Source organism: Kluyvera genomosp. 1, assembly GCF_001266615.1.
GTDB lineage: Bacteria > Pseudomonadota > Gammaproteobacteria > Enterobacterales > Enterobacteriaceae > Kluyvera > Kluyvera cryocrescens_A.
Genome location: NZ_LGHZ01000024.1, coordinates 1 through 40,679 on the forward strand (window position 1 = coordinate 1; position 40,679 = coordinate 40,679).

The 40,679-nt window shown below is 52.5% G+C and carries 37 protein-coding genes and 2 tRNA genes; 25 read left to right on the forward strand and 14 right to left on the reverse strand.

Going from position 1 to position 40,679, the window contains the following annotated elements:
• Window positions 1–174 precede the first annotated feature (174 nt).
• On the forward strand, window positions 175–978 hold the full coding sequence (gene dkgB / locus KP80_RS14405; RefSeq protein WP_052284347.1) for a 2,5-didehydrogluconate reductase DkgB: 804 nt from the start codon (window positions 175–177) through the stop codon (window positions 976–978).
• Between the two features lie 60 nt (window positions 979–1,038).
• On the opposite strand, the gene yafC is transcribed toward dkgB, so the two are convergent.
• On the reverse strand, window positions 1,039–1,932 hold the full coding sequence (gene yafC, locus KP80_RS14410) for a DNA-binding transcriptional regulator YafC (protein WP_052284348.1): 894 nt from the start codon (window positions 1,930–1,932) through the stop codon (window positions 1,039–1,041).
• 104 nt (window positions 1,933–2,036) lie between these two features.
• On the opposite strand from yafC, the gene KP80_RS14415 reads away from it, so the two are divergent.
• Both KP80_RS14415 and KP80_RS14420 read left to right on the forward strand, forming a co-directional pair.
• The gene (locus KP80_RS14415; protein WP_052284349.1) at window positions 2,037–3,212 is read left to right on the forward strand and encodes an MFS transporter; all 1,176 of its coding nucleotides are present in this window, start codon (window positions 2,037–2,039) and stop codon (window positions 3,210–3,212) included.
• Between the two features lie 142 nt (window positions 3,213–3,354).
• On the forward strand, window positions 3,355–4,149 hold the full coding sequence (locus tag KP80_RS14420) for an endonuclease/exonuclease/phosphatase family protein (protein WP_052284350.1): 795 nt from the start codon (window positions 3,355–3,357) through the stop codon (window positions 4,147–4,149).
• A 60-nt stretch (window positions 4,150–4,209) separates the two neighbouring features.
• On the opposite strand, the gene mltD is transcribed toward KP80_RS14420, so the two are convergent.
• Both mltD and gloB read right to left on the reverse strand, forming a co-directional pair.
• Window positions 4,210–5,571 (reverse strand): murein transglycosylase D, encoded by a 1,362-nt coding sequence (mltD, locus tag KP80_RS14425; protein WP_052284351.1) that lies wholly within the window; start codon window positions 5,569–5,571, stop codon window positions 4,210–4,212.
• 71 nt (window positions 5,572–5,642) lie between these two features.
• Window positions 5,643–6,398 (reverse strand): hydroxyacylglutathione hydrolase, encoded by a 756-nt coding sequence (gene gloB / locus KP80_RS14430; protein WP_052284352.1) that lies wholly within the window; start codon window positions 6,396–6,398, stop codon window positions 5,643–5,645.
• Between the two features lie 31 nt (window positions 6,399–6,429).
• On the opposite strand from gloB, the gene KP80_RS14435 reads away from it, so the two are divergent.
• The gene (locus tag KP80_RS14435; protein ID WP_052284353.1) at window positions 6,430–7,152 is read left to right on the forward strand and encodes a class I SAM-dependent methyltransferase; all 723 of its coding nucleotides are present in this window, start codon (window positions 6,430–6,432) and stop codon (window positions 7,150–7,152) included.
• Here the strand turns inward: KP80_RS14435 and rnhA are convergent.
• Window positions 7,149–7,727 (reverse strand): ribonuclease HI, encoded by a 579-nt coding sequence (gene rnhA, locus KP80_RS14440; RefSeq protein ID WP_167348849.1) that lies wholly within the window; start codon window positions 7,725–7,727, stop codon window positions 7,149–7,151. The two genes, KP80_RS14435 and rnhA, sit on opposite strands and share 4 nt — an antisense overlap.
• On the opposite strand from rnhA, the gene dnaQ reads away from it, so the two are divergent.
• The gene (gene dnaQ / locus KP80_RS14445) at window positions 7,681–8,412 is read left to right on the forward strand and encodes a DNA polymerase III subunit epsilon (RefSeq protein WP_052284355.1); all 732 of its coding nucleotides are present in this window, start codon (window positions 7,681–7,683) and stop codon (window positions 8,410–8,412) included. The two genes, rnhA and dnaQ, sit on opposite strands and share 47 nt — an antisense overlap.
• A 130-nt stretch (window positions 8,413–8,542) precedes the next feature.
• Window positions 8,543–8,619: transfer RNA gene (locus KP80_RS14450), tRNA-Asp, on the forward strand.
• 120 nt (window positions 8,620–8,739) lie between these two features.
• Here KP80_RS14450 and KP80_RS14455 read toward each other — a convergent pair.
• A complete protein-coding gene (locus tag KP80_RS14455; RefSeq protein WP_052284356.1) occupies window positions 8,740–9,510 on the reverse strand; it encodes an amidohydrolase in 771 nt (256 codons plus the stop codon).
• Window positions 9,511–9,639: 129 nt separating this feature from the next.
• A complete protein-coding gene (gene fadE, locus KP80_RS14460; RefSeq protein ID WP_052284357.1) occupies window positions 9,640–12,084 on the reverse strand; it encodes an acyl-CoA dehydrogenase FadE in 2,445 nt (814 codons plus the stop codon).
• Window positions 12,085–12,322: 238 nt separating this feature from the next.
• Here fadE and lpcA point away from each other — a divergent pair, with 238 nt between their 5' ends.
• Both lpcA and KP80_RS14470 read left to right on the forward strand, forming a co-directional pair.
• The gene (gene lpcA / locus KP80_RS14465) at window positions 12,323–12,904 is read left to right on the forward strand and encodes a D-sedoheptulose 7-phosphate isomerase (RefSeq protein ID WP_035894459.1); all 582 of its coding nucleotides are present in this window, start codon (window positions 12,323–12,325) and stop codon (window positions 12,902–12,904) included.
• Between the two features lie 41 nt (window positions 12,905–12,945).
• Window positions 12,946–13,713 carry a class II glutamine amidotransferase gene (locus KP80_RS14470; protein WP_052284358.1) on the forward strand — a complete coding sequence of 256 codons (768 nt, stop codon included), beginning with the start codon at window positions 12,946–12,948 and terminating at the stop codon, window positions 13,711–13,713.
• Here KP80_RS14470 and dpaA read toward each other — a convergent pair.
• Window positions 13,684–14,424, reverse strand: coding sequence for a peptidoglycan meso-diaminopimelic acid protein amidase (gene dpaA, locus KP80_RS14475; RefSeq protein WP_052284359.1), 741 nt, complete (start codon window positions 14,422–14,424; stop codon window positions 13,684–13,686). The genes KP80_RS14470 and dpaA overlap by 30 nt on opposite strands.
• Window positions 14,425–14,972: 548 nt before the next feature.
• Here dpaA and KP80_RS14480 point away from each other — a divergent pair.
• The 9 genes from KP80_RS14480 to KP80_RS14520 all read left to right on the forward strand — a co-directional run bounded on the left by KP80_RS14480 (window position 14,973) and on the right by KP80_RS14520 (window position 22,630).
• Window positions 14,973–16,316 (forward strand): Na(+)-translocating NADH-quinone reductase subunit A, encoded by a 1,344-nt coding sequence (locus KP80_RS14480; protein WP_052284360.1) that lies wholly within the window; start codon window positions 14,973–14,975, stop codon window positions 16,314–16,316.
• Between the two features lie 3 nt (window positions 16,317–16,319).
• Window positions 16,320–17,558, forward strand: coding sequence for an NADH:ubiquinone reductase (Na(+)-transporting) subunit B (locus KP80_RS14485; protein WP_052284361.1), 1,239 nt, complete (start codon window positions 16,320–16,322; stop codon window positions 17,556–17,558).
• Entirely contained in the window at window positions 17,551–18,345 is a 795-nt protein-coding gene (locus KP80_RS14490; protein WP_052284362.1) for a Na(+)-translocating NADH-quinone reductase subunit C, read from the forward strand. The genes KP80_RS14485 and KP80_RS14490 overlap by 8 nt, the downstream gene beginning before the upstream one ends.
• Complete coding sequence (locus tag KP80_RS14495) at window positions 18,338–18,976, forward strand: NADH:ubiquinone reductase (Na(+)-transporting) subunit D (RefSeq protein WP_052284363.1); 639 nt, start codon at window positions 18,338–18,340, stop codon at window positions 18,974–18,976. Before KP80_RS14490 ends, KP80_RS14495 begins: the two co-directional genes overlap by 8 nt.
• Before the next feature lie 6 nt (window positions 18,977–18,982).
• Complete coding sequence (gene nqrE, locus KP80_RS14500; RefSeq protein WP_052284364.1) at window positions 18,983–19,579, forward strand: NADH:ubiquinone reductase (Na(+)-transporting) subunit E; 597 nt, start codon at window positions 18,983–18,985, stop codon at window positions 19,577–19,579.
• 12 nt (window positions 19,580–19,591) lie between these two features.
• Window positions 19,592–20,815 (forward strand): NADH:ubiquinone reductase (Na(+)-transporting) subunit F, encoded by a 1,224-nt coding sequence (gene nqrF / locus KP80_RS14505; protein ID WP_052284380.1) that lies wholly within the window; start codon window positions 19,592–19,594, stop codon window positions 20,813–20,815.
• A gap of 2 nt (window positions 20,816–20,817) precedes the next feature.
• Entirely contained in the window at window positions 20,818–21,033 is a 216-nt protein-coding gene (gene nqrM, locus KP80_RS14510; RefSeq protein WP_052284381.1) for a (Na+)-NQR maturation NqrM, read from the forward strand.
• Between the two features lie 95 nt (window positions 21,034–21,128).
• Window positions 21,129–22,184: a DNA polymerase IV gene (gene dinB / locus KP80_RS14515; protein ID WP_052284365.1), complete on the forward strand. Its 1,056-nt coding sequence runs from the start codon at window positions 21,129–21,131 to the stop codon at window positions 22,182–22,184.
• Between the two features lie 2 nt (window positions 22,185–22,186).
• Entirely contained in the window at window positions 22,187–22,630 is a 444-nt protein-coding gene (locus KP80_RS14520; RefSeq protein ID WP_052284366.1) for a GNAT family N-acetyltransferase, read from the forward strand.
• A gap of 44 nt (window positions 22,631–22,674) precedes the next feature.
• Here the strand turns inward: KP80_RS14520 and pepD are convergent, their stop codons facing one another.
• A complete protein-coding gene (gene pepD, locus KP80_RS14525) occupies window positions 22,675–24,132 on the reverse strand; it encodes a beta-Ala-His dipeptidase (protein WP_052284367.1) in 1,458 nt (485 codons plus the stop codon).
• A gap of 255 nt (window positions 24,133–24,387) precedes the next feature.
• On the opposite strand from pepD, the gene gpt reads away from it, so the two are divergent.
• The 3 genes from gpt (at window position 24,388) to crl (ending at window position 26,656) form a co-directional block, all read left to right on the forward strand.
• A complete protein-coding gene (gene gpt, locus KP80_RS14530) occupies window positions 24,388–24,846 on the forward strand; it encodes a xanthine phosphoribosyltransferase (RefSeq protein ID WP_052284368.1) in 459 nt (152 codons plus the stop codon).
• 106 nt (window positions 24,847–24,952) lie between these two features.
• Complete coding sequence (gene frsA, locus KP80_RS14535; RefSeq protein WP_052284369.1) at window positions 24,953–26,197, forward strand: esterase FrsA; 1,245 nt, start codon at window positions 24,953–24,955, stop codon at window positions 26,195–26,197.
• Window positions 26,198–26,254: 57 nt separating this feature from the next.
• A complete protein-coding gene (gene crl / locus KP80_RS14540) occupies window positions 26,255–26,656 on the forward strand; it encodes a sigma factor-binding protein Crl (RefSeq protein ID WP_052284370.1) in 402 nt (133 codons plus the stop codon).
• A gap of 87 nt (window positions 26,657–26,743) precedes the next feature.
• Here the strand turns inward: crl and phoE are convergent, their stop codons facing one another.
• Window positions 26,744–27,829 (reverse strand): phosphoporin PhoE, encoded by a 1,086-nt coding sequence (gene phoE / locus KP80_RS14545; protein ID WP_052284371.1) that lies wholly within the window; start codon window positions 27,827–27,829, stop codon window positions 26,744–26,746.
• Window positions 27,830–28,113: 284 nt separating this feature from the next.
• On the opposite strand from phoE, the gene proB reads away from it, so the two are divergent.
• From proB to KP80_RS14565, 4 genes are all read left to right on the forward strand, one after another.
• Complete coding sequence (proB, locus tag KP80_RS14550) at window positions 28,114–29,217, forward strand: glutamate 5-kinase (protein WP_052284372.1); 1,104 nt, start codon at window positions 28,114–28,116, stop codon at window positions 29,215–29,217.
• A 10-nt stretch (window positions 29,218–29,227) separates the two neighbouring features.
• Complete coding sequence (proA, locus tag KP80_RS14555; protein ID WP_052284373.1) at window positions 29,228–30,478, forward strand: glutamate-5-semialdehyde dehydrogenase; 1,251 nt, start codon at window positions 29,228–29,230, stop codon at window positions 30,476–30,478.
• Window positions 30,479–30,591: 113 nt separating this feature from the next.
• Window positions 30,592–30,667, forward strand: a tRNA-Thr gene (locus KP80_RS14560).
• Between the two features lie 185 nt (window positions 30,668–30,852).
• Window positions 30,853–32,430, forward strand: a complete 1,578-nt coding sequence (locus KP80_RS14565; RefSeq protein WP_052284374.1) for an FAD-NAD(P)-binding protein — start codon at window positions 30,853–30,855, stop codon at window positions 32,428–32,430.
• A gap of 41 nt (window positions 32,431–32,471) precedes the next feature.
• On the opposite strand, the gene KP80_RS14570 is transcribed toward KP80_RS14565, so the two are convergent.
• From KP80_RS14570 to KP80_RS14590, 5 genes are all read right to left on the reverse strand, one after another.
• Window positions 32,472–34,361 carry an enterotoxin gene (locus KP80_RS14570; RefSeq protein ID WP_052284375.1) on the reverse strand — a complete coding sequence of 630 codons (1,890 nt, stop codon included), beginning with the start codon at window positions 34,359–34,361 and terminating at the stop codon, window positions 32,472–32,474.
• Between the two features lie 367 nt (window positions 34,362–34,728).
• Window positions 34,729–36,240, reverse strand: coding sequence for a diguanylate cyclase DgcJ (gene dgcJ / locus KP80_RS14575; RefSeq protein WP_231625930.1), 1,512 nt, complete (start codon window positions 36,238–36,240; stop codon window positions 34,729–34,731).
• A 101-nt stretch (window positions 36,241–36,341) separates the two neighbouring features.
• Window positions 36,342–37,331 carry an aldo/keto reductase gene (locus KP80_RS14580; protein ID WP_052284376.1) on the reverse strand — a complete coding sequence of 330 codons (990 nt, stop codon included), beginning with the start codon at window positions 37,329–37,331 and terminating at the stop codon, window positions 36,342–36,344.
• Between the two features lie 25 nt (window positions 37,332–37,356).
• On the reverse strand, window positions 37,357–38,208 hold the full coding sequence (locus tag KP80_RS14585) for an aldo/keto reductase (RefSeq protein ID WP_052284377.1): 852 nt from the start codon (window positions 38,206–38,208) through the stop codon (window positions 37,357–37,359).
• Between the two features lie 154 nt (window positions 38,209–38,362).
• Window positions 38,363–39,469 carry an agmatine deiminase family protein gene (locus KP80_RS14590; protein WP_052284378.1) on the reverse strand — a complete coding sequence of 369 codons (1,107 nt, stop codon included), beginning with the start codon at window positions 39,467–39,469 and terminating at the stop codon, window positions 38,363–38,365.
• 385 nt (window positions 39,470–39,854) lie between these two features.
• Here KP80_RS14590 and KP80_RS14595 point away from each other — a divergent pair, with 385 nt between their 5' ends.
• Window positions 39,855–40,418 (forward strand): DJ-1/PfpI family protein, encoded by a 564-nt coding sequence (locus KP80_RS14595; protein WP_052284379.1) that lies wholly within the window; start codon window positions 39,855–39,857, stop codon window positions 40,416–40,418.
• The last annotated feature ends 261 nt before the right edge of the window (window positions 40,419–40,679 follow it).

Sequence of the window (40,679 nt, forward strand, 5' to 3'; positions counted from 1 at the left end):
CCGTTCCGCCACTTATTAAGAGCCCTGAGCATTTGCTCAGGGCTTTTTTGTTTGTGTTAATTAATTATTGCTGATTTAGCAAAAATCCTCTGCATTTAACGCTCTTTTTCCCGTTCCTCCCCTTCTTCATAATGGTTTTTAGTTAACCTATATTGATAAATAAAGAGGAAAATCATGACAATCCCTGCATTTGGCCTTGGTACTTTCCGCCTGAAAGATGATGTTGTTATCGCTTCTGTTAAAACAGCACTGGAACTCGGCTATCGCACCATTGATACAGCGCAAATCTATGATAATGAAGCGGCTGTTGGTCAGGCGATTGCGGAAAGCGGCATCGCGCGTGATGAAATGTTCATCACCACCAAAATCTGGATTGAAAACCTTAGCAAAGACAAACTGGTTTCCAGCCTGAAAGAAAGCCTACAGAAACTGCGTACCGATTATGTTGATCTGACGCTGATTCACTGGCCATCGCCAAACGATGCTGTGGCAGTAGAAGAGTTTATGGCCGCACTGCTGGAAGCGAAAAAGCTAGGGCTGACTCGCCAGATAGGTATCTCGAACTTCACCATCCCATTGATGAAGCGTGCCATTACTGCAGTGGGGGCAGAAAATATTGCCACTAACCAGATTGAACTGTCGCCGTATTTACAGAACCGTAAGGTTGTCGATTGGGCAACTGCGCACGGTATCCATATCACATCGTATATGACTTTAGCTTATGGTAAGGCATTGAAAGATGAAGTGATTGGCCGCATTGCTGCGAAGCATAATGCCACGGCTGCACAGGTTATTCTGGCTTGGGCGATAGGTGAAGGTTACGCGGTGATCCCGTCATCGACCAAGCGTGAGAATCTGGCAAGCAACCTGATGGCGCTGGATCTGCAGTTGGATGCAGAAGATAAAGCCGCTATCGCGGAGTTGGATTGCAATGACCGACTGGTGAGTCCAGAAAGTTTGGCGCCAGAGTGGGATTAATTATCCTCTCATCCTGACCAAAACCGAAGGAGGCTAATACGCCTCCTTTATCACTGCCTATTAACGGGTTTCTTTCACGTATTCGCTCAGAAAATCAATAAAGGCTCTGATACGTGTACTCACCGCCCGGTCACTGTAATAGACAGCGCTAAACGGCATCTCTACAGGCATTCGCTTGTCCGCCAACAGTTCAACAAATTCCCCTCGAGCAATCTCCTTGTCGACCATATAGTCCGATAAACAGGCGATACCATTGCCGTTCAAACACAGCTGTTTAAGCGTTTCACCACTGTTTGATGAAATCCCACTGCTGATCTCCATAAACTGACCATCGCAGCAGTAGATGGGCCAGGTGTTTAATGACGATGGTTCAGTGAATCCCAGACACTGATGATCTTTGAGATCGGTTGCATCCTCAGGCTTACCATAACGGGTGATATAGTCCGGTGATGCAATAATCTTACGATAACTGGTGAATAGCGGGCGTGCACGCAGGCTTGAGTCAGTCAGTGTTCCTGCACGTATTGCCACATCTACTTTACGTTCAATAAGATTAATAAAAGTCTCGGACGACACCAGGGAAAGTGTCATTTCAGGATAGCGTTCACGAAATGGCTTAATTAGTGGCATCAGGAAATGCAGCATCACCGGCGTAGCCGCATCTACCCGTAGCAAGCCGCGTGGGGTATTGCGCGTATCCAATAACTCATTTTCCGCAGCCGCCATTTCCTGCAAAACGACCTGCATACGGCGGAAATAGCGCTCACCTTCTTCGGTGAGGCTCAGCTGGCGAGTGGTGCGGTTAAGCAAGCTCACACCAAGCTTAGACTCCAGTTTTTTGACCGCTCGGCTGACCGCTGAGTTAGCGAGCCCAAGCTGCTCCGCGGCACGACTGAAACTGCCGCTTTCAACGACGGCGACAAAGATGGCGATTTCTTCTGATGTAGCTCTCATTATTGCACCTGAAGCAAAATTATATTGATATTTTGAATGTTTTTGTTATTTAAACACCCCGGCATACTACGTGTCATCTTAATCCTGATGATGTGGAGTAAATTATGCCGCTGGCGCTTCTAGCCTTAACGATCAGTGCCTTTGCCATTGGCACAACCGAGTTTGTCATTGTCGGTCTGGTACCAACGATTGCTGAACAATTATCTATTTCACTGCCCTCTGCAGGGCTTTTAGTCTCAATCTACGCGCTAGGGGTTGCCATTGGTGCACCCGTATTAACCGCGCTCACTGGTAAGCTGCCCCGTAAACAGCTGCTGCTGGCGCTGATGGTACTGTTTACCATCGGCAACCTGCTGGCCTGGCAAGCGCCTGGGTATATTACTTTAGTGGTTGCTCGCTTGCTGACTGGTCTGGCACATGGGGTTTTCTTCTCTATTGGATCGACCATTGCTACCAGTCTGGTGCCGAAAGAGAAAGCGGCGTCGGCCATTGCCATTATGTTCGGCGGCCTGACGGTGGCGCTGGTGACCGGCGTACCGTTGGGGACGTTTATCGGCCAACACTTCGGCTGGCGTGAAACTTTCCTCGCGGTGTCTATGTTGGGAGTGATCGCGTTGATTGCCAGTGCGATTCTGGTGCCGAGCAATATCCCTGGACGTGCGCCTGCGAGTCTATCTGACCAGTTAAAAGTACTGACGCATCCACGACTGCTGATGATCTATGCAATTACGGCACTGGGTTATGGCGGGGTATTCACCGCATTCACCTTCCTGGCGCCGATGATGCAAAATTTAGCAGGCTTTACGCCAAATGCGGTGAGCTGGATTTTGTTGGGTTATGGCGTCGCGGTTGCTATCGGTAATATCTGGGGTGGAAAGCTGGCTGATAAACACGGCGCAGTGCCTGCACTGAAGTTTATCTTTGCTGCACTCGCTGCTTTGCTTCTGGTATTCCAGTTCACTGCATCAATGCAATATGCCGCGCTGGCCACTATTCTGGTGATGGGCGTCTTTGCCTTCGGGAACGTACCGGGATTACAGGTTTACGTCGTGCAGAAAGCGGAGCAATACACTCCGGCTGCTGTAGATGTCGCATCAGGCCTTAACATTGCTGCTTTTAACGTCGGTATCGCACTTGGCTCGGTTATCGGTGGCCAAACGGTTGAACACTATGGACTGGCACAAACCCCGTGGATTGGCGCGCTGATTGTAGTGGGAGCCTTGTTGCTGACAGGGCTAAGCGGACGTCTGGATAAGACAGTTCGTGTCGCATTGGGCTAAGGTCAAAAAGGTAAGCGCTGGCTTACAAAAGTTCACCAGGCTTTATCGCAAATAGCGTTGAAACCGTGGGCAAAAGCCCCTATAACAGAAGGACCTTCCTGGAAGCAGGAGGGTTCTTTCGTTATTGAGGTTATCAGAGAAAGTGCGAAAAAATACCTACGCTATGCGCTACATTGCCGGACAACCTGCGGAGCGGATTTTACCGCCGCCAGGTGCCTATACCAGCATTAGCCAGGCACTATCGATGGGTAGGCCGTTAAGTACGGAAGAAAATATTCGAATTCTGGTGTGGAATATCTTTAAGCAAAAGCGCGCTGAATGGCTTTCCGTGCTGAATAAGTTTGGTAAAGATGCCCACCTGGTACTGCTTCAGGAAGCGCAAACCACGCCTGAACTCGTTAAGTTTGCGACGACTAACTATCTGGCCGCCGATCAGGTACCGGCCTTTGCCTTGCCGCATCACCCCTCTGGTGTTATGACGCTGTCTGCGGCTCAGCCTATATACTGCTGCCCGCTGCGCGAGCGTGAGCCTATTCTCAGACTCGCAAAGTCAGCGTTAGTGACCGTTTACCCACTTCCAGACGCGCGGTTGCTGATGGTGGTGAATATCCATGCGGTTAATTTTAGTCTGGGTGTCGACGTTTACAGTAAACAGCTTCTTCCGATCGGTGAGCAGATGGCGCAGCATAACGGCCCGGTCATTATGGCTGGCGATTTCAACGCCTGGAGTCGGCCGCGAATGAATGCGCTTTATCGTTTCGCGCGTGATATGTCACTACGGCCTGTTTGTTTTGACGACGATCAGCGACGTCGCGCTTTTGGCCGACCGCTCGATTTTGTTTTTTATCGTGGACTTAATGTCAGCCAGGCGTCGGTGCTAGTAACCCGCGCATCGGATCATAATCCGCTGATTGTGGAGTTTAGTCCGGGTAAATGAGTTGAAAAAGGGCAATAAAAAAGGCACCGGGGGAATCGGTGCCTTTTTATGGATTGCTTATCAGGAGTCAGGTCGATCGCTGTTTTTCACAAACAACGTGAGCTGATCGCCTGGCTGCAGATTGCCGGTGCCGTTATTCCAGCGCATCACATCTTTGATGTTGACGCCGTGGCGTTTAGCAATGCTCGACAGTGAGTCACCCTTACGTACACGGTACGTAATGCTGCTGTTATCGGCGAGACGCGCGGCGCTACTGCCAGCACCCACCGTTAAGTTCTGACCCACTTTCAGGCTGCTTCCGCGCAGGTTATTCCACTGTTGCAGATCTTTTGACGTCACGCCTAAACGTGATGCGATCCCTGACAGTGTATCACCAGAACGAACCTTATAGCTGCGGCTGGTCAGCAGCGTGTTGTCAGCAACCAGCGTTGGCTGGAGGTCGGCAATCTCACCGGAGGCCAGGGACTCACGCAGCTGGTCTGCATGCTTCTGTGGCACCATAACGTATTTCGGACCAGCGGCACCGAGCGTTGAACCTTTTACGCCTGCGTTGAAGGTCTTCAGTTTGCTGACCGGCATTCCTGCCATATCTGCTAACTGCGAGAGTTCAACCGGGCTGTCGAGGCGAACGCGCGCCAGTGCTCGGCTTTCATCGGCACTTGGCAGACGAACACCGTAGCGTTTGCTGTTTTTGAGAATATCACTCAACGCCAGCATTTTTGGTACGTACAGCTTGGTTTCCTGAGGCAACGGCAGTGACCAGAAGTCGGTGGGCTTGCCACGGGCTTTGTTCACTTTCATCGCTTTCATCACACGGCCTTCACCACTGTTATATGCCGCCACGGTCAACAACCAGTCGCCATCGAACATTTTGTTCAGACGCTGCATCATATCCAGTGCCGCCGTTGTGGAAGCAACGAGGTCACGACGTGCATCATAACTGCGGGTCTGTTTCAGACCGTAATTTCGCCCTGTGCTCGGAATGATTTGCCAAATGCCTGCGGCATTGGCACCAGACGTTGCGTGCGGGTCAAAAGCGCTCTCCACTATGGGTAGTAATACCAGTTCCATCGGCATGTTACGTTTCTTAACTTGCCCGGCTATCCAGTACATATACGGCTCTGCCCGTAAAGTTACATCGTGGAGATAGCTCTTATTTTTCAAATACTTCTGTTTCTGTTCGCGAACCCGGGTATTATCCGGGATTCCCATCTTTAGCTCGTCGCCAATATAAGCCCACAAGTCCTGATTCTGCGTGTCGAATGTCCCATCGTCCATCCAACGTGCCTGACTTGCGAACTTACTTGCTTCCCCTTGACTAGCCGCAGAAAGGCTCTGTGCGTGCTGTTGGACGTTGCCCTGCTGTGACGCCTGGCACCCCACGAGCAGGACAGAGGCGAGTAATATCGCTTTTGCCTTCATGTGTGTGTCAATAGTTGCTTAAAAGACGAGCGATCATAACGGCGAACTTTCGAAAACGCAACCCACAAGTATCAGAAGTTATCTTTCTTTGACCGTAACCATGCAAAACGCTGCTCAGATTGTAGCATCTTTGTTTCTTTCTCTATTTCTTCAATTAAATCAATGTCATCCGTTCTTAAAAAAAGATTGAATTTACGTTCATTTTTCAGAGTTGTGGGGAGTGTTATTTGGTTTTTTGCTCGTAACTCCTTAACTTCACGATAGTATTCGTTAATGAACAAATCATGCGGTAAAACGCTCAGTGCAAACTTCATATTGGAGAGGGTATATTCATGCGCGCAACAAATGAGGGTCTCTTCCGGAAGAGTGTTAATTCGCTGTAACGAGCGGTACATCTGCTCTGCAGTGCCTTCGAACAACCGCCCGCAGCCCCCGGAAAACAAGGTGTCGCCGCAAAAAAGGTACGGTGCACTGTAGAAACAGATATGTCCTAAAGTGTGTCCAGGGGTGGCGAAAACGTAAAATTCCTGACCAAGAATGTGAATTTTATCGCCATCGACAACTATTTTTGTTGCGCCCTTGTTAATCGTCTCTTCCGGACCGTAAACGACGAGATTCGGAAATTGCTTACATAGATCCGCCACGCCACCGACATGATCGTTATGATGATGAGTCAAAAGAATCGCTTCAGGCTGCCAATTATTTTCTGCGACCGCTTTTAGCACTGGCACAGCGTCACCGGGATCGACGATCAAACACCGGCCCGTTTCATCGTTAAGAACCCAGATGTAATTATCCTGAAAGGCAGGAATACTGTTAAGATTCATTGATTACCTCTTACGCGTAGGGAAGGTTGTGATGAAACCGGCAAGGATACCTCAAACAGTCTCAGCGCCTGTCTCGTGGGCGCAAATGCCCTGGGGTGAATATTATCGCGAGGCCATCGATCGTCAACTTAAACCGTGGCTGGGAAAACTGTATGGCTTTCACCTACTAAAAGTGGGCAACCTGAGCGCGGAGATCAATACGGAAGCCTGTGCCATCTCCCATCAGGTAAATATCTCTTTAGAAGGCAGCCCTATCCAGGTGATGGCCGACCCGCTGCATCTACCGTTTGCCGAAAAGTCGGTTGATGCCTGTTTGCTCTCCCATACGCTTCCCTGGTGTAGCGATCCTCACCGTCTTCTGCGTGAGGCCGATCGGGTACTGATTGACGATGGCTGGCTGATCATCAGCAGTTTTAACCCCGTGAGCCTGATGGGGTTACGCAAGCTGGTGCCGGTGCTGCGTAAGTCAGTACCCTATAACAGCCGGATGTTTACCCTGACGCGTCAGCTAGATTGGCTGTCGCTGCTGAATTTTGAAGTACTTCATCAAAGTCAGTTCCAGGTGCTGCCGTGGGCAAAGCAGGGGGGCGCGCTTTTAGGTACGCATTTGCCCGCGCTGGGTTGTTTACAGCTGATTGTTGCGCGTAAGCGAACCATTCCTCTTACGCTCAATCCGATGCGCCAGAACAAAGCCAAAAGCCGTATTCAGCAGGCGGTTGGCGCGACCCGGCAGTATCGTAAGCCGGACGCTTAAGCGTCCGGTTGGTATCCGGTATCGTCCTGCGTTGGCGAATTGGCCGCCGTCCGGGCGAGTTCGTCGCAGCGTTCGTTCTCCGGATGACCTGCGTGTCCTTTTACCCATTCCCAGCGGATTTCATGCTTACCGAGAGCGGTGTCGAGTCGCTTCCATAGGTCGACGTTCTTCACCGGTTTTTTGTCCGCCGTTTTCCAGCCGCGCTTTTTCCAATTGTGGATCCACTGTGTGATCCCCTGGCGAACGTACTGACTGTCGGTGCTCAGTACGACGGTACACGGCTCTTTGAGCGCTTCGAGTGCGACGATAGCCGCCATCATCTCCATCCGGTTATTGGTGGTCAGACGATAGCCTTCACTGAAGGTTTTTTCCCGCTGCTGATAGCGTAAAATAGCCCCATAACCACCCGGACCGGGATTGCCGAGGCAAGAGCCATCGGTGAAAATTTCTACCTGTTTAAGCATCTCTGGTAGACTTCCTGTATCTGCAATTGAAAGTAAAACGGCAAGTCTGACATAAATGACTGATATGAGCACTGCAATTACACGACAGATCGTTCTGGATACCGAAACCACCGGTATGAACCAGATCGGTGCCCACTATGAAGGCCACAAGATCATTGAGATCGGTGCCGTCGAGGTGATAAACCGTCGTTTGACCGGTAATAACTTCCACGTGTATCTCAAACCTGACCGGCTGGTGGACCCTGAAGCCTTCGGCGTTCACGGGATTGCCGATGAGTTTTTGCTGGATAAACCAACCTTTGCCGACGTGGCTGACGAGTTTATGGACTACATTCGCGGGGCGGAACTGGTCATTCATAACGCATCGTTCGATATCGGCTTCATGGATTATGAGTTTAGTAAGCTCAATCGCGGTATTCCAAAAACCGATACTTTCTGCAAGGTCACCGATAGCCTGGCGCTGGCGCGACGGATGTTCCCCGGCAAGCGTAACAGCCTTGATGCGTTATGTTCGCGCTACGAAATAGACAACACCAAGCGTACCCTGCACGGCGCATTGCTTGATGCCCAGATTCTGGCGGACGTCTATCTGACGATGACCGGTGGGCAAACGTCGATTAAATTTGCGATGGAAGGTGAGGGGCAGCAGCAGGCGGGGAATACCGGTATTCAACGTATTGTGCGTGCAGAGAGCAAATTACGCGTGGTTTACGCCACCGATGAGGAGCTGATGAATCATGAATCGCGCCTCGACCTCGTTCAGAAAAAAGGTGGAAGCTGCCTCTGGCGAGGATAAAACGGCTAATTTTGCTGTGAAAATAAGCTTATGGGTGATTTTTGCAGCAAACGATTCAAAAGTAGAGAAAAAGCGTTGACGGTTTTACAGGGAAACCGTAATATTCGCCTCGTTCCGAAGGGAACGTTGTGGAGCGGTAGTTCAGTCGGTTAGAATACCTGCCTGTCACGCAGGGGGTCGCGGGTTCGAGTCCCGTCCGTTCCGCCACATTCAGAAAGCCTGAATCAGAAATGATTCAGGCTTTCGTCGTTTTACGCCCACCTCATTTTTCCTGAGTACCCGTTCAGAGAATTGGCCCGAAAATCACCGGGCCTGAAGACCATTCAATTAGCCCAGAGCGAAAGGATCGGCATCCTGCCATGCGGGGAATTTCTCCCGGTATTCTTGGAGTGCGGACAATGACAGTTCACCGTCAATACGCGTCGCCTGGTGCGCTTCTGCGGTTGCCAGGATCTCGCCCTGCGGAGAAATAACCCGGCTGTCCCCACGATAGTGATGGCCATTACCGTCAGTGCCAACGCGGTTGCATCCGACAACGTATGCCTGGTTTTCAATGGCTCGTGCTGTCAGTAGCGCCTGCCAGTGCAGTGAGCGCGGTGCTGGCCAGTTGGCAACGTACAGCGCTAAATCGTAGTCATTACGGTTCCGCGACCACACCGGGAAACGCAGGTCGTAGCACACCAGCGGCAGAATACGCCAGCCGCGCCAGGTCAGCACGATGCGTTTGTCACCAGCCAGATAATGATGGTGTTCATCCGCCATGCGGAACAGATGGCGCTTATCATAAGCATGCACGCGACCTTTCGGTTCGACCAGCAGGAAACGGTTTACTGCCCCGCGTCCGGTTTGTAGCGCGGCGCTGCCGGCGATGAGGGCATTAGTACGCAGCGCCTGCGTACGCATCCAGGCAATCACGTCTTCTTCCGCCATTGACTGCTCGGCGGCTTCCATCGCAAAACCGGTTGTAAACATTTCCGGCAGGACAATCACATCGCGCCCGACAATATCTTCCATCAGGCGGCCAAAATGGCGCAGGTTGGCGGGGCCATCCATCCACACCAGCGGTTGCTGCAAAAGGGTAATTTTCAAACCAGGCACAGTGATTCGCTCCTTATGGCAGGGCATCAATCTAACTGTAACACCTTATCAGGAGGTGATAGCGCTGAGGACAGTTTGGATAAAAAAAGCGGAGCCAGGCTCCGCTTAGAGGATAACGATAGGATAACGTTACGCGGCTTCAACCTTGCGTACGTTGTCCGGCAGCTTTACCGGCTTGGTTGCCAGCTCGTCTGGGGCAAAGTCGTCAACGTTAATGCTGCGCAGACGGCTCTCTTCAGCCTTGATGAGAATCGCGGCTTCGGCCTGGTCAATCAGCCCTTTTGCCAGCGCGTTATGCGCCAGTTCATCCAGGCGAGTGAATGGCAGGTTTTTGCCAATCTCTTTACAGATGCGCTGGTGGATAGGATCAGCGGCCATGACGTCAACCAACGCTTCTTCCAGCAGGCCCACTGGGTTGTGCTGACTTGGTGTCAGGTACTGACCGCGGCCAATACGTGAACGGGTTGCGCTTGGGGTCTGCAGAATTTTCGCCACAGCATGATCTAACTTATCCGACGGCGCTAAGTAATGGCGACCGGTAGGGAAGATCACCACGCGCATCGCACCTGCAACAAAACGGTTCGGGAAGTTTTGCAGCAGGTCGTCAATCGCCTGTTCTGCCTGATACAGCGCGTCCTGAACGCCCCAGTGCACCAGCGGTAAATCTGCTTCGTTACGGCCTTCGTCGTCATAGCGTTTCAGCACGGAAGAGGCGAGATACAGCTGGCTCAACACATCCCCCAATCGCGCGGAGATACGTTCACGACGCTTCAGGCTACCGCCCAGTACCGCCATGGATACGTCTGACAGCAGCGCCAGGTTGGCGCTCAGGCGGTTCAGATGCTGATAGTAACGTTTGGTGGCATCACGGGTTGGCGTCGGGCTGGTTAAGCCACGGGTGATCCCCAACCAGAAGCTGCGTACTTTGTTGCTACCGACGTGGCCGATGTGTTTAAACAGCAGCTTATCGAAGGCATTCACATCTTTATTTTGTGCTGCGGCCATCTCTTCCAGCACGTATGGATGGCAACGAATTGCGCCCTGGCCGAAGATCATCATGCTACGGGTCAGAATGTTGGCCCCTTCAACGGTAATGGCGATGGGGGCGCCCTGGTAAGCACGTGCCAGGAAGTTGCCTTCGCCGAGCATGATGCCTTTACCCCCGGCGATATCCATCGCGTCAACGATGGACTGCTGACCGCGGTGGGTACAGTGGTATTTGACGATAGCGGACAGTACGGCTGGTTTCTCACCCAACATAATGCCGTAGGTAATCAGCGTAGCTGCGGCGTCCATGACGTAGGCGTTACCGGCGATACGCGCCAATGGCTCTTCAATACCTTCCATCTTACCGATGGAAACTTTGAACTGGCGGCGAATGTGCGCGTAAGCACCGGTTGCCAATGCCACCGATTTCACGCCACCGGTGGAGTTAGATGGCAGGGTGATACCGCGACCCACGGACAGACATTCAACCAGCATACGCCAGCCCTGACCGGCCATTTTCGGCCCACCGATGATGTAATCAATCGGCACAAAGATATCCTGACCACGGGTTGGACCGTTCTGGAACGGAACGTTCAGCGGGAAGTGGCGACGGCCAATTTCCACGCCCGGGGTGTTGGTTGGGATCAGTGCACAGGTAATGCCCAGTTCTTCGGCTCCGCCCAGCAGTTTATCCGGGTCGGACAACTTAAAGGCCAGGCCCAGTACGGTAGCGATAGGAGCGAGAGTGATGTAACGCTTGTTCCAGGTCAGACGCATACCCAAAACCTGCTCGCCCTGCCATTCGCCCATGCAGACGACGCCGGTATCTGGAATGGCACCCGCATCAGAACCCGCTTCCGGGCTAGTCAGCGCGAAGCATGGGATTTCCTGACCACGCGCCAGGCGTGGCAGATAATGATCTTTCTGTTCTTCAGTACCGTAATGCTGCAGCAGCTCGCCCGGGCCTAAAGAGTTCGGTACGCCGACGGTGATAGCCAGAATGCCAGACACGCCGGACAGTTTTTGCAGAACGCGAGCCTGAGCATACGCGGAAAATTCCAGACCGCCGTATTCTTTCTTAATGATCATCGCGAAGAAACGGTGTTCTTTCAGATAGGCCCACAGTTCTGGCGGCAGATCGGCCATTTCATGGGTAATCGCAAAGTCATTGGCCATGCGGCAGGCTTCTTCAACCGGGCCGTCAATAAAGGCCTGCTCTTCTGCCGTCAGCTGTGGACGCGGGTAGTTGTGCAGTTTTTTCCAGTCCGGGTTACCGCGGAACAGATCGCCTTCCCACCAGGTTGTACCGGCATCAATCGCTTCTTTTTCAGTACGTGACATCGGCGGCATTACTTTACTGAACATGCGGAAGACCGGTGCAGAGATCAGCGACTTACGCATTGGGGTAAAGTTAAACGGCACCAGAATGATAGCCAGCGGTACCAGCAGCCACAGATTCCACAGACCCGCAGCGCCAAGCGCGGCGGTCCAGGCCAGTAAAATCACGCTGCTGAGCGTTAAACTGACGCGGTGATAAAAGAGTACACCGAGTAAAGCAATGGTTAATACAACACTCAAAATCATCATAGAGAAATGCCCCTGTCTTGTAGGAGGTCTGACCACTTGTGATGATATGTTTGTAGTTGATGTGATTTTAATTAGCAATGTGTTTACAAAATAATTACAACGTCGCTCACATTGTTGCCGCTTTTTAGCGCACCAAAAATCCAAACATCCGCTGAATAGAACGGCGCTCGCTTCTCTGTGCTAGCGCTATCCGTTACACTAGCCATGACAATTTTATTAATGCTGAAGGATTATCCTCATGTACCAGGATCTTATTCGTAACGAACTGAATGAAGCGGCCGATACGCTGGCAAACTTCCTCAAAGACGAAGCCAATATCCACGCCATTCAGCGCGCAGCAGTCCTGCTGGCGGACAGCTTCAAAGCGGGCGGTAAAGTGCTCTCCTGCGGTAATGGTGGCTCACACTGTGACGCGATGCACTTTGCGGAAGAACTGACTGGTCGCTATCGCGAAAACCGTCCGGGTTACCCGGCGATTGCGATTTCCGATGTCAGCCATCTCTCCTGTGTGAGTAATGATTTCGGTTATGAATATGTTTTCTCTCGCTACGTTGAATCTGTAGGCCGTGCAGGCGACGTTCTGCTGGGTATCTCCACGTCCGGTAACTCTGCAAACGTCATTAAAGCGATTGAAGCGGCGCGCGCGCAGGGCATGAAAGTGATCACCCTGACCGGTAAAGACGGCGGCAAAATGGCAGGTTCTGCGGATATCGAAATCCGTGTACCGCACTTTGGCTATGCCGACCGCGTGCAGGAAATTCATATTAAAGTTATCCATATCCTGATCATGCTTATCGAAAAAGAGATGGTTAAGGCATAAGTTTCACGGGGCTTCGGCCCCGATTGCTGTGGGGGTGTGATATGTGCGAATTGCTCGGGATGAGCGCCAATGTGCCAACCGATATTTGCTTCAGTTTTACCGGGCTGGTTCAGCGCGGTGGGGGCACCGGGCCGCATAAAGACGGCTGGGGAATCACCTTCTATGAAGGCAAAGGCTGTCGCACGTTTAAAGATCCGCAGCCGAGCTACCAATCACCTATCGCCAGGCTGGTGCAGGACTATCCGATAAAATCCTGCTCGGTGATTGCGCATATCCGCCAGGCCAACCGAGGCATGGTGGCGCTGGAAAACACCCATCCGTTTACTCGTGAGCTGTGGGGACGCAACTGGACCTATGCACATAACGGTCAGCTCACCGGCTACAAATCGCTGGAGACGGGGCAGTTTCGTCCGGTGGGGGAAACGGATAGTGAAAAAGCCTTCTGCTGGCTGCTGCATAAACTGACGCAGCGGTACCCGCGTACGCCGGGCAATATGCAGGCGGTATTTAAATATATTGCCTCACTGGCTGACGAATTACGTGAGAAGGGCGTGTTCAATATGCTGCTGTCTGACGGGCGCTATGTGATGGCGTTCTGCTCGACTAATCTTTATTGGATCACTCGCCGCGCGCCGTTTGGCGTAGCAACGCTTCTGGATCAAGATGTCGAAATCGACTTTCAGAAGGAAACGACCGCCAACGATGTGGTGACGGTCATTGCGACTCAACCGCTGACGGGGAATGAAACCTGGCACAAGATCATGCCAGGCGAATGGCGCTTATTTTGCCTCGGTGAGCGTATAGTTTGATGCCAGCTGCGGCTGAACGACTTCGTGGCTGAGCGGTTTGCTCACCACGTAACGACCATCGACAACTGAAACCATTGGCGGCCGCTGGGTCTGCTGGAAGTAGTCGTAGCCCGGCTTTAACTGCTGCCAGAAATCATTGTAGTAAGAGTATTTGTGGCGCTTCATGTTGGCATCTGTCATGCGGAATGGATAGATGCTGACCTGCACGCCAGACTGCCCAAAGACCAGAGCGGCGGTGACAAACTGGAAAATCTCATCAATGCCGGAATCAGTCATGGCGTAACAGCCAACCGAGACGCAGGCACCGTGAATCATCAGATATTTCCCTTCATAGCCATGAGCGCGATCGTAAGCATTCGGGAAACCAATATTAATGGCTTTATAGAAGCGGCTATCGGGTTTCAACTGACTACGCTGAACTGAATAAAACCCTTCCGGGCTTTTGAAATCGCCCTGGCGCTGTTTTGGCCCCAAGCCGCCGGAATAGTTGCAGATTTTGTAGCTATCAAGGAGCTGGTAGGTTTCACCCATTTTGACGAAAAGATCGAGCGTACGCTCTTCTTTAAAGATCTGGATATAAACCGGGGAGCCCATCATTTGTTGCTTATATTCTTTGCTAACGGGCGTCGTCGGACTATTGCTGCTCAGTAACCCAGCAAACGAAACGCACGGCATTAAAAGCATCGCAATAAATAATGCGATTTTGCGCATACTACATGTTCCTTGATAAAAAATAACAACACGCCAGGAGAGGCCATAGAGAGAAAAAGCAGATAAATCTGTTTTTTGTGCGCTCACCTTAGCACCACCGCATTTTTTCGCAAGAGGGGCGGTTGGCGTTTACAATTTCCTATTGCATTCCCATCCGAACCCGGTGCGTTGTGCTGCCTGGCAGCTCATTCGCTCTCTTCACAAAGAGTGTAGGATAAGCTGATGATTCACTAGCTATCTTTGTCTGAATCAATCGAACTTTGCGCAATAGCTCGCAATTTAGCGGGCCAAAAAGCAGAACTGCTGCATCGCAGAAGGAGAAAATGGTAAACTTTAGTTACGGAATCATTCACCCAGATAATGGAATGCGTGGATGATTAACGGAGAAATTCCCAAAACAGTGTAAGAAAGGATGCTTCAGCCCCTCGTTTTACCCAATCATGGAACGCCATTGGGTTTCCGGTGACACTCCTTTCTTTTGTCTCGTTAACCAAAACGCTGGCCTCAACGCGTGTTGACGTCGTCGTTAACGGATACCTGCAAACAGTATGATTAAAATAACGAAAGGCCTTGATTTGCCTATTGCCGGCCTGCCCGACAGGCAGTGTATTGATGATATTGCGGTTAGCCGTGTGGCTATCCTGGGCGAAGAGTATATTGGGCTGCGTCCTTCTATGGCGGTAAAAGAGGGCGACCGGGTCATTAAAGGGCAGCTGCTTTTTGAAGATAAAAAAATACCTGGCGTACGTTTTACTTCTCCAGCCTGTGGCACGGTCAGTGCAATACATCGTGGTGAGCGCAGGGTTCTGCAATCGGTAGTCATTGATGTCGACGGCGATGAGTCCGTTGCGTTTACGCGCTTTTCGCCTGATGAACTGGCAACGTTGCCGCGTGAGACGGTAGCTTCGCAGCTGATTGAATCTGGTCTTTGGACGGCAATGCGCACGCGGCCATTCAGTAAAACGCCTGCACCGGGTACGGAACCAGTAGCAATTTTTGTCACCGCGATGGACACCAACCCGCTGGCGGCCGATCCGCAGCCCATTATCTTTGCTCAGCGCGAAGCCTTTAATGCCGGTCTAACGTTGCTGACGCGCCTGACCGACGGTAAGGTCCATGTCTGCCAAAGCAGCGGTGGCAAGCTCGGTGGGCATTCGCAGGGGCAAGTGACTTTTAATCAGTTTACCGGCCCGCATCCGGCGGGATTAGTCGGCACGCATATTCACTTCCTGGAGCCAGTTAGCCTGAACAAACAGGTCTGGCATCTCAATTACCAGGATGTTATCGCCATCGGCAAGCTGTTCCTCGATGGGGTGTTATGGACCGAACGCGTGATTGCGCTGGGTGGCCCGCAGGCGAAACATCCGCGTCTGTTACGCACCTGCTTGGGGGCCGATCTCAATGCGCTGCTGGTGGATGAACTGCACGAAGGGGAAAACCGGGTGATCTCCGGCTCCGTGCTGAACGGCACTCAGGCCGTCGGACCGCACGCGTTTCTTGGGCGCTTTCATTTGCAGATCAGCGTGCTGAAAGAAGGGCGTGAAAAAGAGCTGCTTGGCTGGGTTGCTCCTGGCCGGGATAAGTTCTCTATTACACGCACCACGCTGGGTCATTTCCTGAAGAAAAAACTCTTCAACTTCTCGACGGATACCCATGGTGGAGAACGTGCGATGGTGCCTATCGGCAGCTACGAGCGTGTGATGCCGCTGGATATCCTGCCAACCGTGCTGCTGCGCGACCTGTTGGCTGGCGATAGCGATAGCGCTCAGGCGCTGGGCTGCCTGGAGCTGGACGAAGAAGATTTGGCGCTATGCACCTATGTCTGTCCGGGAAAATATGAATACGGCCCGGTGTTACGCCGCGTATTAACGCAAATTGAGCAGGAAGGCTAAGTGATGGGCTTAAAACAGCTACTGGAAAAAGTTGAGCCGCACTTTACGCAGGGCGGCAAGCTGGAAAAATACTACCCGCTGTTCGAAGCGACGGCGACGTTGGTCTATACGCCAGGCCATGTGACGAAAGGAGCATCGCACGTCCGTGACGCTATCGATCTAAAACGCATGATGATCCTCGTCTGGTTCGCAGTGTTCCCGGCAATGTTCTGGGGTATGTACAACGTGGGGCTGCAAACCATCCCCGCGCTGCACAAACTGTACGGGGCGGAACAACTGCAGCAGGTGATTGCGGGTAACTGGCATTACAGTCTGGCGCAGACGCTGGGCGTGAGTTTTGCTCCGGATGCCGGCTGGATCAGCATGATGATGTTGGGCGCGGTGTTCTTCGTGCCAATCTACGCGACCGTTTTTCTGGTTGGCGGATTCTGGGAAGTCCTGTTTTCTATTGTGCGTAAGCATGAGATTAACGAAGGCTTCTTTGTCACCTCGATTCTCTTTGCGCTGATTGTTCCACCGACGATGCCGTTATGGCAGACCGCGCTGGGTATTTCCTTTGGGGTGGTAATTGCTAAAGAAATTTTCGGTGGAACCGGGCGTAACTTCTTAAACCCGGCGCTGGCGGGGCGAGCATTCCTGTTCTTTGCCTATCCGGCGCAAATCTCCGGCGATCTGGTATGGACGGCGGCCGATGGCTTCTCCGGCGCGACGCCGCTCTCCCAATGGGCGAGCCACGGCGGTGAGTCACTGGTGAACGTGGTTACCGGTCAGCCGGTAAGTTGGATGGATGCATTTATTGGCAATATTCCCGGTTCGATTGGCGAAGTCTCTACTCTGATGATTCTGCTTGGCGGGGCGTTGATTATTTTTGGTCGCGTTGCCTCCTGGCGAATTGTGGCAGGGGTGATGGTGGGCATGATGGCCTGTGCCACCCTGTTTAACCTGGTGGGGTCGGATACTAACCCGATGTTTGCGATGCCGTGGTACTGGCATCTGGTACTGGGCGGGTTTGCTTTCGGCATGATGTTTATGGCCACCGACCCGGTTTCAGCCTCGTTTACGGATAAAGGAAAGTGGTGCTACGGCGCATTGATTGGCGTGATGTGCGTGCTGATCCGCGTGGTGAACCCGGCCTATCCAGAAGGGATGATGCTGGCGATTCTGTTCGCCAACCTCTTTGCGCCGCTGTTCGATTATCTGGTGGTGCAGGCCAATATTAAGCGGAGGAAGTCGCGTGGCTGAGATGAAAAGTAACGATAGCATCGGTAAAACGCTGCTGGTGGTGCTGGTGCTTTGCCTGGTGTGCTCCATCGTGGTGGCAGGTTCTGCCGTGGGGCTTAAGCCTCTGCAGCAAGAACAGCGCGCGCTGGATAAACAGCGCAATATCCTTGCCGTTGCAGGTCTGATGCACGACAAGATGTCTGCTGATGAAGTCGCTGAAATCTATGCTGCCCGCGTGACGCCGCGCCTGGTGGATTTAAAAAGCGGGGCAATGCTGGACCGCGATCCGGCGAAGTTTAATCAGAGCATGGCGTTAAAAGATCCCCAGCAAAGCGTGGCACTTGAAGCCAATGAGGATCCGGCAGGGATTAAACGCCGCAGCAACGTGGTGGAAATCTACCTGATTAAAAATGAACAGCAGAAAATTCAGGAAATCGTTCTGCCGGTCTACGGTAACGGTCTGTGGTCGATGATGTACGCTTTTGTGGCGCTGGACACTGACGGCCGCACCATCAAAGGCATTACCTACTACGACCAGGGGGAAACTCCGGGGTTGGGCGGCGAAATCGAGAATCCGAACTGGCGTGCGCAGTTTATTGGCAAGCGCGTGGTGGACGACAACGGCCAGCCGGCGCTGAGAGTGATGAAAGGGGCCGCGCCTCAGGGCGATCTGTATGCGGTTGATGGCTTATCCGGCGCAACGCTGACCGCTAACGGCGTACAGCACAGTTTCAATTTCTGGATGGGTGAAATGGGTTTTGGCCCATTCCTGAAGCAGGTGCGTGAAGGAGGGCTGAATCATGGCTGAGCAAGGCGATATGAAAGAAGTGAAACGCTTACTGGTTGGCCCGCTTATTGCCAATAACCCGATTGCGCTGCAGGTGCTGGGCGTCTGTTCAGCGCTGGCGGTCACCACCAAGCTGGAAACGGCATTCGTGATGACCATTGCGGTCACGCTGGTGACGGCATTCTCCAGCATGTTTATCTCGATGATCCGCCATCACATCCCGAACAGCGTGCGTATTATCGTGCAGATGGCGATTATCGCTTCGCTGGTTATCGTGGTCGATCAGCTGCTGCGCGCTTTTGCGTACGAAACCTCTAAACAGCTGTCGGTGTTCGTGGGGCTTATCATCACCAACTGTATCGTGATGGGGCGCGCGGAAGCGTATGCCATGAAGTCTCCGCCGCTGGCGAGCTTTATGGATGGCATCGGTAACGGCTTGGGCTACGGCGCCATTCTGCTGATTGTCGGCTTCCTGCGTGAGCTTATTGGCAGCGGTAAACTGTTCGGCGTCACGGTGCTGGAAACCGTCAAGAACGGCGGCTGGTATCAGCCAAACGGTTTGTTCCTGCTCGCGCCAAGCGCATTTTTCATTATCGGTTTGCTGATCTGGGCGCTGCGTAGCTGGAAGCCGGAACAGCAGGAAAAGGAGTAACCGATTATGGCTCATTACATTAGCCTGTTTGTCCGCGCGGTGTTTGTTGAAAACATGGCGCTGGCGTTCTTCCTGGGGATGTGTACTTTCCTGGCGGTGTCGAAGAAAGTCTCGACCGCATTTGGCCTTGGCGTGGCGGTAACCGTTGTGCTGGGTCTGGCCGTACCCATCAATAACCTGGTCTATAACCTGGTGCTGCGCGACGGTGCGCTGGCGGAAGGCGTCGACCTCAGCTTCCTCAACTTCATCACGTTTATCGGAGTGATTGCGGCGCTGGTACAGATTCTCGAAATGATCCTCGATAAGTACTTCCCGTCGCTGTATACCGCGCTGGGGATCTTCCTGCCGCTGATTGCCGTGAACTGCGCCATCTTCGGCGGCGTTTCGTTCATGGTTCAGCGCGATTACAACTTCAGCGAATCTATCGTTTACGGTTTTGGTTCCGGTATCGGCTGGATGCTGGCGATTGTCGCCATGGCCGGAATCCGTGAAAAAATGAAGTATTCGAATGTGCCCGCGGGACTGCGAGGCTTAGGGATCACCTTTATCACCACGGGACTGATGGCATTAGGTTTTATGTCATTCTCCGGTGTGCAGCTATAAGGGCCGCTAATGATGGAAATTTTACTGGGCGTAGTGATGTTTACGCTGATCGTGCTGGCGCTGTCGCTGTTGATTTTGTTCGCTAAATCAAAGCTGGTGAATGCTGGTGATGTGGTGATTGAAATCAACAACGAGGCGGATAAGCAGATTAAAACCCCAGCGGGGGACAAGCTGCTGAATACGCTGTCCAGCAACGGTATCTTTATCTCTTCCGCCTGTGGCGGCGGCGGCTCCTGCGGTCAATGCCGGGTGACGGTGAAAGAGGGCGGCGGTGATATTCTGCCGACCGAACTTTCGCATATTACTAAGCGTGAAGCCAAAGAGGGCTGCCGTTTGGCCTGTCAGGTGGCAGTGCGCCAGGACATGAAAATCGAACTGCCTGACGAAGTGTTCGGCGTGAAGAAATGGGAATGCGAAGTTATCTCTAACGATAACAAAGCCACCTTTATTAAAGAGCTGAAGCTGGCAATTCCAGCCGGTGAAAGCGTGCCGTTCCGTGCGGGTGGCTATATTCAAATTGAATGCCCGCCGCATAAGGTAGCCTACGCTGATTTCGATGTGCCTGATGAGTATCGCGGCGACTGGGACAAATTTAATCTCTTCCGCTACGTCTCTGACGTCAAAGAGCCGACGCTACGCGCCTACTCCATGGCGAACTATCCGGAAGAAAAGGGCATCATCATGCTCAACGTGCGTATCGCCACGCCGCCGCCTTCTGCGCCTGAAGCACCGCCGGGAATTATGTCATCCTATATTTGGTCGCTGAAAGCGGGCGATAAGGTGACGATCTCCGGGCCGTTTGGTGAGTTCTTTGCGAAAGAGACTGAAGCGGAAATGGTCTTTATCGGCGGCGGGGCCGGGATGGCACCGATGCGTTCACATATTTTCGACCAGCTCAAGCGTCTGCACAGCACGCGTAAAATCAGCTTCTGGTACGGCGCGCGCTCGCTGCGTGAGATGTTCTACGCCGAAGAATTTGAACAGCTGGCGCGCGAAAACCCGAACTTTACCTTCAATATTGCGCTCTCTGATGCGCTACCGGAAGATAACTGGACGGGCTACACCGGCTTTATTCATAACGTTCTGTACGAGAATTACCTGCGCGATCACCCGGCACCCGAAGATTGTGAATTCTATATGTGTGGGCCGCCGATGATGAACGCATCGGTGATTAAAATGCTTAAAGATCTGGGTGTAGAGGATGAAAACATCATGCTCGACGACTTCGGAGGCTGATGATGTTGACGGTCTTTCTGGCGACATTCGCGATTTTTGTCCTGGTCGTGTTGGGAATGTCGCTGGGCTATATAGTCAAGCGAAAAACGCTGCAGGGTAGCTGCGGCGGGATATCTTCGCTGGGTATGGAAAAGGTCTGCGACTGCCCTGAGCCCTGTGATGCGCGTAAAAAGCGCATAGCGCGTGAAGCGCAGCGCCAACACAATCGTATCCTGTAGTTTCCCCATCGCCCGGCTATGTCGGGCGATTCACCACTCTTCTCATTTGCTGAAGTTATGCTGTATACTTATCCAGTGGTAAGTGAGGGCTAACGATGCGCAAAATAATCCATATCGATATGGACTGCTTCTTCGCTGCGGTTGAAATGCGTGACAATCCGGCGCTGCGCGATATTCCCATCGCCATCGGTGGCAGTCGGGTACAGCGTGGGGTGATCAGTACGGCGAACTATCCGGCGCGTAAGTTTGGCGTGCGCAGCGCTATGCCTACTGGAATGGCGTTAAAGCTCTGCCCACACCTGACATTATTGCCGGGGCGCTTTGAAGCCTATCGCGAAGCCTCACACCACATTCGCGAAATTTTCTCCCGCTATACTTCGTTGATTGAACCGCTTTCGCTGGATGAAGCTTACCTTGATGTGAGCGACAGCACGCACTGTCACGGTTCGGCGACGTTAATGGCCCAGGAAATCCGCCAAACCATATTTGACGAGCTGGCGCTGACCGCCTCGGCGGGTGTGGCGCCGGTAAAGTTCTTGGCTAAAATTGCCTCCGATCTCAATAAACCGAACGGTCAGTTCGTCCTGACACCGGCAGAAGTTCCTGCATTTCTTAAGACGCTACCGTTAAGTAAAATCCCCGGCGTAGGCAAGGTGTCGGCGGCCAAACTCGAAAGCATGGGGCTTCGCACCTGTGAAGACGTGCAGAAAAGCGATCTGGCGATGCTGTTAAAACGCTTTGGCAAGTTTGGCCGGATCCTGTGGGAGCGCAGTCAGGGTATCGATGAACGCGAGATCCACAACGACAGGCAGCGTAAATCGATTGGCGTTGAGCGCACGCTGGAAGAAGACATTCATGAATGGTCAGACTGCGAGGCGATTATCGAACGGCTCTATCCTGAGCTGGAACGCCGGCTGGCAAAGGTCAAACCGGATCTACTGATTGCGCGTCAGGGCGTTAAGCTTAAATTTAATGACTTCCAGCTCACCACCCAGGAACACGTCTGGCCGAAACTTAACAAAGACGATCTTATCGCCACGGCGCATAAATCGTGGCAGGAACGGCGGGCCGGGCGCGGCGTGCGCCTTGTCGGCCTGCACGTTACGCTGCTCGACCCGCAGCTGGAGCGACAATTGCTTTTAGGGATTTAGCCATGCTTATTCGCGCGTACCGTGAAGAAGATTTTTCTACCCTGTGCCAGATTTTTCAGCGCGCAGTGCGGGAAACGGCCCGCCAGCACTATTCTGCCTCGCAGATTGATGCCTGGGCTCAAGTTGATGAAGCCCGCTGGCGGCAAAAACTGGCTGGCTCACGGGTGCTGGTGGCCACTATAGAGCATCGCCCGGTCGGTTTTGTCACCGCAGTCGGTACTTATATCGATCTGCTCTTCGTCAATCCTACGTATTCCAGACAGGGAATTGCCAGCGCTTTACTGCATGAGCTTTTTTTACAGCTCCCAGCGGGAACGTTAACGGTAGAGGCGAGCCTGACGGCGAAAGCGTGTTTTGAACAACAGGGTTTTCGGGTGATTGCCGAACAGGAAGTTGAAGCGCGCGGGGAGCGATTTGTGAATTATCGGATGGAGAAGGTGAGATAGCGGGGGAGATTCCCGGCGAGCTAAACCCGCCGGGAGGGCAAAACTTATTTCGCCGGAATCGCTTTCAGCAGTTCCGTCAGCAGCTGCCAGTACTGGCCAACGCTTTCGATGTGAACCTGCTCATCCGGAGAGTGTGGACCGGTAATGGTTGGCCCAATGGAGACCATATCCATGTTTGGATACGGTTTCTTGAACAGACCACATTCCAGACCCGCGTGGATAATCTGAATATTTGGCACCTTGTTGAACAGGCGCTGATAGGTTTCACGTACCAGCTGCATGACCGGGGAGCTTGCATCTGGCTGCCAGCCTGGGTAGCCGCCTTTCGGCTGGGTTTTAGCACCCGCCAGCGCGCCCAGTGATTCCAGCATGCTAACAACGTAATCTTTACCGCTGTCGAGCAGGGAACGAATCAGGCAGTGGATAATGGCGGAGTCTTCGGTGAAGGAGACCACACCCACGTTCAGAGAGGTTTCTACTACGCCTTTGGCCACGTCAGAGTTGCGAATAACGCCGTTTGGTGTGGCGTTCAGCAGCTGAACAAACGCATCGCGGGAAGCATTGCTCAGCGCTTTACCTTCAACGGCAAGGGCTTCCAGAACCAGATTCAGGTTTTTCTCTTTCGCGGACAGCTCGTTTTGCAGAATATGCAGGTAAGTCTCAACCAGATCTTTCAGAGAGCTGACTTTATCTGCCGGAATCGCCAGCGTTGCGAAGGCTTCACGTGGGATTGCGTTACGCAGGGTACCACCGGTGAAGTCAACCAGACGCAGATCCAGTTCTGCTGCGTGAGCGACCAGGAAACGGGCCAGCAGCTTGTTGGCATTGCCCAGACCGAGGTGAATATCACCGCCGGAGTGACCGCCTTTCAGGCCTTTCAGCGTCAGCTTGAAGGTCTGGAAACCCGCCGGAATGGCTTCACGGGTCAGCGGCAGGGTGCTGGTAAAGTCGATACCACCCGCACAGCCCATGTAGATTTCACCCTCTTCTTCAGAGTCGGTGTTGATCAGGATTTCGCCCTGAAGCCAGTTTGGCTGCAGGCCAAATGCGCCGTCCATCCCGGTCTCTTCGGTCATGGTCAGCAGTACTTCCAGCGGGCCGTGTTCAACGGAATCATCGGACAACACCGCCAGCGCGGAGGCCATACCGATACCGTTATCCGCGCCCAGCGTCGTACCACGCGCTTTTACCCACTCGCCGTCGATGTACGGCTGAATAGGGTCTTTCGCAAAGTCGTGCACGGTATCATTGTTTTTCTGCGGCACCATATCGAGGTGAGCCTGCAGAACAACCGCTTTGCGGTTCTCCATGCCCGGCGTCGCGGCTTTACGAATCAGAATGTTGCCGACCTGGTCACGTTCTGCGTGAAGACCTTTTTCTTTTGCCCAGCCCACGATATGGGCAGCGAGCTGCTCTTCATGATGAGAAGGGTGCGGAATGGAACAGATTTTGGCAAAAATATCCCACAGCGGCTGCGGGGATAATTGAGACAGTTCAGACACGATGAGTCTCCTTACGGCGTTCTGCAAAAGTCGCTTGCAGGTAAAGGGTTAGCACATACATATACCACAAGACTGGCTTGCGCGATGCGGTTGAGAATACCACTTTCTCTCCCTCCCGGTAGAAGAAACCACGTAAAAAGCGCCCGTGATTCCGCTTAACACTGGTTTTTAGTGCGTCAGATCTCTATAATCTCGCGCAACCCATTTCCCCCTTGAACACTTTTTAAGCCGTAAACACAGGCTGGGACACTTCACATGAGCGAAAAATACGTCGTCACCTGGGACATGTTGCAGATTCACGCGCGCAAACTGGCTGCACGCCTGATGCCTTCAGAACAATGGAAAGGCATTATTGCCGTTAGCCGTGGCGGTCTGGTACCGGGCGCACTGCTGGCACGTGAACTGGGCATTCGTCATGTCGACACCGTATGCATCTCCAGCTATGACCACGACAACCAGCGTGAACTGAAAGTTCTTAAACGCGCTGAAGGCGATGGTGAAGGCTTTATCGTAATTGACGATCTGGTCGATACCGGCGGTACCGCGGTAGCGATTCGTGAAATGTACCCGAAAGCGCATTTCGTCACCATTTTCGCTAAACCGGCGGGTCGTCCACTGGTTAACGATTATGTTGTTGATATCCCGCAGGATACCTGGATTGAACAGCCTTGGGATATGGGCGTGGTATTCGTACCGCCTATCTCTGGCCGTTAATTCATTCAATAAATGCGCTTCCAACGCCCGGTTCTGCCGGGCGTTGTTTTTTTTAACGTCCCACGCGTTACAATAGGCCTTAGATCGTACCTTTGGAGATTTTGTGATGCCAGAAGCCAATCTCAGCGAAACGCTATTCAAACCGCGCTTTAAACACCCTGAAACATCAACGCTGGTGCGCCGCTTTACTAACGGCAAAACCGACAGCATGCAGTCGGCGTTGAGCGGAAGTAACGTCCCGCACTGGTACCGCATGATTAACCGCCTGATGTGGATCTGGCGTGGCGTCACGCCGCAGGAAATTCTCGACGTCCAGGCGCGTATCGTGATGAGTAAGGCTGAACGCACCGACGATGAGCTGTTTGACACCGTTGTCGGCTACCGCGGCGGTAACTGGATCTACGAGTGGTCCACTCAAGCGATGCTTTGGCAGCAGAAAGCCACACAGGAAGAGGATGAAACGCTCAGCGGCCGCCACTGGCTGCACGCTTCTAACCTTTATAGCATCGCCGCCTACCCGCATCTGAAAGGGGATGACCTTGCCGAGCAGGCGCAGGCGCTGGCGAACCGCGCCTATGAAGAAGCGGCGAAGCGTTTACCCGGCGAGATGCGTGAGTTGGAGTTTGCTATTCCTGGTGGGGCACCGATTACCGGCTTCCTGCATATGCCAAAAGGTGACGGCCCGTTCCCGACGGTGCTGATGTGTGGCGGCCTGGACGGCCTGCAGACCGATTACTACAGCCTGTATGAACACTACTTTGCCCCGCTGGGTATTGCGATGCTGACGGTTGATATGCCGTCTATCGGCTTCTCGTCAAAATGGAAGCTGAGCCAGGATTCCAGCATGCTGCATCAGCACGTGATTCGCGCGCTGCCGAATATTCCGTGGGTTGACCACACTCGCGTCGCGGCCTTTGGTTTCCGTTTCGGTGCCAACATTGCGGTACGCCTGGCGTATCTGGAAGCGCAAAATCTGAAAGCCGTCGCCTGTTTGGGCCCGGTGGTCCATTGCCTGCTGAATGACCCGCTGCAGCAGGGGCGCGTGCCGGAAATGTATCTCGACGTGCTGGCATCAAGATTGGGGATGCACGATGCGTCAGACGAAGCGCTACGCGTTGAACTTAACCGCTACTCGCTGAAAACTCAGGGGCTGTTAGGCCGCCGCTGCCCAACGCCAATGCTTTCAGGATACTGGGATAACGATCCGTTTAGCCCGGAAGAAGAGTCGCGTTTAATCGTATCGTCATCTGCGCAGGGGAAACTGATGCAGATCCCGTTTAACCCGGTGTATCGCAACTTTGACAAGGCGCTGAAAGAAATTGCCGGGTGGATCAATAATAGATTTTGTTAATATATTGATAAATTCTATTGATTTGGTAAAACAGTTGCATCACTAAAGGAGATCGCAATGACGTTACCGAGTGGACACCCGAAGAGTAGACTGATTAAGAAATTCGCTGCGCTTGGCCCCTATATTCGCGAAGAACAATGTGAAGACAACCGCTTTTTTTTCGACTGCCTGGCCGTTTGCGTTAACGTAAAGCCTGCACCGGAGAAGCGTGAATTCTGGGGCTGGTGGATGATTATGGAAGCGCAGGAAAAGCGCTTTACCTACAGCTACCAGTTCGGCCTGTTTGATAAAGATGGGGTTTGGCAGGCTGTGGCGATAAAAGATCCCGAGGTCGTTGAGCGTCTGCAGCTAACGGTAAATGGTTTTCATGACCGGGCAAAAGAGTTGCTGAAAACGCTGGATCTGGCGTTAGAACCCGCTGAGGGTTTTGCCAATGAAGCCATTAAGCGTACGGCATAAGTGATGCAAAAAGGCCAGCCTGTGCGCTGGCCTTTATATGACGACAATAAAAAAGCCTTCCATCAGGAAGGCTTTTTTATAAATCACTTAGAACTGGTAGGTCATACCAACCGCAACAACGTCGTCGGTCATAATAGCCAGACGTTTGGTCACAGCATCTTCATCGATCAGGTTGATCTTATAATCAACAAATGCAGACATGTTTTTGTTGAAATAGTAGGTTGCACCCACATCCACATATTTCATCAGGTCCTGGTCGCCAATTCCGTTGTCCAGATCTTTACCTTTCATCTGTACATAGCCCAGGGATGGACGCAGACCGAAATCAAATTGATATTGCGCTACGGCTTCGAAGTTCTGCGCTTTATTAGCAAAACCTTGATCGGCAGAAACCAGACCTTTAATTGGGGTCATATTGCGTGTTTCGGTATAAATCATCGCCAGGTAAAGGTTGTTAGCGTCATATTTCACACCGGTACCCCAGGACTCAGCATTTTTTCCGCCCTGAGCCAGAGATTTTGCCTGCTGCACGTTGGTACGGTCGGAGTTGGTGTACGCTGCGCTAATGGCGAAGTCGCTGCCGCCGAAATCATAGGTCAGTGAGCTGCCGAAACCGTCGCCGTTGGCGGTAGCGTAGGTGCTACGATCGTTTTTACCCTGATATTGCAGAGTTAAATCCAGACCATCAATCACGCCAAAGAAGTCAGAGTTACGGTAGGTTGCCAGGCCGCTGGAGCGCTTGGTCATGAAGTTGTCGGTTTTGCCGGTGGAATCGCCGCCGAATTCCGGGAACATATCGGTCCAGGCTTCAACATCGTACAGTGCGCCGAGGTTACGACCGTAATCAAAGGAACCGAACTGTTTTACTTTCAGACCGGCAAAGGCCAGACGCGTTTTTTGCGTAGAGGTGCTTTCGTCGTTATTACCGGAGAATTCAGATTCCCAGCGACCATAACCGGTCAGCTGATCGTTAATTTGTGTTTCGCCTTTGAAACCAAAACGAACGTATGTTTTATCGCCATCGGAGCTTGAATCGTCGCTCATGTAATGCATGGCTTTGACTTTGCCGTAAACGTCCAGTTTATTACCGTCTTTGTTATATACTTCAGCAGCCATCGCTGAAGAGGACGCAATAATACCCATCATCGTTAATGCCAGCGTAGTTTTTTGCATTTCTTAATCCCGGTTTTTTATGTTCTAAAATTGCTGTGAAAGACCACTGTGAAAAAACAGGAACGTTTTTATCCCTCGCGTGTTAAAAATTTATGACAATGTTCGATTAAATATAAAAAAGTATGATTAATTTTATCTGTCATAAAATTGTCAACAATCCCCCCTAGGCTGCCTGATCCCGCGCAACAAAACCCTCGCTTTCAATGCTGGCAGTTGGCAAGCGGCCTGACTCCTGCTACAACGTGAGTTTGGTATCATTTTTTCCTATTTAACGGCAGAGAATCATGAGTGATAGTCAGACGCTGGTCGTCAAGCTGGGCACCAGTGTTTTAACAGGCGGATCGCGCCGCCTGAACCGCGCGCACATTGTGGAACTGGTTCGCCAGTGTGCTCAGCTCCATGCGGCTGGGCATCGTATTGTTATCGTCACCTCAGGCGCCATTGCCGCCGGGCGAGAGCACCTGGGTTACCCCGAACTGCCCGCGACTATCGCTTCTAAACAGCTGCTGGCCGCCGTGGGTCAGAGCCGTCTAATTCAACTGTGGGAACAGCTGTTCTCCATTTACGGTATTCACGTCGGTCAGATGCTGCTGACCCGCGCCGATATGGAAGACCGCGAACGTTTCCTCAACGCCCGCGATACCATGCGCGCGCTGCTTGATAACAACATTGTTCCGGTGATTAACGAGAATGATGCGGTGGCGACTGCCGAAATTAAGGTGGGCGACAACGATAACCTCTCCGCGCTGGCAGCGATTCTGGCTGGCGCCGATAAGCTGTTGCTGCTCACCGATCAGCAGGGCCTGTTCACCGCCGACCCGCGCAGCAACCCGGATGCGGAACTGATTAAAGATGTCTACGGGATTGATGACAAGCTGCGCGCTGTTGCAGGCGACAGCGTTTCCGGCCTGGGCACCGGCGGCATGGGGACCAAACTGCAGGCCGCTGACGTGGCTTGCCGCGCAGGTATCGACACCATTATTGCCGCAGGCAGCCTGCCTGGCGTGATTGGTGACGTAATGGCGAACGTCTCCGTTGGGACTCGCTTCCACGCCCAGGACACCCCTCTGGAGAACCGTAAACGCTGGATCTTCGGTGCACCTCCGGCCGGTGAACTGATTGTTGATGCCGGTGCGACCGGGGCGATTCTGGAACGCGGGAGTTCATTACTTCCAAAAGGCATTAAAAACGTGACAGGTAACTTCTCCCGTGGTGAAGTGATCCGTATTCGTAACCTTGAAGGTCGGGACATCGCGCACGGCGTTAGCCGCTATAACAGCGACGCGCTGCGTCTGATTGCCGGGCACCACTCGCAAGAGATTGACGCCATCCTCGGCTATGAGTACGGCCCCGTTGCCGTGCATCGCGACGACATGATCACCCGATAAGGAGTTCAACATGCTGGAACAAATGGGCATTGCGGCAAAGCAGGCCTCTTACAAACTGGCGCTGCTTTCCAGCCGTGAAAAAAATCGGGTTCTGGAAACCATTGCTGATTATCTGGAATCTCACAGCGATGAGATCCTGCGCGCTAACGCCGAGGATCTGACTCAGGCGCGCGAAGGCGGCCTGAGCGAAGCGATGCTCGACAGGCTGGCACTGACGCCGGCGCGTTTGACGGCGATTGCCAACGACGTCCGTCAGGTCTGCACGCTGGCCGATCCGGTTGGACAGGTGATTGACGGCGGGCTGCTCGACAGCGGGCTGCGTATTGAGCGTCGTCGCGTACCGCTGGGTGTTATCGGCGTGATTTATGAAGCGCGCCCGAACGTCACCGTAGATGTTGCTGCGCTGTGCCTGAAAACGGGCAACGCTGCGATCCTGCGCGGGGGTAAAGAGACTTATCGCACCAACGCCGCCACGGTTGGCGTTATCCAACGGGCGTTAAAAGAGTGCGGCCTGCCAGAAGCTGCAGTGCAGGCGATTGAAAATCCAGATCGTGCGCTGGTCAGTGAAATGCTGCGCATGGATAAATACATCGATATGTTGATCCCTCGCGGCGGTGCGGGTCTGCACAAGCTGTGTCGCGAGCAGTCGACGATCCCGGTGATCACCGGCGGTATCGGCGTTTGTCATATCTACGTTGACGATACGGCTGAGATTGAACCGGCGCTGAAGATTATCGTGAATGCCAAAACGCAGCGTCCAAGTACCTGCAACACCGTGGAAACACTGCTGGTGAATCAGGCTATTGCCGGACGTTTCCTGCCAGCGTTAAGCCAGCAGATGGCGGAAAGCGGCGTGACGCTGCACGGTGATGAAACGGTCATGCGCGAGCTGAAAGGCCCGGCGAAGCTGGTGGCCCTGAAACCTGAAGAGCTTGATAACGAGTTCCTGTCACTGGATCTGAACGTAGTTATCGTTCCAGACATGGACGGCGCTATCGCCCATATCCGCGCTCACGGTACCCAGCATTCCGATGCCATCCTGACGCGCACCCTGAGCAATGCCAACCGTTTTATCAACGAAGTGGATTCCTCTGCGGTCTACGTTAACGCGTCTACTCGTTTCACCGATGGCGGCCAGTTTGGTCTCGGTGCGGAAGTGGCAGTCAGCACGCAGAAACTGCACGCGCGTGGCCCAATGGGGCTGGAAGCCCTGACCACTTACAAGTGGATCGGCTTCGGCGAAGATACCATTCGTGCGTAATTGATAGCGGGCGATGCAAAAACAGGCAGTTGATTCAACTGACTATTGACGCATCGCCCCGTTAGTCTTAACCTTTTGTCCCGTGATTCACGCTCGTGAACACCTCTTGCAGGGCCGATATAGCTCAGTTGGTAGAGCAGCGCATTCGTAATGCGAAGGTCGGAGGTTCGACTCCTCTTATCGGCACCATTTCAAACCCATCAGTAACAACAGCATCTGCCCTTAAAATATTCCGTGTAAATCATTTACACCCATCCCCCCATCATCCGAACCTTTCATCCTGTCTGAACCGTACCTATAAATTTCAGCGCTATATCTGGCGCAATCCGCGTTATCAACCAGACTTAATGGCATGCCTCTTATTTAGGACAACCATGAAAAACATCGCCATTATTGGTGCTGGGCCAACGGGAATTTACACTTTTTACGCATTGCTGGAACGGGGTGAACCGCTTGTGGTGACGGTCTATGAGCAGGCGGAGGAGGCCGGGGTTGGCATGCCTTATAACGATGACCATAACGCGACGCTGATGCTGGCAAATATTGCCAGTATCGAAATACCGCCCATTTTTATCTCCTATCTGGAATGGCTTCGCGAGCGGAGCGACGGCTGGCTAGCTCGCTGGGGTTTGGAGCGTGAATCCCTGCATGAACGGCAATTTCTACCGCGCGTGGTTCTGGGGGATTACTATCGCGATCGTTTTCGGGCTCTGGTGAAAAAAGCCCAGCAGTCAGGATTTGTGGTCAAGGTTAAGGAGTCCAGCAAGGTAACGGATGTGCGGACGACGACGAACGGCGTCAAAGTGTGGGTGGACGATCGTCGCGAGGCGGAGATGTTTGATTATGTCGTGCTTGCCACGGGCCATCTGTGGCCGGAAGACGATGAGACGCCGCGCGATTTCTTCCCTAGCCCGTGGACGGGGCTGATGGAGGCAAAGATCCCGGCCAGTCGGGTCGGGATTATGGGGGCTTCCCTAAGCGGACTGGATGCGGCGATGGCGGTGGTTATTCAGCACGGTGTATTTATTCGATCCGAGGGAGAGACGGCGCGATTCCATTTGCACCCAGAAAGCAGGGGGCTACAACTCAGTTTGATGTCCCGAACGGGCATTTTACCGGAGGCCGACTTCTACTGTCCGCTGCCTTATGAACCGCTCGCCATCGTGACGGAACGCGCTATTGAAGAGGCTATTGATCAGGGAAGTGACGGCCTGCTGGATCGTGTTTTTCAACTTATTGCTGACGAACTGGAACACGCCGACCCGCAGTGGAGCGCGGAGATTGCGCTGCGATCGCGTGATGCCGATAGCTTTGCCGATGCCTGGTTTGCCGACAGGAAAAAACACGATCCGTTTGCATGGGCACAGGCCAATCTGCAGGAAGTGGAACGCAATAAACGTGAAAAGCACACCGTCCCATGGCGTTACACCATCCTGCGATTGCATGAAATGGTTGAGCCGATCGTTCCTCACTTAAATGAGCGAGATGGGAAACGTTTTAAAAATGGATTGGCACGCGTTTTTATCGACAACTATGCAGCAATTCCCTCGGAATCCATCCGCCGTTTGCTGGCGCTGCGCGACGCCGGCGTTATTCGCATCCTGGCGCTAGGGCGTGATTATGAGATGACGGTAGAGGATAAGTTGACGACGATTATCACAGAAGAAGAACGCTATACGTTTGATGTATTTATTGATGCCAGAGGTCAGAAAGCCTTAAAAACGAAAGATCTGCCGTTTCCTTCGCTTCGTGAGCAACTGCTGGCGTGCGGGAATGAAATCCCCTCTATTGGTGACGATTTCAGCCTAATGGAACCGGAAAGCGCGCGGGGAAGAGTCGCCTTTGCGGCGTTGCCGTGGCTGATGCACGAGCGCCCGTTTGTGCAGGGGCTGGTGGTTTGCGCCCAAATAGGCACGGCAATAGCCAAAGGATTAGACAAAACGCAGGGATAAACGAAAACTGGCTGCCCACATGAGTGAGCAGCCTTATTCGCTTATTTCACGGGATTAGCTTCAAGCACCAGCGTCTCCAGTGGTTTCAGGGTGATCACCGTGGCGTCCTGATACTTCTCAGGCAGCGTGCTATTACTGCCGTAGATCGGTTTGAGCGTAAATTGCGTTGCCTCTCCTTGTGGAATTTCCAACGCTTTACTCAAATCCAGGTAGAAACGCTGCGGCTTATCGGACGGGTTACGCAGGCCAAGGATCGATTTCTCTTTGCTCCACGACGCCCAGCCGTAGGTTTCCAGTGCGGTTGGGTCGCCACCCACCCAGTGCGTATCAACCAGCACGCTGCTGTTTGCCGCTGACCACTTCGCGGCCTGTGCCAGCGTATCCCATTTCGCTTTATTCAGCATTGACGGCGTGATGTACAGCTCCTGAAGCTGAGTCCCGGTTGCGAAGTAGCTCCACACCTGATCGGCAAAATCACCGTCGGTTTGCACTTTCTCCAGGCCGTAATAGGCGTGCTCTGCGCTGACGATGCCGTGATACATCAATGAGTTCAGTGGGAATAACGGCCCTTTACGAACTATTGAGCGATAGGTTTCGGCATCACGATAGGTCATCCACTGCTGTACCGGCGAACCGATGCCGTAGAGGTTGATGTCATCTCCCTGTCGCCAGATGGAATCGGCATAAAACAGCCACGATGGGCTGGCATCGGTGCCGGTGGTCAGGTTGATGAACAGATCTTTATTGGCCTCACGCATGTTTTCCAACAGATCGACGGAGGCATCAAAGTCAGAAGCAAACTTACTGCCCTTAATATGCGAATTGGCATTGCCCATCCCGTCGAGTTTAAACGAAGTAATATGCTCATCTTTGATGAGCTTGAGGATCTGCTCATTAAAGTTTTTGTAATAGTTCGGCCCAGAGAGCGCCAGCTTCCCATCGACGGTTTCAAAGCCATACTCTTTGGCGTGAGAGACGCGAATATCGCGCGGCTTGTTATAGCCGCCCCACGGCGACAGCCATAAGCCTATCGAGCTGTGCAGGCTGTTGGCTTTTTCGCGCACTTTGCTAAAGCCATTGCTGAACGCTGGGCCAAACAGCCAGCGGCCCGTACGGTCATCCCAGCCGTCATCCAACAAGAAAGCGTCCAGCTTCACGCCTCGGGCAGTAATAAACTCCTTATTCCACTCATCCATCCGTCCCAAAATGTCCTGCTCGGTGTAGGTGGTGAAGAAGCCAATATCCATCCAGCTGTTGTAGTGCAGGTACGGTTTATACGGCCGCGGACGAACGGCCTCGACAAACTGATTAACGCTGCGGCGAAGCTGGTTAGTTTCAGGGAAGGTCCCGAACATCACGGTGTAGCTGACCGGCGCTTCTGGCTGGATCGGGGTTTTCAATAATACGTTGAGATTGGTGGTCGCTTCATAGGCATAGGTATTGATAATCGGCTTATTCGGCAAAATGAAGAAGGAGTCAGCTACGATCGGCGAACTGTTAATTGCGCCGTCAACATAAGGTGCCTGCGCCTGTCCTTTGGTTGGGAAGAAGGTGATTTTGGCCACATCGCGAGGCTTACCGACGGCCGTGACCGTGTAATCAATGCTGGCATATTTCCCTTTCAGCGAATTCAGCGTCACGGTCACCTTGAAGTCCGGGTGGTCGTAATCAATTTTGATCGCATTATCACGCTGCTCTACGTGGGCAATTTTAAAGTCTGCGGCTTTGATGACGGTTTCATCGGGCAGAGTCAGGAAAAACAGCGACTGCGGCGACAGCTGGCGTTGCGTGTGGGTATCTTTGATAACGGCTTCAGATTTAGCATCGTCAAAGGAGATGGCAATATTATCGTTATTCAACGCGTAGTTAGCCGCAAATGCGCCGTTGGACACCAGCAGGGCGAGAATCGATATCTTGAACACATTTTTCATCAGTTACAGGTCCTTTTCGTTTAATTATGACTGTGCATCTGGCGGGGAAATGGTCTGTTTTGCGTAATGATACGGAAGCTTCTTTGTGTATCATGCTTTCGTTTTATTGCTTTTGAATGTGCGTTATTTATCAAAAGAAATAAAATGAAAGATCTCGTTTTTCTGATCTCATTCACAAAAGCAATGCAATGAAAGGTATGGCGGGTTAAGTGAAAGGAGAGGGAAGACTCAGCGTCGGGGGCAATACAAGTAGCCGATGATACTCTCAGTGGAATGGGGCAATGGTTATCGCAATAGGCCGTAGTACAGGGCACCTTCACAGGCGCTCTGTATTGGAAAAACGGGGAGGGAACTCAATGCCGTCTTTTTACCCGCGGTCCGCATACTTGCTGCGTTTGTGCTGATACAGCAATTCGTCCGCTTTGTGCATCGCCACATCCAGCGTATCTCCAGGCTGGAGTTGGTACGCCCCCCACGAAAATGCCACCAGTTTATCCTTGTCGATTGCGAGCAGCTGTTCGTTTACGCGCTCGATGACATCGCGGGATTTGTTCAGCGAATTATCGATAAGAATCAAACTGAATTCATCACCGCCCAGCCGTAAGCCATAGTCGCTTTTGCGAATGGCATTACCCAGCGCCTGACCCAGCGTTTGAATTGATTTATCGCCCATGTGATGACCGAGCGTATCGTTGATCCTTTTGAGCCCATCGCTATCGATAGCGATAACCGTGACCGGGATATTTCGGCCAACCAGCGACTGAAGCTTGTGCTCTAACTCGGGATTAATGACTTTGCGGTTATAGAGCCCCGTCATGGCATCGGTGATGTTATCCCGGGAAAGTGATTCTTGTCGGCTCAATTGCTTGCGTGCATAGCGACACAGTATCCAGGTTCCCGCTACGTAAAGTAAAAGCAGCCATAAATTGGTGGTGATAACGTAGATAGCATCCAGCTTGAGGTGAAGAGTGTAGTTCCGGGTTAACGAATCCTCGCCACCAATCATATAAAAGGATTTAAGATGCGGCTTATGGAAGATAATACGCGCGCCGGTTTTATTATCGGTGACGTACAGTGAAAGGAATTTCCACAAGAATGGCCGATCGATGGTCTTAAATGACACTACCAGATCGCTAATATTGATATCCGTAATCAGAATACCTTTCACTTTATCGCCGAGAAAAACAGGCGTGAGCATGCTGATAATATTGTTGTGGGTGTAACCGTCCTGGTAGATATGGGACAGCGTACTTTCACCCTTAATCAAATCGTCGAGTGCGTCTTCATCAATAGAAATCGTGCGGGCGCTGTGTGCGATATTAATGCTGCCATTATCACCTATCAGCCAGTTGCGGAAAGTATAGTTTTTAGTGTTAACAAGATGATTAATATAGATATAGCGATGAGAGAGATCGATGTAGTAGCGAATGTTGCGGAAGGTATAGCCGGTATAGTTCGAAAAACTGTATTTCGATAAATTGGCGCTCTCCGAAGCATGGATAATCGACAGTGCACCAATATCTCGGGCCCAATCTTCGCAGGCCTTATTGTGGGTCTGCAGCGTGCCTTCCAGATCATTGATATTCTTTTTCAGCAGATTGAATCCGTAAATCTTGCCTTCTTTCTCAAGATGCTGGCAGAGGCTGTTTGGATTGTTAGCGGTGGCTGAATAGGTCCGGCTATAAAATTCGCGCGAAAGTCGGGTGGCGATATTCTGATTAATCGACTCTTCATGGAATAGCGCAGATTTACCGTTCTCGACGATATATCCCATATAGTTCTGTAAATCGCGTGCTTCGCGAGTGGCCAGTGCGATGAAAAGCGCAGTCGTACACACGACGATCAACACCATCGCACTGATATATTTTTGTCGGGACAAAATGGCTAACTCCCTGTTGCACCACCTCTAAGCTGGGCAAAGTATAACACCAATCAATATTTTGTCCTGATACGAAAGGATGAGGAGTCAGCATTTCTCGTTTATCTGCCTACCCGAGCTTGATGCTCCGGTGTGTAGCGGGCACCGACAATTTGTATCGTTTCCAACGCCTGGGTAATCTGCTGCCAATCCTGCGTAGATAGCTTCAGGTTTGCGGCCTGTAGATTTTCCTCCAGTCGGTGCAGCTTCGTGGTGCCAGGAATCGGCGCTATCCACGGTTTTTGAGCCAGCAGCCACGCCAGCGCGATTTGCGCCGATGTCACACCTTTTTCGGCTGCCAGTTGCCCCAACAAGGTGACCAGTTTCTCATTGGCTTCAATGGCCTGCGCTGCAAAGCGTGGCACCGTGCGGCGATAATCATCTTTGCCAAAGGTGGTGCCAGAGGTAATCGACCCTGTCAGGAAGCCTTTACCCAACGGGCTAAACGGCACAAAGCCAATACCTAGCTCTTCCAGCAGCGGCAGGATCTCCTGCTCCGGCTCGCGCCACCACATGGAATACTCGCTTTGTAACGCCGTCACTGGCTGTACGGCGTGCGCCCGGCGAATGGTCTGTGCCCCCGCTTCGGAAAGGCCAAAGTGTTTGACCTTACCTTCCGCAATCAGGTCTTTCACCGTCCCGGCAACATCTTCAATCGGCACTTCCGGGTCGACGCGGTGCTGGTACAGTAAATCGATAACGTCGGTTTTCAGGCGGCGAAGCGACCCCTCGACGGCCTGACGGATATGCTCAGGTCGGCTGTTCAAAATCTGCTGCTTATTATCGTCACCAAAAGTAAAACCAAACTTGGTGGCAATGACCACGCGGTCGCGTAGCGGTTTTAACGCTTCGCCGACCACCTCTTCATTCAAATAGGGGCCGTACACTTCCGCAGTATCGAAGAAGGTGACGCCACGTTCGACGGCGGCGCGAATGAGTTCGATAGCCTGACGCGGATCGGTTGCCGGGCCGTAGCCGTGGCTAAGCCCCATGCAGCCGAGTCCAAGTGCTGAAACTTCGAGCCCAGATTTACCCAAATAACGTTTTTGCATTGAATTAGTTCCCCTTGGGCGTGTTTTAAACGTCGAGTTTGCGACCGGTCAGCCATTCCACCATCGCCGGATCGCGGTGAGAGAAGAAGGCGCTGGTGGCGGTATCCAGGGCGGTAATACGCCGCATATCGTCATCGCTAAGCGCAAAATCGAGAATATTGATGTTCTCCGCCATACGCGCTTTGCGTACGGATTTCGCTAGCGAAACGATGCCGCGCTGGAAGATCCAGCGCAGGACGACTTGCCCCAAGGTTTTGCCATACTTCTTACCTATCGCCGTTAATACGGGATGCTGGAACAGGCCGTTTTTACCTTCGGCAAATGGCGCCCAGGCTTCCGGCTGAATGCCGTGGCTTTGCATCCACGGTGCGGCGTGAAGCTGCTGATTGAAAGGGTTCACTTCAATCTGATTCACCGCAGGGACAATCTTGTTAAAGGCAGTCAGGTCGGCCAGCCGGTCAGGGTGAAAATTACTGACGCCAATAGCGCGAATTTTTCCCGCCTGCTGCAACTCTTCCATTGCCCGCCAGGCCCCGTGGACATCACCGTAGGGCTGGTGGATCAGATACAGGTCGACGTAGTCGAGCTGCAGGCGGTTTAGCGAACGTTCAAACTGCGCTTTGGCACCTTCATAATGGGTATCTTGTAGCCAAAGTTTGGTGGTGACGAACAGTTCGGAGCGCGCGATGCCGCTGTTTCTCAGTGCATTCCCCACCTGGGTTTCATTCTGATAGGAAGCGGCGGTATCAATCAGGCGATATCCCGTTTCGATGGCGTCGATAACGGCTTTCTCACATTCGGCCGCATCCGTCATCTGAAATACGCCAAACCCCAGCAGGGGCATCTCAATACCGTTGTTCAGGGTGACCGTTTGCATGGCGTTATCCTTTTGCTGTTGTGTGGAAGAAGGATAACGCAAAGGGATTTATTCGATTAGGTGGGGCAATTTGCTAGCCTTTATTAGATTAATTCATTAATCCTGTTTTATCGTTTTACGAAGGGAATCCACCAGGATTCCCTTTTACTTTGCGCTAGCGCGGCTGCTGCTGCGTGGCGCAGTGAATGCCGCCACCACCGGCGGCAACGCCGTCGATATTCAGTTGCACGATTTCGCGGTCGGCAAACAGCTCCTGCAAAATGGCGCGGGTATTGCGGTCGCGGCGCGTGTCACCAAACTCAGGCGCGATAACCGCGCCGTTGCAGACATAGAAATTAATATAACCGGCGGCGAAATCATCGCTGGCGTAGGTCTGTCGAATAGTCGATGGCCCCTCCAGCGTCACGACGTTCAAGCGTCGGCCTTTTGCATCCGAGGCCGCGCGTAAAATGTCCAGGTGACGTCGGGTCACGGCGTAATCAAACGAGGATGTGTCCAGCTCAAGCCCCGCCACTACTGTGCCTGGATGGGTGAAACGGGCATAGAAATCGGTATGACCATCGGTAATGTCCTTACCCGCAATCCCCGGTAGCCAGATGATTTTTTCCAGCCCCAGCAGGCGTTTTAGCTCGCGTTCACATTCGGCTTTGCTGACGCCGGGGTTACGATTGGCATTGAGCACGCAACTCTCGGTAATGATCGCCGTCCCTTCGCCATCGACTTCAATTCCGCCACCTTCAAGTATCAGCGTTGAGCGGATAAATTCGGCCCTGGACTGCCCGCACACAAACTCTGCAACCTCGGCATCCTGCGCATGTTCTTGTTTATCGCCCCAGCCGTTAAAATTAAAGCCAACACCGCCGAGTTCACCCTGTGCGTTGCGGACAAAGACCGGCCCGGTATCGCGTATCCACAAATCGTCAATTGGCTGCACCAAAAGGTTGATCGTCTGGCCGCAAAGGCGGGCGGCGAGGTCGTAATCCTCTTCGCGCACCAGCATATTGAGCGGTTCAAATGCGGCAATGGACTTGGCGATTAGCGCCAGATTGCCCTGAACGATCGGCAGCAGATGCGGCTCCCAGATATCTGCGCTGGCGCCAAACGCCATCCAGGTAGCCGAGTGGGGCGCGCCTTCGTCCGGCATGAGCCAGCCATCGTTTTTAGCAGCGCGGGCAAATCGGCTAAAGCCCATCTGGCTTGCGATCAGCATACCCGCAGAGGCCACCAGGCCGTGCCTGACGAAAGAACGTCTTGTTAACATAGAAATACCTTTTATGTTTATTCACCGGATTAACGATGAATGCAATAATAATAGATGATAAAAAATAAGTGCTGTTGCTTTATTAAATTATTAATAGTAACAGAGTGCTCTATTTCAGGCGGAATATAACACGGGGGATATAAGATGCAATTGCCTCGGGTTTATTAGTAGCGGTTTTTTAGCTGTTATTAAAAATTCTCAACTATATATTTATATATAATTTATATTTATCTGCCGATTTTCCCCGAGCCAATCCTCGCAGAATGTGATCGAACCGAATATTTTACTGAAATTATAGCGTGTCAAATAATGCAGTCGGCCGCGTTGGCTATAGTAAAAAGGGGCCGTAAACACTCATTTTTATCATCACTCGCGGGGCAGATTAATGAAAAAGATTCTGATGCTGGTCGGCGATTACGTCGAAGATTATGAAACCATGGTGCCTTTTCAGGCACTGAAGATGTTAGGCCACCGCGTTGATGCAGTCTGTCCGGATAAAAGCGCGGGTGACTTTGTGCAAACCGCCATTCATGACTTCGACGGTGCGCAGACCTACAGCGAAAAACCGGGGCACCGGTTTACCCTGAATGCGGATTTTAGCGCGGTGCGGGCGGCGGATTATGATGCGCTGGTGATCCCTGGCGGACGCGCGCCAGAGTATTTAAGACTTAATCAGCAGGTGATTAAGCTGGTGCAGGATTTCAACTCGGCGGGCAAACCTATCGCCGCTGTTTGTCATGGCCCTCAGCTTTTAGCCGCTGCTGGCGTGCTGGCTAACCGCACCTGCAGTGCCTATCCGGCGTGTGCCCCTGAAATTCGCTTGAGCGGTGGGCACTACGCGGACATTGGCATCGACCAGGCGCATGTCGATGGCAATCTGGTTACCGCCCCGGCATGGCCTGCGCATCCTGAGTGGCTGGCGAAATTTGTTGAAGTCTTAATGAAATAAATATGAACCCGGTATATCCACAGGTATACCGGAGCTGCTATCTGGACTGCTACTTTGGGCTCAGCTTCACATTGTCTTATTTATGAAATTAAAGACGGGAACTGGCTAGACATGATGCGATTAATTTATTAATGATGTTATTCATGCCCCTGACGTCACTGCTATTTTGGGCGTCAGCCTTTTAGCCAACAAAGGATTATGCCTGTCTCTTATACACATCTGACGCTCCTGTCTCTTATACACATCTGACGCTGCCGACGA

What these genes read in the sequence shown, in the direction of transcription:
- dkgB (WP_052284347.1), top strand. Translation starts at nt 175, where the DNA reads ATGACAATCCCTGCATTTGGCCTTGGTACTTTCCGCCTGAAAGATGAT.
- yafC (WP_052284348.1), bottom strand. Translation starts at nt 1,932, where the DNA reads ATGAGAGCTACATCAGAAGAAATCGCCATCTTTGTCGCCGTCGTTGAA.
- KP80_RS14415 (WP_052284349.1), top strand. Translation starts at nt 2,037, where the DNA reads ATGCCGCTGGCGCTTCTAGCCTTAACGATCAGTGCCTTTGCCATTGGC.
- mltD (WP_052284351.1), bottom strand. Translation starts at nt 5,571, where the DNA reads ATGAAGGCAAAAGCGATATTACTCGCCTCTGTCCTGCTCGTGGGGTGC.
- gloB (WP_052284352.1), bottom strand. Translation starts at nt 6,398, where the DNA reads ATGAATCTTAACAGTATTCCTGCCTTTCAGGATAATTACATCTGGGTT.
- KP80_RS14435 (WP_052284353.1), top strand. Translation starts at nt 6,430, where the DNA reads ATGAAACCGGCAAGGATACCTCAAACAGTCTCAGCGCCTGTCTCGTGG.
- dnaQ (WP_052284355.1), top strand. Translation starts at nt 7,681, where the DNA reads ATGAGCACTGCAATTACACGACAGATCGTTCTGGATACCGAAACCACC.
- fadE (WP_052284357.1), bottom strand. Translation starts at nt 12,084, where the DNA reads ATGATGATTTTGAGTGTTGTATTAACCATTGCTTTACTCGGTGTACTC.
- lpcA (WP_035894459.1), top strand. Translation starts at nt 12,323, where the DNA reads ATGTACCAGGATCTTATTCGTAACGAACTGAATGAAGCGGCCGATACG.
- KP80_RS14470 (WP_052284358.1), top strand. Translation starts at nt 12,946, where the DNA reads ATGTGCGAATTGCTCGGGATGAGCGCCAATGTGCCAACCGATATTTGC.
- dpaA (WP_052284359.1), bottom strand. Translation starts at nt 14,424, where the DNA reads ATGCGCAAAATCGCATTATTTATTGCGATGCTTTTAATGCCGTGCGTT.
- KP80_RS14480 (WP_052284360.1), top strand. Translation starts at nt 14,973, where the DNA reads ATGATTAAAATAACGAAAGGCCTTGATTTGCCTATTGCCGGCCTGCCC.
- KP80_RS14485 (WP_052284361.1), top strand. Translation starts at nt 16,320, where the DNA reads ATGGGCTTAAAACAGCTACTGGAAAAAGTTGAGCCGCACTTTACGCAG.
- KP80_RS14495 (WP_052284363.1), top strand. Translation starts at nt 18,338, where the DNA reads ATGGCTGAGCAAGGCGATATGAAAGAAGTGAAACGCTTACTGGTTGGC.
- nqrE (WP_052284364.1), top strand. Translation starts at nt 18,983, where the DNA reads ATGGCTCATTACATTAGCCTGTTTGTCCGCGCGGTGTTTGTTGAAAAC.
- nqrF (WP_052284380.1), top strand. Translation starts at nt 19,592, where the DNA reads ATGGAAATTTTACTGGGCGTAGTGATGTTTACGCTGATCGTGCTGGCG.
- nqrM (WP_052284381.1), top strand. Translation starts at nt 20,818, where the DNA reads ATGTTGACGGTCTTTCTGGCGACATTCGCGATTTTTGTCCTGGTCGTG.
- dinB (WP_052284365.1), top strand. Translation starts at nt 21,129, where the DNA reads ATGCGCAAAATAATCCATATCGATATGGACTGCTTCTTCGCTGCGGTT.
- KP80_RS14520 (WP_052284366.1), top strand. Translation starts at nt 22,187, where the DNA reads ATGCTTATTCGCGCGTACCGTGAAGAAGATTTTTCTACCCTGTGCCAG.
- gpt (WP_052284368.1), top strand. Translation starts at nt 24,388, where the DNA reads ATGAGCGAAAAATACGTCGTCACCTGGGACATGTTGCAGATTCACGCG.
- frsA (WP_052284369.1), top strand. Translation starts at nt 24,953, where the DNA reads ATGCCAGAAGCCAATCTCAGCGAAACGCTATTCAAACCGCGCTTTAAA.
- crl (WP_052284370.1), top strand. Translation starts at nt 26,255, where the DNA reads ATGACGTTACCGAGTGGACACCCGAAGAGTAGACTGATTAAGAAATTC.
- phoE (WP_052284371.1), bottom strand. Translation starts at nt 27,829, where the DNA reads ATGCAAAAAACTACGCTGGCATTAACGATGATGGGTATTATTGCGTCC.
- proB (WP_052284372.1), top strand. Translation starts at nt 28,114, where the DNA reads ATGAGTGATAGTCAGACGCTGGTCGTCAAGCTGGGCACCAGTGTTTTA.
- proA (WP_052284373.1), top strand. Translation starts at nt 29,228, where the DNA reads ATGCTGGAACAAATGGGCATTGCGGCAAAGCAGGCCTCTTACAAACTG.
- KP80_RS14565 (WP_052284374.1), top strand. Translation starts at nt 30,853, where the DNA reads ATGAAAAACATCGCCATTATTGGTGCTGGGCCAACGGGAATTTACACT.
- KP80_RS14570 (WP_052284375.1), bottom strand. Translation starts at nt 34,361, where the DNA reads ATGAAAAATGTGTTCAAGATATCGATTCTCGCCCTGCTGGTGTCCAAC.
- KP80_RS14580 (WP_052284376.1), bottom strand. Translation starts at nt 37,331, where the DNA reads ATGCAAAAACGTTATTTGGGTAAATCTGGGCTCGAAGTTTCAGCACTT.
- KP80_RS14585 (WP_052284377.1), bottom strand. Translation starts at nt 38,208, where the DNA reads ATGCAAACGGTCACCCTGAACAACGGTATTGAGATGCCCCTGCTGGGG.
- KP80_RS14590 (WP_052284378.1), bottom strand. Translation starts at nt 39,469, where the DNA reads ATGTTAACAAGACGTTCTTTCGTCAGGCACGGCCTGGTGGCCTCTGCG.
- KP80_RS14595 (WP_052284379.1), top strand. Translation starts at nt 39,855, where the DNA reads ATGAAAAAGATTCTGATGCTGGTCGGCGATTACGTCGAAGATTATGAA.